Here is a 54,929-nt window from a genome sequence, read left to right as displayed (position 1 = left end):
CCGGGCCATCTTGAGGGCGAGTTCGCGTCCCTCCCGCGGAGAAGCGGTGATCAGGGTGTTGCCGGGGACCAGTTCGGTGGCCATGTCATACCTCCGTGGTGTTGACGGTTCTCTGGATCAGCTGACGCCAGGGACGGTGCTCAGTGCGCCTGTCGCAGAACTCACAGCTGGTCAGCGAGGTGCGCGAAGGTGTCGGCGATGGATTCGGCCTTCGCCTGGCGGTGCCCGGTTCCGGCCCACAGGTGGATCAGCCGTGTGTCGGCGGCTGCGGTGGCGGCCTTGCGGAGTGGGCTGGTGAGGTGGTGGAGGGCCGGGTAGCCGGCCGGGGCGAGCGCGTCGTACCGGTCGGTGAAGTGGTTGCGCAGGGCACGCGCAGGTCGCCCGATGAAGGCACGGGTGACGACGGTGGTGTCGAAGGCAGGGTCGGCCAGAGCCGCCTTGTGCGGTGCGGACGCGCCGCTCTCGTGCGTGCGCAGCAGGACGGTGCCGACCATGGCGGCTTGGGCACCCGCGCCGAGCGCGCCAGCCACGTCGGTGGCGGTGGTGATCCCGCCGGTGGCGATGAGGGGCAGGGCGACGGCGCTGCGCACTCCGGCGATCAGGTCGGGCAACGAGACCTGTACGGGAGGCCGTTCGGGGGTGAGCGTGGCCGAGTGCCTGCCGGCGGCGGGTGCCTGGACGATGAGGGCGTCGACCCCGGCGTCAGCCGCTCGACGTGCCTCGTCGGCCGAGGTGACGCACTGCAGAACGGTGCTCCCGGCCCTGCGCAGGGCGCTGACGACCGCGCGGTCCGGGATGCCGAAGGTGAAGGACACCCAGGGGACGGGAGAGGAGGTGAGCAGGTCGATCTTGTCCGTCCGGTGGTCGTCGTCCTCGATCGGCTCCTCTGGCAGCGTGAGGCCGTAGCGGTCGGCCTCCCCCTGTACCTCCCTCGCGTAACGCGCGTACGCCTCCCGGGAGGCGGGGAGCGGGTTGGGCACGAACAGGTTGACGCCGAACGAGACGCCTTCCGCGCGGGTGGTGTGGACCTGCCCGGCGAGTGCCTGTGCGGTCTTGTACCCACCGGCCAGGAATCCCAGGCCGCCCGCCCGGGCGGCGGCGGTGACCAGCTCGGGCGTGCTCGGTCCTCCGGCCATCGGCGCCGCGATGAGGGGAAGGTCTGCTCCGAGGTCGGAGAGCAGTGTGCTCATGGCAACTCCTCCTGAAAGGTACGAGCGTCAGGCCGCCGGGGCCACGGGACCGAGGTGGTGCGGGAAGCGGACGCAGACGGCGGCGGCCGCGACCGCGGAGACGACGACCAGCGCGCTGCCCAGCAGGAGCGCCTGGTGGTAGCCGTGCCGGAGCAGCGGGGCGGCGAGCAGCGGACCGAGGATCTGGCCGATGCTGTATCCGGCTGTCAACAGGGCCACAGCCCGCGGCACTTGAAGGTGCGCGCCGATGGACAGGGCGATGGTGCTGACGCCCATGAAGGTGGCGCCGAACAGCACGGCGGACACGAGTGCGGGCGTGGCACCGCCCAGCAGCGCCGGCAGGGCGATGCCGATGGCCTGGATGGTCAGCGAGGTGAGCAGCAGGGCCGGCCTGGACCAGCGGCCGGCCAGCCGGGTCCACAGCGCGCACGAGGGCAGTGCGGCGAGGCCGACCACGATCCAGGCTCCGGAGCCGAGACGGCCCGGGACGCCCTGCTGGATCGCGGCGACGAGGAAGGTGCCGGCGATGATGTAGCCGATGCCCTCGAAGGTGTAGCTGGTGAGCAGGGCGAGGAACCAGCGGTGGGTGCGGGGCCGTTCAGTCTGCGCGGTCGCATCGGAACTCGCGGATTCCGGGGGTGGGGCCAGGGGCCAGGCGACTGCGGCGAGCAGGGCGGCGAGGGCGGCGCAGGTCCACCAGGCCGCCTGCCAGGTGGACGCGGCCTGCACGACTACGACGAGCAGGCCGGACAGGGCGATTCCGGCACCGACTCCGCCGAAGGCCCAGCCGACCAGGTGGTGGGCGTGCTCGCGGAGGCCGGTGAGCATCGCACTGACGGCGATGACGAAGATCAACGCGCTGGCGGCACCGGCTACGAGACGCAGCAGGAACCAGACGGTGCCGTCGTTGCTGACCGGCATGAGCGCCAGCGTCGCCACCAGCACGACGTAGGAACCACGCAATGCTGCGGCCGACCGCACGACGGCGGGTACGGCGATACCGGCCAGGGCGCCTGCGAGGTAGCCGATGAAGTTCGCCGTGGCCAGGTCGGCCCCGAGTGCTGAGGAGAGGCCGGCCTGGGTGTGCATGAGGGGAAGGATCGGGGTGTAGACGAACCTGCCGATCCCCTGTCCCGCGGCGAGCGCTGCCGCCGCCTGGGCGACGATCGTCCAGGGCGACCGCGCTCGCGGACGGGGCGGGGCTGATGACTGCACGATCCTGTGCGCCTTCCTGGTGGCGTTCGATGGTCGTCTCCGACGCTAGGCAGCCCGCGTATCGCTGTGAAATGCCGGTTAAGGTGCCTCTATGCACGGCAGGCATGGATGCCGGGAAGGGCGCCAAGAGCATGGAAGTCGAACTACGCCACCTGCGGGCCTTCGCGTCCGTTGCCCGCCATCGCTCGTTCTCCCGTGCCGCCGAGGAACTGCTGATCACGCAGCCGGCGCTGAGTCGTACGGTCGCGCAGCTGGAGGGCAATCTGAGTGTCCGCCTGCTCGACCGGTCCTCGCGGCACGTCGAACTGACCGACACCGGCGCCGAGTTCCTCCTGCACGCCGAGCGGGTCCTCGCAACCCTCGACGAGGCTCTCGCCGTCGTCAGCCACCGCATCACCCTGCGGCTCGGATTCAGCTGGCTGCTGCCCGACCCCTGGACACAGCAGACCGTCAGCCTCTTCGAAGAGACCACGGGAGCGACCGTCGCCCTGACCCGGACCGACGACCCCCTTCAGGCGCTGCGCCAGCGCACCCTCGACATCGCGGTGATACGGGGCGAGTTCGACACGCCACGAGGGGCGCGCGCTGTGCACCTGTTCGACGAGCCGCGCATCGCCGTATGCTCCGAGCACTCCGACCTGACGCGTTTCGACCATCTGGACTGGACCGACGTCCAGCACTGGACCCTGGTCGTCAACACGGTCAGCGGTACGACCGGCCCCTGGTCGTGGCCGGTGGACCAGCGCCCGGAACGGATCATCGAAACGGCCAACTACGACGAATGGCTGGAGACGGTGGCCGCCAACCGCGGCATCGGCGTCGTCCCCGAGGTCGCGCAGCGCCGTTCCCCGCACCCCGCTCTGCGCTTCGTTCCCCTCGCCGATGCGCCCGCGAGCCCGGTCAGTCTCGTCTACTTTCCCGATGCCCAGCGAACGCTGATCCGCCGGTTCCTGGAGGCAGCGGTACCGGCAGCCACCCGGCAGTGACCGGGCCCCGAGCCGTATCTATGCCTGACACACATGGATGGGCCGCCACAGGCATTTCCCGCAGAAGTGGAAAGTCCCTAGCGTCGAGGGCATGAGCGAAACCCGCAGCGCGACTCTGCCCCGACAGGAATCCGCGATCACCGTCCTGGGCGGCCCCACGGCCGTGATCGATCTCGGCGGACTGCGCATCGTCAGCGATCCGACCTTCGACGACGCCGGCCCGCACGGGTACCTCACCAAGACGGCGGACACTGCCGTCGACGAGGACGGCGTGGGACCGGTCGACCTCGTTCTGGTCAGCCACGACACGCATCCGGACAACCTCGACGAGCGCGGCCGCGCGTTCGCGAAGGCCGCCCCGCTGGTCCTCACCGGTCCCCTGGCCGCCGGGCGACTGGGTTCGCCGGCCGTCGGCCTCGCACCGTGGACCAGTCACTCCGTACCCCGTGCGGACGGCGGCGGAGACCTGAGCGTACTGGCGGTCCCCGCGGTGCACGGTCCCGAGGACGGCGAGCGCGACGCCGACGGGAACGTCAACTGCGAGGTCATCGGGTTCGTGCTGTCCGGCCAGGGACTTCCCACCGTGTATGTGAGTGGCGACAACGCCTCGATCCGCACGGTCGCGGAGATCTCCCGCCGAGTCCCCGACATCGACGCTGCCGTCCTGCACGTGGGAGCGGCTCGCGTCCCGGCGAAGTTCGAGGGCCGCCCCCTCTCACTGGACAGCCACGCCGCCGCTGCCGCAGCAGCCGTCCTGGGCGCGGACACCGTCGTCCCGGCCCACTACGACGCCTGGGCCCACTTCACCGAGGGACTGCCGGAGATCGAGCTGGCCTTCCACGAGGCCGGCCTGTCCTCCGTACTGCGGGTCGCGGCCCACGGGACATGGGTGCGGCTGCCCCGCTGACCTCCAACACCCCCACACACCGGCAACAGACGAGCAAGGAACGACGCATGCCATTCGTACGCATCGATCTCATTCGCGGACGTCGTCCCGAGGAGGTGAGGGCGATCGCCGACGCGACGCACCGGGCGCTCGTGGACGTGCTGGACATCCCCGAGCGGGACAGGTTCCAGGTCATCACCGAACACGACGCGGATCACGTCATCGCCCTCGACGCCGGCCTCGGCTTCGAACGGACCGACCGCGTGGTCATGCTCCAGATCTTCACCCAGTCCGGGCGCACCACCGAAGTCAAGCAACGCCTCTTCCACAGCATCGCCGAACGGCTGGAACCCCTCGGCATCAGCGGTGCGGACGTGTTCATCGGCATCGTCGAAAACGGACCTCAGGACTGGTCGTTCGGCTTCGGTCGCGCCCAGTACACCGAGGGCGACCTGGCCGTGCCCGGCCGCTGACGCCGTCCATCTCGTAACCGGCCGCAGGTACGCTCCTGCCCACGGGCCCATGTGGAGGTCGACGTGGAACTCTCAGACCTGCGGATCTTTCTGGCCGTCGCGCGCACGCGCGGCATCACCAAGGCCGCTCAGGAACTGCACACCGTGCAGTCGAACGTCAGCGCACGCATCCACGCGCTCGAGAAACAGCTGGGCGCTCCGCTGTTCCGTCGGCACGCGCGGGGCGTGGCGCTGACGAACGCGGGCGAGCAGCTGCTGCCGTATGCCGAGCGCATCAGCAGGCTCGTCGACGAGGCGCAGCAGGTGATCGGCGACGAGGCCGATCCCTGCGGTCCGCTGCGGATCGGATCCATGGAGACCACGGCGGGCCTAAGACTTCCCACCGTGCTGGCGGCCTTCGCGGAGGACTGTCCCCGCGTCGACTTCTCGCTGATCACGGGGCCGACCAAACAGCTGGTCCGGGACGTGCTGGAGTACCGGCTCGACGGCGCACTGGTCAACGGTCCGGTGCGGCAGCCCGAGCTGGTGGAGACCCCGGTGTTCGAGGAACGCCTCGTCCTCGTCACGGCGCGCCGCGTCACGGACCTGGACGCGGTCATGCGCGACCCCAAAATCCTCGTCTTCCGTACAGGCTGCTCCTACCGCAGGCGCCTGGAGAGCATCCTGCAGGCGCGGGGCGCCGTCAGCGTCCGCTGCATGGAATTCGGAACCCTGGAGGGCATCCTCGGCTGCGTCGGGGCGGACATGGGTCTGACTCTGCTGCCCGCCGCCGTGGTCGAGCGGTACGTCTCCCGCGAGCAGGTTCGGGTGCACGAGCTGCCGGAGGTCGAGGCACGCGCCCAGACCGTGTTCGTCCAGCGTGTCGACGCACCGCCGTCGCCGGCCCTGACGCGGTTCCTCACGCATGCGCGAGCCATGGAGCAGGCACCGCCGGTGCTGCGGATGGTCGGAGGAGCCTCGGCGGCCACCGGCTGAGCAACTCCTTCGGCCGATCTGATCAGTTGCGCGCGATGACGGACGCCGTCATCGATCACGTGCGGGCCTCGAATTCACCAGGCTGACGTTCAACGGCCATCGGAAAGTTCTCCAGCGGCGATGGCTCCCATCGCAAGCAATCGTTGGATCTGAAATCTCGGCGAACCTACTGTCCCCTTAACGCCGCACCGCCCACGCACCAACGGGCGGCTGCCTGGACGAAGAGGACTTCGCCTTGCTGACAACGCGCCTTACCCACGCCTTCGGAATCGAGCACCCCGTCGTGCTCGCCCCCATGGACCTCGTCTCCGGCGCCCGGCTCGCCACCGCGGTCACCACCGCAGGCGGACTGGGCCTGATCGGCGGCGGCTACGGCGACGGAGACTGGCTGAAGCGGGAGTTCGCCGCCGCGGCCGGCACCCGGGTGGGATGCGGCTTCATCACCTGGAGCCTGGCACTCCACCCCGAACTGCTCGACATCGCCCTGGAGCACCAGCCCGCCGCGGTCATGCTCTCCTTCGGAGACCCCGCCCCGTTCGCCGACCGGATCCGCGCCGCCGGCATACCGCTGCTGTGTCAGATCCACACGCTCGACCAGGCCCGCCGGGCCCTCGACGCCGGAGCGGACGTCATCGTCGCCCAGGGCGGCGAGGCCGGCGGGCACGGCGTCGGAACGCGGTCGACGTTCACCCTCGTCCCCGATGTCGCGGACCTGATCGCCGACCGCGCCCCGGCAACGCTCCTGCTGGGCGCGGGAGGAGCGGCGGACGGTCGGGGGCTCGCCGGCGCGCTCGCCCTCGGCGCGGACGGCGTCCTCGTCGGCACCCGCTTCTGGGCGACGGAGGAAGCCGTCGTCCCGGCTCGCGCCCACGCCCGAGCGGTGACCGCCGACGGCGACGAGACCGTCCGCACCAGCGTCTACGACATCGTGCGCAGCTACGACTGGCCCGCCGAGTACAACGGCCGCGTGCTGCGCAACCGGTTCATCGACCGGTGGCACGGGCGGGAGACTGAACTCGCCGCACAACTGGCCGAAGCCGCCGCGGAGTTCAAGGACGCCGTCTCCCAGCAGGACTTCGACATCGCGAACATGATCGTCGGCGAGGGCGTGGGCCTGGTCCACGAGATCCTGCCAGCCGGGGAAGTGGTCCGCAGGATGGCCCAGGACGCCGCCGCCCGCCTCGGCCGATGGGCTCCGCAGACCGCCGCGGTCGGCGGCTGAGCCGAGCCGTTGGCGCTGCGTGCGACGCGTTGGAGTCAACATCCCGCGGGCCGACATGAGTTCGCGGCCGGGACAACAAGCTCGTACAAGCCGTGTGGAACCAACGCGGCCCGCCCGCACCCGCCCCCCACCGGGTGATCCAGACCAGTGCCCGCCGCCCTGACACGGCGGGCGCTGCCCGGGGTTCCGCCACCCTCCCCGGACATGGCGGAACCCCGCCCCCCACCTCACGAGAACCCCCGTCACCGGATGCCCCTCACCGCAACCACTGATCACTTACCACGCTCAAGGAGCCCCCCGTGCCCCGATTCCGCAGATCCCGCCTCGCCCTGATCGCGACCGTCGTCGCCACCACCGCCGTCACCGCCGCGTGTACCAAGCGTTCCGACTCCACCGCCTCGAACAACTCCGGCAGTTCCTCCGGCCGCAAGCTGTCCGTGATCGTCGTGTCCGGCCCGCTGAGCGACCCGTTCTTCGGTGCGATGAAGACCGGTGCCGACAACGCCGGCAAGGAGCTGAACGTCTCCACCGAGTACCTCAGCCCGACCTCGACCGACGCCTCCGGCCCCACGCTCGCCAGACTCATGCAGGCGGCCATAGCCAAGAAGCCCGACGCGATCGTCGTGGGCAACTTCTTCCCCGCCGCCCAGAACCCCGAGATCAAGGCCGCGGTCAAGGCCGGTATCCCGGTGGTCGTCGTCAACTCCGGCGAGACGGACTGGAAGCAGGACGGCGCCCTCGCCTTCGTCGGCATCGAACCGGTGGTCGCCGGCACCCGGTCGGGCGAGCAGTCGGCCAAGCTCGGCGTGAAGAAGGGGCTGTGCGTCAACACGGTTCCGGGCAACCCCGCGCTGGAGCAGCTGTGCCAGGGCTACACCGACACGCTCAAGAAGAGCGGCGGCACGGGGAGTGAGCTGCGCATCCCGTACCAGGACGCGACCAATCCGACCAAGGTCACCCAGGCCATCGAGGGCGCGCTCAAGGCGGACAAGAGCATCGACGGCGTGATGGCCACGGGCTCCATCGTCGCCGAGAGCGCGCTGACCGCGGCGAACGACGTCGGACGCAAGCTGGTCATCGGCAGCGGCGACCCGTCCACCAAGGTCCTTCAGGACATCGAGGCGGGCAAGATCCAGTACGCCATGGATCAGCAGCCCTACCTCCAGACGTACTACGGCGTCCTGATCGCCAAGCAGTACGTGCAGTACCGGATCTCCCCTTCCGGCACGGTGCTCACCGGTCCGCTGGTCATCGACAAGGACAGCGCGGCCGCCGTACTGAAGGTCAACGAGACGTACAAGGGCATCCGCGGTGCCGCCTGAGACGCCGCCACAGCAGACTTCCAGTTTCAGGAGAGAGCACTCATGACCATCGACCAAGCGGCTCCGGCACCCGCCGTGCCGGACGAGCAGAGTGAACCCCGCGGCCCTTCCCTGATCGCACGCACGGCGCGGCGCCCGGAGTTCGGCGCGCTGATCGGCGCCGTCGTCGTGTACGTCTTCTTCCTGGTGACAGCGTCCGGATCGGGCTTCATCAGCGTGGACGGCACCGCCAGCTGGCTGGACACGGCAGCCGAACTGGGCGTGGTGGCCACGCCGGTCGCGCTGCTCCTCATCGCCGGGGAGTTCGACCTGTCGATCGGCTCGGTCGTCGGCGCGACGTCGGCGATCGTGGCCATCGCCAGCGGTACGTACACGATGCCCCAATGGGCATCGATCCCCCTGGCCATCGGTTTCGGCCTGGTGGTCGGGCTGGTCAACGGCCTGGTCGCCACCCGCACCAACCTGCCGTCCTTCATCGTCACTCTGGGCAGTTCGCTGGTCGTGGGCGGTGGCGCGCTGGGCCTCAGCCGCGCCCTGTCCGGGAGTACGGCCGTGACGCTGACACCGGAGCCGAGCGTGCAGGCGGTGTTCGGCTCCAAGGCGGGGCAGTTCCAGGTCTCCATCGCGTGGTGGCTGGCGATCACCGTCGTCGCCTGGTGGGTGCTGACCCGCACCCGCACCGGCAGCTGGATCTACGCCACCGGCGGTGCCCCCGATGTGGCCCGGGACGCGGGTGTGCCGACCGCCCGGGTCAAGGTCGGGCTGTTCATGGCCACCTCCGCCGGTGCCGCGCTAGTCGGCGTCCTGCAGACGATCGCCTACAGCGGAGGTGACGTCACCCGTGGCTCCAGCTTCATCTTCGACGGCGTGATCGCCGCCGTGATCGGCGGCGTGCTCCTGCAGGGCGGCTACGGCTCCACTCTCGGCGTGCTGCTGGGCACGGCGACCTACGGCATCGTCAGCCTCGGCATCTTCTACACCGGCTGGAACACCGACTACGCCCAGCTGTTCCTCGGCGCCCTGCTGCTGGTCGCGGTGATGGCGAACAACTACTTCCGCAAGCTCGCACTGAGTAGCAGGTGACCCTCATGACGACCACCACGACCGACCGCCCCCTCATCGAACTCCAGGGCGTCACCAAGCACTTCACCGGCGTCACCGCCGTCGCCGACGTCTCTCTCACCGTCCGCCCCGGCCAGGTGCTCTGCCTCCTCGGCCACAACGGCGCCGGCAAGTCCACCCTCATCAAAATCCTCTCCGGGGTGTACGCGCCGACCGAGGGCACCCTGTCCATCGACGGCGAGCCCGTGACACTCGGCGGCCCGCGCGAGGCCCTGGACCGCGGCATCGCCACCGTCCACCAGAATGCGGGCACCGTCCCGCTGATGAGCGTGGCCCGCAACTTCTTCCTCGGCGCCGAACCCACCAAGGGCCGGGGGCTGTTCCGCCGCTTCGACGCCGCGACGGCCGGCCGGATCGCCCTGCAGGAAATCCAGCAACTGGGCATCCGCCGCATCCGCGACGCCGACCAGCTGGTGGGCACCATGTCCGGCGGCGAGCGCCAGGCCCTCGTCATCGCCCGCGCCCTGCACTTCGGCGCCCGGGTGCTGATCCTGGACGAACCGACCTCGGCGCTCGGCGTCCGCGAGGCCGAGATCGTCCTGCAGGCCGTGGAATCCGCACGGGACCGCGGCGTCGGCGTCGTCCTGATCACCCATCAGGCCCACCACGCCCTGCGGGTCGGCAACCACTTCGCCGTCCTCGCGCACGGCCGGCTCGTCGCCTCCTTCGCGCGCGGCGAGATGGAGGCGGCCGAGGTCATCGACCTGATGGCGGGTGGCACGGTGATGCAGGAACTGGAGCGCAAGCAGGCATGAGCACCACGCACCACGCGCCTGCGGCGAAGGCTTCCGGATACACCGCACCGCGATTCGCGGGTGTCCGGGAGGCTTTCGAGAGCAACCTGCGCAACGGCGACGACCTCGGCGCCTCGGTCGCCGCCTACCACCACGGCCGACTGGTCGTGGACCTGTGGGGCGGCGCCCGGGACATCAGCGGGACGCCGTACCCGGAGGACGCCCTGCACGTCGGGTACTCCACGACCAAGGGCGTCATGGGCCTGGTGCTCGCGAGCCTGGTCGACACGGGCGAGGTGGATCTCGACGCGCCGGTATCGGCCTACTGGCCGGACTTCGGCGCAGCCGGCAAGGACGGAGTCCTGGTACGCGAACTCGCGTCACACCAAGCCGGGTTGCCCGCCTTCGAGGAGCCGGTGACCAAGGCCGACCTCGCCGACTGGGACGGCTGCGTGCGGCGTCTGGCCCGCCAGGCGCCGGCCTGGCGTCCTGGTACCCGGCACGGCTACCACGCCCTGACCCTCGGCTACTTGGTCGGCGAGGTCGTACGACGCGCGAGCAGCATGAGCGTGGGCGTCCTGCTCCGTGAGCGGTTCGCCCAGAACGGAGACCTCCAGGCATGGATTGGTCTGCCCCCCGAGCACAACCACCGCGTCGTCCGGTACCAGGACGCCTCTCCCACACCGGGGATCGGCGCTTTCGCGGCCACGGCAGCCGAAACCCCGGACACGCTGGCCCACGCCACCTTCAACAACCCCGTCGTCTCGGCCGATCTCTTCAACGACCCCGCGCTGTGGCGGCCGGAGATCCCCGCCGCCAACGGCGTCTTCGACGCCAGGTCACTGGCCCGGCTGTACTCCACCGTGGTGGACGGTCCGCTGCGCGTCGTCTCCCCTCTCTCGGTCGACAGGGTCCGCCGGCCGCAGGTCCACGGGCCCGACGAGGTCCTGGTGGACCAGCCGACCCGCTTCGGCACCGTCTTCGGGCTCTCGTCCCCACGACAGCCCATGCTCGGCAACGGCTCGTTCGGCCACGACGGGCTCGGCGGACACCTGGCCTTCGCCCACCCGGAATCCGGTATCGCGTTCGCCTTCCTCTCCAACCGGGCCATCCCCGACCCCACGCCCCACACCCGGCTGTGGCGCCTGCTGTCGGCAGTGACGGCGTCCCTGTGACGAGTGCGACGCCGCACTCAGCTCGTCGACGCCGGACCGGGCGGCAGGTGCACCGTCATGACCAGATGGCAGGTCTCGGTACCCGCGCCGCAATAGGTGTGTTCGGTATCGCCGTCGAACGTCGCGGTCTGGCCCGCTTCGAGGGCGTGCTCCGTGCCGTCGACGACCAGGGTCATCCGGCCCGAGGTGACACTGACGGTCTCCACCACCCCGGCCTGGTGGGGGTGGCTGGGGTATTCCTCGCCCGGTTCCAGTCGCCAGCGCCAGACCTCGACCGGAGCCGGCCCCGAGGTCGTCAGCATGAGCCGGGCCTCGCCGCCCCGCTCGCCCGTCCACAGGGGCGCCACGGCGTCGGCGGCCACGACCCGGACACGGCCTTCGGGCGATCCCTGCATCAGGGCGGACACCGAGATCCCGAGGGTGTCGGCCAGCCGGACCAGGGTGGCCAGGTTGGGGTTGCCCTGGGCTTTCTCCAGTCCCACGAGGGCGCCCTTGCTGACCTGGGCGCGGCGGCTGAGTTCGTCCAGGGACAGACCCGCGCGCACGCGTGCCGCCCGGACGTTGTGCGCGACCGCACGCAGAGCTGTGGCTGTCTCCGCCACCTGGTCACCTTCCTTACCGCCGGACATTCCATTGCACCGCACAGTCGATCGGTTGCACCTCTCGGTCGATTCACTGTACGGTGTGGTCGTTCCACTGAATGGTAAGGGATAGTGCTGTGATCGCTCTGCTGCTGGCCTTGGGCAGCTCACTCGCGTACGGATGCGCCGACTTCCTCGGCGGTCTCGGCGCCCGGAAAGCTCATGTGCTGCGTACCGTGATGGTCGCCGCCCCCGCCAGTCTCGCGGTCGAGTTGCTGCTGTGGCCGCTGCTCGGCGCCTCCTTCAGCCCCGGAGCCCTGGGGTGGGGTGCCGCCTCGGGCATCGCCTCGGCCGCCGCGTTCGCCCTGCTCTACCGCACCCTCGCGATCGGCCCGATGAACGTGCTCTCGCCGGTGACCGCCCTGGTCTCCGCCGCGCTGCCCGTCGGCGTCGGCCTGCTGCAGGGCGAGCACCTGGCGGCCGCCGGCCTGGTGGGTCTGCCACTCGCGCTGGTCGCGGTGCTGCTGGTCAGCGCCGGACACGGCGCGGGCTCGACGCGCCCCTCCCGTACGGCACTGCTGCTGGCCTTCGGCGCGGGCGCCGCCATCGCCTTGCAACTGGTCTTCCTGCACCAGGCGCCGTCCGACAGCGGGGTGGCCCCGCTGATCGTGGGCCGGGCCGTCTCCTCGGCCGTCACCCTGGCCGCGGCCGGGCTGATGCGCCGCAGGCTGGGCCCCGAGCGCCCCGCGTACGCGCTCTCGGCGACCGCCGGCGTGCTGGACTCCGTCGCGAACCTACTGTTCCTGCTCGCCGCCCGCAGCGGGGACCTCACCGTCGTCGCCGTCATCACCGCCCTCTACCCGGCCGGCACGGTCCTCCTCGCCCGCAGCGTGCTCGGCGAACGCATCCACCGCGCCCAGCTCGCCGGCCTCGGCACCGCGGCCGTCGCCGTCAGCCTCCTCGCCCTGACCTGAGCAGAGCCCGCAGCAACCCCCACCAGCCACCGAAGGAGCACAGCATGCTCGTCCACCCCTGGGACGCGTGCCTGGACGAAGCCGAATGGCAGACCTGGATCGCCGAAGGCCATGACTTCGGCCTGCTGAGCGTCAACGGCCTGCCCGGCCACCCGCCCGCCGTCGTCCCCACTCATTTCGCCCCCGATGGACCTAACCTGCTGATCCACCTCGCCCGTCCCAACCCGGCCTGGAAAGCGATCGAACACGACCCGAACGTCCTGTTCACCGTCTTCGGCGACTACGCCTTCGTCCCCGGCCCCTGGCGCGCCGAGCCCGGCACCCCGCCCACCGACGGCGTCCCCACCAGCTACTACACCGCGGTGCAGTTCACCTGCCGCGCCCACATCATCGACGACCCCGAAGACAAGGCCGAACTGCTGCGCCGCCAGCTCGCCCACTTCCAGCCGGACGGCGACCACGCCCCCGTCGCTGTGGACCAGCCCCCCTACGGCCGGATGCTGTCCGGCATCCGCGGCCTGCGCCTGGAGGTCACCGACGTGCAGGCCAAGTTCAAGTACGACGACGACGAGCCCGTCGAGCACCGCACCGCCGTCGCCGACCACCTCTCCGCACGCGGCCAGGGCCTCGACGTCCCCGCAGCGGTCCAGCAGCGCCGCCGCCTGGACCGCATAGGCGCCTGGAAGCCCTGACCCCCACCCCCACCCGGACGCAGGAAACGGAAACCCCGCCCATGCCCGCCTTCCGCATCGCCCCCGCCGTCGCCGAAGCCTTCCCCGACACCCTGATCGCCCTGGTCACCGCCACCGGCCTGCGCGCCCGCGAGTCCTGGCCGCACACCGCCGCCGCCGTGGAGGAACTGGAGCAACAGCTCGCCGACGGCACCTGGCAGCCCGCCGACGAGACCGACCCCCGCATCGAGGCCTGGCACACCGCCTACCGCTCCTTCGGCACCAACCCCCGCCGCATCCGCCCCAGCGTCGACGCGCTCGGCCGCCGCCTCGCGAAGAAGGGGAGCCTGCCGCGTATCAACCCGGCCGTCGACTCCTACAACGCCGTCTCCGTCCGGCACGGCCTGCCCGCCGGTGCCTTCGACCTCGACCACGTCACCGGCGACGTCGACATCCGCCACGCGGACGGCACCGAGACCTTCACCCCGCTCGGCGAACCCGACACCGTCGAGAACCCCAAGCCCGGCGAGATCATCTACACCGACACCACCGGGGTCCTGACCCGCCACTGGAACCACCGCGACGCCCACCGCACCCGCGTCACCGAGGACTCCAGCCACGTCGCCTTCGTCCTCGAAACCCTCCACGCCGACCGCGACGGCGACCTCCTCAAGGTCGCGGCCGACGAACTGCAGGGTCTGCTCGCCCCGCACGCCGAACAGACCGCCGTGCTCTTCATCAGCCCGGCACTCCCCCAGGCGGACGTCTGAGTCCCGAGAGGCCTCAACCACCAGGAACGCAAACCGACCGCCGCGATTCGGCCGACGCGGACGGGTTTGATTGATTGCCCTGGTGCTCGGGGGTGCCGATCAACTGTGTCCCAGGGATTCTCGGTGGAGTCGGGCCAGGATCCCAGCAGCGGCCGGCTCGGCCAGACACAACTCTTCCCCTTTCTTCAGTCCCCGATGATCGGAGCAACCCATGCGTTCAGGAGTCGTGCGCCGCCTCGGCCTCTCAGCGATCCTTCCGTGCGCTCTCGCCGGGGCGGTCGCGCTGTCCGGCCTCCCCTCCCTTGCCACCGCCGGCGCGGCTCCCGCATCCAGGGGCGTGCGGATCAACGCCCAGGAAGTGGCGCAGGTCAACTTCCCGCAGATCCACTGGGACGTCGACGGGGGTTCCGCGGCCTACCGCCAGATGCTCAGCGAGCTGGACGAACTGGCTCGCAGCACGGCCAACGCGCGTCTCAGCGACGTGGTCGTCAACACGCGGGGCAACCGGGTGACCGTCACCATCCTGGACAACACCAGGACGAACCGCTTCGCCGACATCGTGATCAGCGCCCCTGGGCACGCCGCCCCCACCGTGCACGCCGTTGTACGCCTCAGTGACCTCTATGTGGTGCGGGTCTACACGGTCCGATCGCCCCACAACCGCGTCCTCAACCTCGCGAGCGGCCTCCCCAACGAGTCCAGCACCGATGACAACTTCTTCGTCGGCAGGGAGGGCTACGACGCCCTCTCTCGGGTCGGGAACCAGGCACTGACCAGCGTCAACATAGGCCCAGGCTCCTTGGCGGGGGCCCTCGGCGCCCTGGCCAACCCCAACTCGACCCGCGCCAACCAGGCCCGCTCTCTGCTCGCCCTCATCTTCGGCATCTCGGAGGGGGCTCGCTTCCGCACCCTCGCCGACCGCGTCGCAGCCAGCCTCGACAGCGGGAACGCGACCACCTACAGCTACCAGCAGATCTCCCTGATCCGTGACTGGGCCGGCGTCAGCCATGTCTTCGTCGGCCACACCAACGGCACGGACGAGACCGCGAGCACAAGCGTCGCCGGGGCCACCATCGACAACGCACGCCAGGCCGCGGCCCTGTTGGCGATCGCCCTCAACAACGGAGCCAACCCCACCCCCAAGGACGAACTCTGACCACGCCGTCCGGCTCCGGCCGCGGCCTACGAGCCGCGTCTCATTCCGCTGCCCGGGGGTCCTAACCTCTCAGGCTCCTGCGGCCGGTGAGGTGATCCGTGAACCAGTCGCCGGTGAGCGCGTTGCGTTCGGCCGCGTGGTTGTAGAGGGTGTGCTCGCCGTCGGGCCAGATGCGGACGGTCGCGGCGGCGGGGTCCGCGGCGTGCAGGAAGGGCTCCTGGTCCTCGTAGGTGGCGAGGGGGTCGCGACCGCCGTGCAGCAGGAGCAGCGGGCAGCGGATGCGGTGCTTGTCCGGGTCGAAGCGCAGACCGTCCATGATCTCGGCCACCCGGTCCAGGTCGTCCGTGCCGACCACGGCGGCCAACTGCTCGCGGGCGGTGCGGAATTCCGGGACGGTCGGGACCGCCGGAGCGCCGTTGACGACCACCGCGCCGACGCGTGGATCGGCTGCGGCCAGATGGGCGGCGAACAGGCCGCCGAAGCTGACGCCCTGGACGCCGATGGCGCCGCCGAGGCGGGGATCGGCCTCGACCAGGTCGACGAAGCGGGCGAAACCGTCGGTGACGCGTTCGTCGACGTACAGCCCGTGTCGCAGCCGGGACTCGCCCTGGCCGGGCCCTTCCGCGAGCAGACAGGCCAGGCCGCGTGCGGTGTAGGCGTCGGCGACCGGCAGATACGCCGCTCCCCAGCCGCTGAGCCCGCCCCACACGATCACAGTGGCGCGGGGCGGGCCGGCCGGCAGGCACAGCCACCCGCCCAGGACGCCGTCGCGGTGCGGGATCTCCACGCGCTCCACGTCGGGTACGAGGGTGGCAGTGACGGCCGTGTGCCGGGCGTAGAGCTCCCGCTTCTCCGCCGTGTCGGTCTGGTAGGCCATCTGCGCGAACATCAGGGCCGCGGCTGCGTATCGGCGCGCGTATCGAGCGGTGACGTCGTGGCCGTTCATCTCCGCGAGGCGGGCACGCTCCAGTTGGGTGTCGGCGAGTATCGCCGCCGCGTCCTGCCACGGGAGGCTGACGCCGGCGCCGGCGAGCAACTGGCGGGCGTCCGCCTGGTCCATGCCACAGTCGATGAGCCGAGTGAAGGGCATGGCCCTGTGCTGAGCCGCGATCAGCGGAGGCAGAGCGTTCCCCGCCCCAGGATCTCCGGTCGTCATACGGCGGCCCCGACCGTTCCGGAGAGCGCGGCGTCGAGATCGTCGACCAGCGCGGCGAGGTCCGCAGGGTCGGTCGCCGTACCGAACAGCACGAAGTCGGGGCGGGCCAAGTAGGCGACGGCACCGAGCAGTTGGAGGTACTCCCGGTGCCGTCCGTCGAGGTCGTCCACCGTGTCGAGGGCTACCACGGCACAACCCAGGCGCTCCAGCCGCGCGAGCCGTTCCGGGCCGAGGGCAGTGGCGGGGTCCTCGGCGGCGACCAGGATGAAGCCGTATCCGGTCAGGTCGTCGAACCGTCCGGTGCGCCCGTCGGCCAGACGGATGCGGCCCTGCGGAGTGAGGATGCCGACCGGTGCGTCCGCGCCCTGGCGCAGCACTCCATGGGCAAGGGGCGGGAACGGAGGCGGCGGAGGCACCTTGCCCGCGAAGAACGCCGCGTCCCGGGCCGCCGCCGCCTCCGCGTCGTGGGTGTTGGCGACCTTGCCGAGGCCGATCGCCGCGTGGGTGAGGGCGGTGACGTGCGGGCGGCGCTCGCTCTCGTAGGTGTCGAGGAGAGCCTCGGGCGCCAGACCGCCGAGGACGAGGTGGAGTTTCCAGGCGAGGTTGGTGGCGTCGCGCAGCCCGCTGCACGCGCCCTGGCCGAGGTATGGAGGCATGGTGTGGGCGGCGTCGCCGGCGAGGAAGACGCTGCCGGTGCGCCAGCGGGTGGCGATGCGCGCCTCGAAGCCGTAGACCAGTTGGCGGGTGATCCGCACGTCGTCCGGGCCCAGGCCGTGGTACTCGCGCAGGAGCCGCCAGGCGGTCTCCGGGGTGGTCATCTCCTCGCGGGTCTCGTCGGGCAGCAGGGCGAACTCGAAGCGCTGGCGGGTGCTGCCGATGTTGATGGTCATGTGCCCGCGGGCGGGGTCGCAGTACTGGGTGCCGTAGGCGAACTCGGGTGGCTGGGGGCGCAGCCACTCGGTGTCGATGTTGACCCACTGCTCGTTGAACCCGAGGTCCTCGCGCTCCACTGCGAGCAGGTCCCGTACCCCGCTGCGGCTTCCGTCGGCGGCGATCACATAGCGGGCCCGGACCTCGTCGCGCGGGCCGTCCGCACAGCCGGTCTCGGCGTTCCAGCCGCCCAGGCGGAGGGTGACGCCGTCGTCGTCCTGGTCGAGGCCGGTGACCGCCCAGCCCTGGCGGACGTCGACCGAGCCGTAACCGCGCAGCCGCTTGTCCATCGCCTGCTCCACGTCCGGCTGGTACATGGAGATGTGATCCGGATAGCCCATCGGCCCGTCGGGGTTCGCCGGGATGCGCACGAGCGTCTCGCCCTTGCCGTTGACCCACAGGTACTCGCACGGGGACGAGTCCCGCAGCGCCTCGTCGACGTCACCCGCCGCCTGGACGGTACGCGCGGTCTCGTCGTCGATGTGGGTGAGCCGGGGCAGCCCGTACAGAGCCGGCCAGCGCTCACAGACCACCACGCGGTGGCCGAGCCGGCCGAGCAGGGACGCCGCGGCGAGTCCGGTCGGACCGTAGCCGACAACGGCGATGTCATAGCGCGGAGCCATCGGACACCTCCAGAGAGAGCCCCGCGCCGTTGCGAGGGGTGGTGGTGGATGGGTGAGGGGTACGGCTCGACCGTTCGGTGCGTGCCGCGGTTTCGTGTGAATCCAGATTCACAGTTGGAGTGAAGTGAGATTCACACAACGGCAACATGGACGTCAAGAGCCCGGTCGATAAACTGCGCAAATGACCGAGTCCCCCACCCGCAGACCCGCCGCCCTCCGTGAAGGCAGTCGCCGTTCGCAGCAGGACCTCATGCAGGCCGGGTACGCGCTGCTCGAAGAGGGTGGAGTGGACGCGCTGACCGTGGCCGCGGTCGCCGAGCGGGCCGGCATGGCGGTCGGCAGCATCTACCGCCGGTTCGGCGACAAAGAAGGACTCCTGCTTGCCATCCAGCACGCCTTCACCGAGAACCTCCAGGCCGAGATCACGGAACGCATGTCCGTGGAGCGGTTGCGCCTCCTGCGCGATCCGGCCGTGGCGATCGCCGAAGCGGTCGGCGCGATCACCGACGCCTTCCGGGCGCACGAGGCCCTGTTGCGCGTTTTCCTGCTGCTCGGAACCCGGCACGAAGCGGTGCGGGTCGAGGGCTCGCGCGTCAGCGTCGAGGGCAACCGCAACTTCGCCGAGGCCCTGCGCCACATCCCCTTCGCACACCCGGATCCCGCGGCGGCGCTGGACTTCGCCTTCCGTCTGGTCTACGCCACGATCGCGCACCGCATCACCCAGGGCGAGTTCCTGGAGTCCGATCGCCCGCTGCCCTGGAACGAGCTGCGCAGTCACCTCCAGACCGCGGTCATCTCCTACCTCCTCGGCACCCCGGAAGGCCGCTGACCGCCCGGCTCGCCGTGGCGCACAAGTGCGCGCACGGGGCTTGACGCGACGGGAGCGGTTGTGAGCTCATGCTCACCACAAGTGTGAATACCAACTCACACAAGAGTGCTCTCTTCGTTTCACACACCCTCGTGCCGACGGCTCAGACCCTCTCCCGTCTCCGAAGCTCCGTCGTGGCCCGAGCAACTCGAAGGAGAGTTGTCGATGCGTGCGACCTTGCCTCTGCCCACCCCCGACGTCGGCCTATTAGCCGATGACGTACTGCACAACCCCTACCCCGCGCTCCGCGAGATCCGGGAAGCCGACCCCGCGGTACGGCTGACCGCCTACGACGCCTGGATGCTTCCCCGCTACGACCACGTGCGCGCGGCTCTGTCCGACCACGAACGCTTCTCGTCGACGCACGGCGCTGGCATCGAGGCCCTCGGCCACGGCCTGCACGGCTGCGTCGGCCAGAGGCCGGCCCGGCTGGAGGCGCACGCGGTGCTCGGCGCGCTGGTGCGGCACGTGTCGTCGATCGCGCTCGCGGGCGAGCCGGTCCGCAAGCTCAACAACGTCATCCGGGGCATGGCTTCGCTGCCCGTCACGGTACGCGCAGAAGGGCAGTGAGATGAACAGGATCGTGGTGGACTTCGACCGTTGCGAGGGGCACGGGCTGTGTGAGCAGACCGCACCCGAGGTGTTCCGGCTCGACGACGAGGGCGAGCTGCACCTGGCCCACGAGGAAGTGGCCCCGAAGGACGAGAGGGCCGTCGCCGCCGCCGTGCGGGTGTGCCCCGTCGCCGCGCTGAAGGTCCGGCCGTGAGGCGGATCGTTGTCGTCGGCGGGTCCATCGCCGCGCTGACGGCGGCGGAGAGCCTACGGGCCGGGGGCTTCGACGGACAGGTGACCGTCCTGTCCGAAGAATCTCACCAGCCCTACTCCCGCGTCCCGTTGTCCAAGGGCGTCCTCGCCGGCCGGGAACCCGCGAAATCCGCCCTGCTCCCCACGCCGAGCGAGGACATCGAGTTCCGTACCGGGGCGCGGGCCGTACGGCTGGACGTCCGCGGCCGTACGGTGACGCTGGCCGACGACACCGAGGTGCCGTACGACGGGCTGGTCGTCGCCACCGGAGCAAGGGCACGCCGCCTGACCGGCGGCGCCGACCTGGTGGTGCGCACCCTGGACGACGCCGAGGCCCTCGCCGCCCGGCTGGCCACCGCCCGCAGCGCGATCGTGCTGGGCGGCGGTTTCCTCGGCATGGAGGTCGCCACGACCTGCCGTGCGCTCGGCCTGGAAGTCTCGGTGGTCGACCTCGTCCAGCCGCTGCTCAGGGTGCTCGGACCGTGGTTGGCCGACCTCGCCGTCGAAGCCGCGCGGGACCACGGCATCCGTGTCCGTGTCGCGCCGAACGGCATCACAGTGGTGGGCGAACACCACGTGCGCTGTGGCGAGTCGGTCCTGGAGGCCGACGTGATCGTCTGCGCGGTGGGCGACGTACCGAACACCGAATGGCTGAGGGACTCCGGCCTGCCCCTGGACGCCGACGGCGGTCTGATCGCCGACGCGTGTTGCCGCGTCGCTCCCGGCGTGGTCGCCGCCGGGGACGTCGTATCGCGGGAAGGGCGCCGAACTCCGCACTGGACCAACGCTGTTGAGCAGGGCCGGGCAGCCGCGGGTGCCCTGCTGCAGGGTGCGTCAGCGCGGCCGTACCGACCGGACCCGTACTTCTGGACCGAGCAGTGCGGACTCGACATCAAGATCAGCGGCGAACTGCCGCTCACCGGGACCCCCGACATCCTCGCCGGATCGGTCAACGACCGCAGTGCGCTGCTGAGGTGGCGCCATGACGGAGGTACGGCCACCGCCGTCGCCGTCAACCACCGCCTCCCCGTCATCAGACTCAAGCGGCTCGGCGCCGGAGTCCCTGCCCCTGCCACCGTTGCCCCAGCCCGTACGTAAGGACGTCACCATGGCTCAGCCGCACCCTGCCCCCTACGATCCAATCGATCCCGCCCACCATGCCGATCCCGCCGACCGGCTCGCCGAAGCCCGTGATCGCTGCCCAGTGTCCCAGCCTCGCCCCGGTGTGTACTTCCTCGCCCGCCACGAGGAAGTACAGGACGTGCTCACCGACCACGGGACGTACTCGTCCGTCGACAACTTCGCCCTGGAAGGCGGCACCAGGACGGCTGACCTCCCCGTAGTCCCGATCACCATGGCGGACCCGCCCTATCACACAGCGCTACGCGGGCGTCTCAGGCGCTGGTTCGCTCCGGCCCGGCTCCGTGCGCAGGAACCGCGCGTCCGCGAGATCGTGGCCGGTGTCCTGGATGCGTGGCAGCCCGGCCAGAAGGCCGAGATCCACACCGACCTGGCCCGGCAGATCCCGACCCGGGTGGTGTACGCCTTCCTCGGTCTGCCGGAGCAGGACTGGGAGCGGCTGCACCTGTGGGCCGACGCGATCGACGACGTCCTCCCCGAACTCCGCACCGACATGCCGGAGTTCCTGGCCCTGACCGGCTACCTCGGACAGCAGTTCGCCACTCGCGCCGCCGCCCCGCCCACCGGGGCCGATGTCCTGGACGGGCTCGCGCACCCCGCCGACGGCGAGGCACCGCTCACTCCTGTCGAGGCCGTCATCCACGCCTTCCAGCTGATCCTGGCCGCCACGGACACCACCGCCGGCCTGATCACCAACCTGCTCCACGAACTGCTCGTCGACCGCACCCGCTGGGAACGCCTCCTCGCCGACCGCTCGCTCGTCCCCGCGGCGATCGAGGAGTCACTGCGTCACGACGCGCCCCTGCAGTACGTGTTGCGCACGGTCACGGAGGAACGGGAGATCTCCGGCTGTCCCGTCAAGCCCGGCGACCGCCTCGCCGTCAGTCTCCAGTCCGCCAACTGGGACGAACGGGCCTGGGGTGCCGACGCCGCGGACTACTCCCTCGACCGGCCCGTCGGACAGGCCACCGTCATGACCTTCGGCTACGGCATCCACACCTGCCTCGGCGCACCGCTGGCCCGGCTGGAGGCCCGCGTCGTCCTGGAGCAGTTGCTGGACCGCTTCCCCGAACTGCGGCTCGCTCCCGGCTACCACCGCGAGCCGCCTCCTGACCTGGTCATGATCCGGCGCCCGGCCCGGCTCGACGTCGTGCTCTGAGGTGCGGCGGCTGGGTGTTCCTCTCGGCCGGCCGGGCCCAGTTTCGAGTACGACTCGGCTGCGCCGGCATCAGCCGGCGCAGCCGAGAGCGAATCACTCCGAGCGCGTGCTAGATCGCCGCGAACCGGAGTTCTTCGACGACCTCGCCGCCCTCACGGCGGGTGAAGGTGGCCGATCGCTTGCCCAGTTCGTCGCCGCGGATGACAGCGCTCCAGCCGGGACGGACGTCGGCTGCGACCTGAAGCAGTTCGCTGTCGGGGCTGGTGATCGTGACGAAGGGCTTCTCGTCCTCGTACGGGTCGGGCTCCCCCTTCGTCAGTTCTCGCATGAAGAGGTACTCCTCGACGATCTGCCCCTCATGGTGGCGGGCGAAGGTGCAGAGGCGGAAGTCGCCGGGGACGTAGTGACCGACGACCGCCGTCCACTCGCCCTCCGCGACCTGCGGATAGTGCTGGAGGATCCGGGCCTCGGGATTGTCGACCAGGATGCCCTTCATGGCGTCGATGTGCTCGTCGACGTCGGCGGTCGCCACACCGCCCATCTCCACGTAGACGGCCGGTGCGTGGTAGTAGGCCTGCATGTCGAACTTGCGGTTGTTCCAGGCGACGAAGTCGACCATGTGGAAGTGGATGCAGTTGTCCTTCTCCAGCTGGTAAGTGCCGTCAGCCTGGGCATTCAACGATTCCATGTCCTTCTCCGGTTCCATGAGGTCCAGGTCGAGTCGGGCCGACCTGGCCGAGCCTTGGCCCGAGGCGGGGGTGCGGCTTCGTAGTCGAAGCCGAGAGCTCGTCAGCCCTGGGTGCCGTCGCGGTTGATCGGGTACAGGCCGAGCACGCCGTTCGGGTCGGAGGGGTCGACGCCCTTGACGTCGCCGACGTAGAGGGTGATCAGCGCCTTGTAGCGGGCAAGGGCGGTCCGGTTGCCCATGAACCTGCCGAGGGCGAGCGGGTTGGTGTTCTTGTAGTCGAAGATGCCCTTGCGGCCGGCGGGCACGGGGACATCGGTGCGGGCGCTCCAGGTGCCGATGGAGTTGGTCTGGGCGTCCTTGGACAGCAGCCAGCTCAGGTAGAGCTCGGCGGCGGCCTTGTGCGGGGCCTTCTTGAGGATCGCGGCGGTCTGCGGCCAGGTGACCCAGGGGCTGGTCTTGGGGATGCTGGTGGTGGAGAGGCCGGAGTAGCTGCCGGCGCTGCCGAAGTTCGCGACGTAGCCGTCGGTGCCGACCGTGTCGGCGGCGGCCTGGGTGCCGCGGACGAACTTCGGGTGCTGGGCCAGAAGCTTCTTCAGGTAGCCGAGGCCGTACTTGTCGGTGAGCTGCTTGAAGTAGAAGAGGACGGCGTCGTCGTCGTTGGGGTAGGTGAAGACGAGCTTGTTCTTGAACTCGGGCTTGAGGAAGTCCTTCGCCTCGACGGGGGCGTCGCTGCCGAGCGTGGTGGCGGTGACGTTGGCGAAGCCGAAGAACATGACGCCGGTGTAGTAGCCGTCCTTGTCCTTGATCTGGCTGTAGACCTTGTCCCAGCCGACCGGCTTGTACTTCGCGAGCGCGCCTTCCTTCTTCCAGTACGGGAAGTCGTCGAGGGTCTGCAGCTGGGCGACGTCCGCGACGACTCTGCCGGTGGCGATCTGGTTGTCGATACGGGCGTCGTGGTACTTGCTGAGGTCCGTGACCATGTTGAACTTGATCTTCGGGAACTTCTTGAGGAAGGCGTCGCGGAGGTAGTCGGCCTGGTAGGGCGTGTCGCCGCCGGCGTAGACGGTCAGGGTCCCGCCGTCGGCCAGGGCCTGCTTGTACAGCTTCTGCAGTTGCGCCTGCTCGTTCACGGGTCCGGCGTGCACGCCGTCGGCACTGCCGGAGGGGGAATCGGCGAGAGCGGCGGTGGCGCCGCCCGCCAGCACGCTGAGGGTGAGGGCTCCGATGAGGGTCCTGCGCAGGGGGTTCATGACAGCTCCTGAAAATCGAGAAGTGCTTAAACTTTTCAGCACTTCGACAGGAGCGACGCTAGGGCGTGGCGCTTAAACTTTCAAGCGTTCACCGGAGACTTTCTTAAAAGTTGAAGCAATGCTAGGGTCCCGCGCATGGAGAAGACCCGCTGGCTGAACGCCGAACAGCAGCACGCCTGGCGCGCCTACTGCAACGCCAGCGCCCTGCTCGAAGACACCATCGACCAGCAGCTGAGAAGCACGGCGGGCATCATCCACCTGTACTACACAGTGATGGTGCGCCTCTCCGATGCCCCCGACCGACGCCTGCGGATGACAGACCTGGCCGAGCAGCTCACGATCTCCCGCGGCCGGCTCACCCATGCGGTCCGCCGGCTGGAGGAGGACGGCTGGGTCCGTCGCGAGAACTGTTCCACCGACAGGCGTACCCAGTTCGCCGTTCTGACGGACGAGGGCATGGCCGCCCTGGCACGGATCGCGCCCGGACACGTCACCACCGTCCGCGCCGCGATCTTCGACCACCTCAGCAGCGAGCAGACCCGCGCCTTCACCGAGATCTGCGAGACCATCCTCGCCGCCCTCACCGATCCCAACGGCCCCGCCACCACCGGACTGCCCTGGCGTCGCTGACACGCGGCGAACCTGACGGGCGCCTGGACAACCGCCGCCGGGGCGAGGAATGCGGCCTCAGCTTGTCTGATGTCCTTGATGACACGGCAGGCCGGTCTTGGCGGCCTGGCGAAAGACGTCCCCGCAGGTGAGGGTCGGCGCTGAAGAGCGTTCGGTGAGGACGACGCGCGCATGGCGCACCTCCGTACGCAGCCGGGTCAACTGGAGGCCGTACTTTCCGCCCCGGTTCCTGCACCGCCCGCACCTCTCCCCTTACGGTCTCCTCCGCGCGGTCCGCCGCGCTGGCGCATCTGGCCTGCCATGCCGGAGTCGATGTGCTGCCGGTGTAGATGTATCTGTCCAGCTGTCAGTGCCGGGCACAGGGATGGTTCGGCGCATCCGCGTCACCTCGGATGCGCCGGGCCCGTACGTCTCGCCCCCACCCGCGACCGCAGCGGCCGCACCTCGCGCCTCGCCGACGCCTGCACAGCCTGCGCTGGAGCGACCAGCCACACCGCCGTGGTGCCGGACACCCTGCTCGGCACCATCCGGCCGCACCCCTCCCCCGGACCTCCGTCCCCTGCCCGCGTCGGGCCCCACCCGGAAACCGACGATCAGGTACGCGTACGGGAGATGCTCACCTACCTCGGCGCCGCGCTGCCCCGCTTCACCTCCCCCCGCCACCCGGCTGTTGAGACGGCAGTGCGCCCTGCGCGCCGACGCCCGCGGCCATGTCCGGCTGCCGGTCGGACTGCTGCGCGGCATGCGACTGCGCGAGCACCGGGACCTGTGGCAGGAACTCGCCCACACCGGCCGGCAGGAACCGCCGAATGCCAGGTCGACTCCCGTGCAACTGTGGCTGCTCGATGCCGCGATCCTGGACCAGGCGCCCGGCCGCCGCGCCCGCCGTCGCGCCGCCCATTGGGCACTGCACCCCGCTCCGCTGGCTGTGCCGGCGGAACCGCCCCTCGGAATCCGTGCGGCACATCCGCCGTGCGTGTTCCGCGCCGATCCGGGTCGAGGGTCAGGCGCGGTTGCGGCGCTGGTTGCCGCTGCGCCGACGGAGTCGGTCGGTGTGGCGGGTGAGGTCTTCGACCTGCGCGGCGAGGTCGGGGTGAGCGGACGCCAAATACGGTCGCGTGTCCGTGAGGGGGGCGACGAGAGCAGCCGGATCGTTGTCGGCAAGTGCGGCGGTGAGGTCCGCGAGCGGGGTGCGGGCGGCGGCGGGAAGATCGGGAAGTGCGGTGATCTGGCCGGCGAGCTGGCGCAGGGTCGCGGCGTTGGCGCGGGCCCAGGCAGTGACGGTGCGGTCGGCGGCACGGCGGTCTCGGGTGGCCGTCACCCGCTGCTCACCCGTGGACCCCGGCGTCCCGGGGCGGACACGCAGGTAGCGGCGTTCGGCGGCCTGGCGGCTGGAGACGCCCAGAGGGTGGGCGAGGTCGGCCCAGCTGGCACCCGCCTCCCGTGCGGCCTCGATCAGACCCGGCTCCCATTCGGCGAGTTGCTCGCGCGCTTCGCGCAGCACCAGCAGCGCGGCGAGCACCTGCTCAGAAGTGCCCCGCTCCGGCCCGAGGGCAGTGCCGTCCGGTACGGCCCGGGCGGCGTGCAAGGCCTCCTGGATCGTGTCCAGCGCCGCGGCGGCGGCGAGGAAGGATGCCGGCGTGAGCCCGCGGGCGCGGGGGGTGGCCTCATCGTCCCTGGTCATCGAGCCTCCAGCATCATTGTCGTCATATCGGTGACTTCAAACTTGTCATCGCATGGATGACATGTTACAACGATGGCAGGTAAACGCATTGGCAGTGACCGACCCGAACGCTGGAGGTGTTTGACGATGTTGATGCGTACCGACCCTTTCCGCGACCTTGACCGGCTCACCCAACAGCTCCTCAACACCACCGGGACCTGGTCGCGGCCGTCCGCGATGCCGATGGACGCCTATCGCGAGGGCGAGGAGTATGTGATCTGCTTCGACCTGCCCGGCGTGGCCAAGGACGCGATCGACATCGACGTCGAGCGGAACATGCTGACCGTCAAGGCCGAGCGGCGGCCCGTCACCAAGGCGGACGAGGTGCAGATGGAGCTCTCCGAGCGGCCGCTGGGTGTCTTCTCCCGCCAGCTTGTACTCGCCGACACCTTGGACACCGAGCACATCAACGCGGACTACGACGCGGGCGTGCTGACTCTGCGGATCCCGATCGCCGAGCGCGCAAAGCCCCGCAAGATCGCCATCGGCGACGGGTCCGCGCACAAGGAGATCAGCGGCTGAGTCCCCGTCCAGCCGCAGCGGAGGACGGGGAGCCGACCTCCCCCGCGGTCCACCCCGTCCTCCGCCCCAGCCTCCGCACAGGCACGGGAGCAGTGATGGTGATGCGATGGGAGGCGTTCCTCGACCAGGTCAAGGAACGCGGCGCGTACGAGAACGCCGAAGAAGCCGAGCGGGCCACGCGCACAGTGCTGGCGCTGCTCGGCGCCCACCTGGTGGGCGAGGTGCGGGCGGACCTGGCCGCCCGGCTGCCGGAGGATCTGGCACTCGTCCTGCTCAATCCGCTCCAGGCACGCGAACCGCTGTCCCCCGAACGGTTCGTACGGGCCACCGCGGCCTGGATCGAGGGAGCCACCGAACAGACCGCCGCCTGGGACGTGAGCGCCGTGCTCAGCGTGGCCGCCGAAGCCGCAGGCGAGGAACTCACCGGCCACATGCTTCTCCAGCTCCCGGTGGGCTACGACCTGCTGTTCGGCCACCCCCAGCCCGTCTGACCCCGACCAGTCCCCAGACGGCCACACCCCTATTTCCTGACCCCCTTCGACACCAGTGGCGCGGTGCAAGTGCCTGCGGCCACCGGTTACACGACCAGCGCACACGAGAAAGGCCACGGCGATAGCGATGAATCAGCAGCAGCCCTTTCGATCCCATGCGGGCATGACGTTCGAGCACATGCTGGAACAGGTGCGCTACGAAGGCGCCTACGCCACCCGCGCCCAGGCCGAACGGGCCGTACGTGCCGTGCTGGCCGCCCTCGGCCAGCAAGTCACGGGCGAGGACCGGCGAGAGCTCGCGGCCCGACTCCCCCACGAGGCCGCTGTCACCTTCGCTTCCGAGATCCCGGCCACCCAGCCCCTCACCGGCTGGGCCTTCGTCAGAGAACTGGCAAGGCGCACCGGCGGCACCCCGGCCACCACCCGCTGGGACACCGGCACGGTCTTCCGCATCGTGGCCCGCCTCGCCGGCGAGGACCTCATCTCCCGCCTCCTCACCCAACTCCCCTCCGGCTACGCCCTGTTGTTCGGTCGCGCCGAACTCACCCAGGCGGCCTGACCCACGGCCATACGACATGGGTACAGGCACGGACGTCCTGCCCGTGACGCAGAGAGGCAGGTGCGGACAGAAGGCGGGTCATCAGCGTCAGGGCAGCCCAGGTGATCAAAGCTTCGTTTTCTCTGACCTGTGCTGTACGCACAGCGCAGCGTTCCGCTATGACACCTCGCTGCCGTCACGGGTGGACGAGACGGCCTTCCTCGTCGTCTCCGTCTGCGACAGCGTGCCGTCGGGCGGTACGACGCTCGACGCGGTCGGAAGCGGCTTCGGGACGGACACCGAAACACGCGTGCGGCACGAAGGTTCCGACCCGCCGACCCGCTGCCGACCGATCCCTTCGAAGACACCGCCTGGTCGGTGGCTCGTACGCTCGCTGCCTCGCCCGGCCACCTCGACGACACCTGGCACGAGCACGACCGCGCCACGCACGGCGAGTCCGCACTCCTCGGACTGCCCCCACTCGTCGGCTACGCCCGGCACTCGTCCTTCAACTGCGCCTGTGCAACGTCCCGTGCCCGGCCTGCACACGCAGCCGCCTGAACCCGCCGCACAACAGAGAGATCGCCCCTGGACAAGACCACCCCGTGAACGAGGTCCGCGCGACTGTGCCCGGCACGGCCCGGGGCAGCGGCGAACAACGCTTCGTCGGCGAGCGGTGAACTCGGCCTCAGGGAAGTGCCGAACGTCGTGACAGCCGCGCTCGACGAGCGAGGTTCTACAGCCCCACGGCCGTCGCCAAGAACTGCTGTGTCGACGGCGCCGACCAAGGAATCCTGCTCGCCACGCACCGCAGCGACCCGGGCGACAGTTCCGGCGATCCCCGTTTGATGCAACCACGGCCGTGGTTGCAACGACCAAGGCGTAGCCGCCCGCCGCCGAACGCCGCGGGCGGTTCTCCCTGGAGCGAGCTGCTGACACGGCCGACCCGCGAGACGAGCAGGTCGGACACTGTCGGTCAGGTGCAAAGGCCGTTGTCCGAGTTGTAGTAGATGTCGATCGAACCGCTCCAGGTCAGACACTGACCGTCGTCGGGGGCGTCCTTGTAGACCGGGCCCGCGTAGCTGGTGTACGAGCCGGAGTCCCTGGCCTCGCCGCTGCTGTAGGGCCAGGTGTCCAGCGTGACCTCCATGAACACGCGGGCGCCCGGGTTCGTGCGGACGGTTACCGCGCAGACCTTGCCGACGGCGCTGTTGAAGGTCACGAATGTGGTGGCCGGGATGGCGGACTGCGACGAGTGGATCGGCGTAGCCCTGATGACGTCGTATCCGGTACCGCAGGCGCCGTTGTACTGGGTAGGCGTGGCCGCCGAGGCCGGTGTGGTCGCGGCGAGCGTCCCGCCCAGGGCGAGGACGGCGAGCGCCGTGGCGGTGGCCGCCTTGCGACGGATCGAGTTCATGATGGTGTTCCCCCTGTTGTGATCCTGGGCAGTGTGCCGGGGACGGCTGGTCGTGGCCGTCCGCGCAGGATGAGACCCGCGTGGCCTCTGGAGCCTGCGCTGTTTCCATCCGCAGGCTGTCACCCGGCCGGCAGATGTCGCCATCTGTTCGAACCTCGTCGAACTAAGTGGTCGTCTCCGGAAGTCCTACGAGGGGTGATGTGAGCCAGATTGCGCGATTACGTATCAAGGCCGGATGCCTCAAAGCCGGCACCTCGGCGGGTACCTCGATCACGGACCTGACAACTCAGCAATCCGTACAACCACCGAATCCCGACCACAAAGGCATCTGTGACCAGGCCTATCGGGGGTAGTCGGTGACCATGACGACAGGTGTGACGCTCGGGGTGGAGGAAGAGTTCTTGCTGCTCGACCGACGGACCGCCCTGCCGGCGTCACGCGCCGGCAGGCTTCGGACGGCGGCGCGGCGAGAGCCGGGACTCAAACGGGAGGAAGTCGACACCGAACTTCTGCAGGCCATGGTGGAGGTAGCGACCCCGGTGTGCTCCGATCTCGACGAGGTCGCCCGGCACCTCGGTCGGTTCCGGCGCCTGGTGAGCGGGGCCGCACAGCGGGTGAACTGCCGACTGGCCTCGACCGGCGGCGCACCCCTGATGGGGGACGAAACGGTGCCGGTGACCGGAACGCCGCGGTACCGGGAGATGCGCGCAGCCGCCACGCAACTGGTGGACGAGCAACTGATCTGCGGCACGCACATTCACGTCGCCGTGCCCGACCGGCAGGCCGGCGCCGTCGCCCTCGGCCTGCTGCGCCCCTGGCTGCCGGTACTGGTGGCGCTGGGCGCCAACTCCCCGTTCTGGAACGGGCGCGACACCGGGTTCGCCAGCTGGCGCACCGTGGTCTTCGGTCGCTGGCCGGTCAGCGGTCCTCCCCCGTTCTTCTCCGGCGCCGCCCACTACGAGGAGCACGTGGCCGCCCTGCTGGGCACGGGCGTGATCGCCGACCGGCACCAGCTCTACTGGCACGCCCGGCTGTCCGACGAGTACCCGACGCTGGAAGTCCGGGCGCCCGACGTCCAACTGGACGTCGAGAGCGCCGTCACCCTCGCCGGGCTCGCCCGCGGACTGGTGGTGACCGCCCTGCACGAGGGCCGCCGGGGAGCCCGCCCCGTGAATCCGTCACCGAGCATCCTGCAAGCAGCGGGCTGGCACGCCGCTCGTCGCGGACTGAGCGCAGACCTGGTCGACCCACGCACCGACAGACCCTCACCCGCCGCCAACGTGGTCGGCGCGCTGCTGGGCCACATCACACCCGCGCTCAAGGAACTCGGTGACGTCGACCGGGTGGCAACGGGCGTGCAGCAACTGATCGACCAGGGCACAGGGGCCACCAGACAGCGGACCGTACTCGCCCGAAGCGGCACCAGAGGCCTGCTCGACCTGATAGCGCCCGAGCCCGCCGAACGAGACGGAACAGAACGCCCTTGAGGACCATGGCCGGTCGGGCTGAAAGAGCGTGTCGGGAGACGCTGAAGGAAGTACGACCGGCTCACCAGACGATTTGGGAGTTCTCGTGGCAAACCGAGGGGCCGAGGAACTCTCCTCACGGGACCGCCCGGCCCGCCCTCCCCGAGGACCGGCCGCGCGGGGCGAAACCCAAGGCTCCCATGAAGCATCGCAGTCCTTGGATGATCACCGCGTTCGTCATCGGTGTCATGGCGCTGATCTTCAACGGCATCGCCTTGTTCCCCTGACGGGAGGACGTGAGCCGCGCCATCTCGGCGGTGCCCAGGTGGTCACCTGCGGCCCGCGCCCGTCTGCTTGGCGCACATGCCCGTGATCAGCAGACGACGCGTCGACCGACAGCCGCCGCTTCCGGAAAGGCCGACGGCGGACTCGGCCCGGGAGTCGCCAAGAGGAGGCGCGAAGCAGGGTTGTGGCCACGGGGCGGAGCGCACTCCGTGGGCCGAGGTCAGATCCGGCCCGCGTCCCGAGGCGGACTTCACCGACGTGTGTTCGGCCACGGCCTGCCGACGGTAATCGTCTTTTCTTGCGGCGTCCCCTCCTGGCACACACAGGAAGGAGCCCGACCCGCCCCTGGAGCCCGAGATTCCGTACGACGGGGCGCCGGGCCCCCGCGTTCACCGGTGCGCGTGTACCAGGTCAGCCCCCCTGCGCAGTTCGGCGCGCTCCCGCTCGCTCGTTCCACCCCATACGCCGTGGACCTGACCGTTGTCGATCGCCCAGTCCAGGCACTGTCGAATCACGGGGCAGACGAGGCAGACACGCTTGGCGGCGAGTTCCTGTCGTAGCGCCGGTCCCGTGGCACTGAGGGGAAAGAACAGCTCCGGGTCCTCATGAACGCAGGCAGCCTGCTGGGCCCATTCCATGAATACCTCCTCAATGGCCTGTCACGCGGTCGACTCGTCCGTCCGGATCTCGACCCGAGTGCCCATGCCGGACGCCCGAAAACCGAGGGGCCCGACAGGAAGGTCAACTCGCCTGTGGAGGACGTTGTTTGGATGCCGAGCACGAGATGACCCGTGCTGCGCCTCAGCGGCGGTAGTGCCTTCGCGGCGCGTCCAGGGACATGAGGAGGACAGGAGCGGGAAGGGCCCCCTGAAGGTGAAGTCCCCCTGCGGAAAACGCCCGTTGCCGTTGAGCCGTCGCCGACTTCCGCCTCCGGCACCGTTGGCCGGATCTTGGGCAGCCCGGCCGCCGTCTCCATCAGTGCTGCTGGAGGTCCTCGGCGAACGGGGGTCCGGTGACGGCCCTGACGATCTCTTCAGCCACGTGGTGCGGTTTGATGTTCGTGTTCTGGGAGACCGTCACGAGAACATCCCAGGCGTACTTGGGGGTCAGCCCGAAGGACGCCATCGGTACTCCGCGGGCGAGATCGATCACGGGTCGAGTCCGCATGGCCCCTCGCACCTGAACGAGTTCGATGCGCGGATCCTGGTGCGCTCCTGCCAAAGGACACGGATTCCTTCCAGGGGTGGGGTGCGGGATCGAACGACGCATCCCACGGGTGCCGGGTGCTCAGGTGGTGCTTGTCCGCGACGGTGACCAGGGAACGCGTGCCGGTGTCCGAGAAAGAGTCGGTGCACTATCGCGCTCGCGGTCCGGACGGTGATGGACCTGCCCTCGTCGAGGGCCTGCCGACGCGCGCGGCAACGCGTTTGCGCCGGCGCGGTCACAGAGGTCGACGCCCCGCTCAGATCGAGCTCGATTCCCCGTACCGATCGGCAAAGGGTCTGGCGCCGAGCGTCCTGCAGGGCTTGCTCGGTGTCACACTGCACCGAAGACGGCTAAGCGGACGCTTACCACGACTCTGGTCGGTACGCCGCGCGCCCCTCTCGAACAGGCCACCTCGATACGGCGAGGAGGCGCACTCCCGCCGGAACAGCCATGTCCAACCTCTGCTGGGGCCGGTGGAAACCACCATGCAGGGCGAGTGGTCACCCGCGCATGAGCTCATGGACTTGAGCCGCGATCAGCCCGTTTCGGGTCGTACGGACGGGGCACATGGGAGCGCAGTCACGTGCTCCCGCCGGCAGGCATACTCCCTTCCCTCCTCCAGCCCCCTCCAGGAGTGTCATCGTGCCGTCCCTCGCTCATCACGACTCCGACCCGTCGAGCCCCAGTGCCTCGCCTCGAAGGTGGAGGTCCCCCGTGATGGTCCCGGACCCATCTGTGCTGCAACAGACCGTCGACCGATATCTCGCGCTCGCGGCCGCCGAGGACGCGGCCGCCGCCGTCAGCGTGCGGGACGCCGCCTACACCCTGTGCGTCCTCACCGGCACCCGCACTGTCGAGGAGGCCATGACGGCCGTGCGGGTGCTGTGCCCCGGATCCCGGACGCCCGGACCTTCGCGACCGCCAAGACTGGCCGTCCCGACGGTCGAGAGCGGTGCCGGGCAGACGGAGAGCATCTCGTGATCCAGCGCCCGCACGACCCGCAGCTGAGGGTCGACGCGACCGGATTCGTCGTCCTCGCGGACGACGAAGGCGCCATCATCCCCACGGAGCTCGTCTACCAGCCCGACGACTGCCTGGCCGTGCGCCTGGTGCTGCTGGGCCCCGACGGGCTCGAAGTCACCTGGACCTTCGCCTGGGAACTGCTCGCCCAGGGCCTGATGTCCCCGGCCGGTGAGGGAGACATCACCGTGCGACCCGCACAGGGGCCGATCGACGGCGTCGAGGTGAGCCTCGTCGCCCCGACCCTCGCACGGGTGTGGCTGCCCGAAGACGGGGTGGCGCAATTCGTCCGGAAAGTGCGCGGGAGGGTCTGCCTCGACGCCCGCGGTATCGCTCCGGCGCTCGACAGAGAACTCGCCACGATCACCGACGGAACGTAGCCGGCAGTGCCCTCCCCCTGCCGAGCCACAGGTGGGTACGCTCTTCCCCTTTCGCCCGGATCCATGGGGGTACGCGGAATACCGTACGCAGTCCACGGAGGTGAGACGGATGGCCACCACCACCCAACACGGCGTGATACGGGCGCTGTTGGAAACGCACGGCCGCACCTACGCCGTCGAGGCGGGCATTCCCCTCAAGGACACTCCTCGGCCGTTGTACCGGCTGCTGGTGCTCGCCTGCCTGCTCAGTGCTCGTATCCGGGCCGACATCGCGGTCGCCGCCGCGAAAGAGCTGACCGCCGCCGGCCTGCGCGATCCGCGCCGGATGGCCGACGCCACCTGGCAGCAGCGGGTCGACGCGCTCGGCCGCGGTGGCTATCGGCGCTACGACGAACGCACCGCCACCCAACTCGGCGACGGCGCGACACTGGCCACCGAACGTTATGGAGGCGACCTGCGGCAGCTGCGCGATCGGGCCGACGGCGACACGGCCGAGATACGGCGCCTGCTCCAGGAGTTCCCCGGGCTGGGACCGGCCGGCGCCGACATCTTCCTGCGCGAGGCACAGGCCGTCTGGCCCGGCACGGCGCCGTATCTCGACGCCAAAGCCCTCCAGGGCGCCCGAGCCCTGGATCTGCCTACCAGTGCCGATGCGCTGCTCCGCATGGCGGACGGCGCGGAGCCGGCCGTCCTGGCAGCCGCCCTGGTCCGCGTCGCCCTCGACAAAAAGGCCCCTCCGGCAATCCGCGAAGCCACCCGTACCTGAGACCGCTCCCGGTACCGAGGCGGGCAGCCGGTGGCTGCCGTGGCGGCCGGTCATCAGCCGGTCAGGGCCTGCGGAAGGCTCGGGTAGCAGTCGACGAGCATGTCGAGGCCGACGAGCTGGATGGTGCGCCGTACCGAGGGAACAGCTCCGGCCAGCCGTAGCCAGCCGTTCGCGCGGGCAAGGTCGTGGTGCACGGCGATGAGAATGTTGATGCCGCTGGAATCCATGAAGGAAACCTGTCGCAGGTCGACGACGATGCGGGGAGGAACACCGTCAGTTATGTCCAGTGCCTGCCTGAGGGGGCTGCCCGTCTGATGGTCGACCTCTCCGGCCACGGTCACGACGAAGATGCCGTCGACCGTGTCGGTGCGGACCGACAACCCTGCGGACCGCCCCGCTTGTTGGGTGTCCACCATCCGGCCTCATCCACATCTCTGCGTGTCGGTGTTCGCGATTCTCGTCCGGAGGAGTGCCCCCTTTCCCACGGTTGATTCCCCCGCACCACCGCAGCCGCCGACAGCTGACCAAGGCGGCGCGCGTGCCACCGACGGCGGGCACCCCGGGAATCACTGCCAGAGGGGCGTTCCGGGGTTCTCGGGGCGGATACGTCCGCGCTCTTTTCGGCGACACCGGTCGGCTCGACCTCCATGGCAACTGGTCGACGATCTCGGTGTCGAACTCACGCCGCACCCCGCCGATGCTGGTGATCCGCCCCCTCCCGCGGTGTCCGCAAACCCTCTCCGCCGCTCGGTCCGCCCTCGCTCGCGGCGCGCGGCGCGCGGCGGGACAGCGTGCACTGGAAGAGGCGGGAGTGAGTGTGGCTCGCCCCGTACGGAGCACCCGAGGAGTAGGGAAACACATCCCCACGTCGATTCCGAGGTGAGGAGAGCAGTGATGCCGGCAGGTTCCAGCCCCAAGCGGGAGCGGCAGTACGAGCACATCAAGGACAGCGCGGAGAAGCGGGGAGCCTCCGCCGGGCGCGCGAAGGAGATCGCCGCGCGGACGGTCAACAAGGAACGGGCCCGCTCCGGCGAAGCGAAGCAGCCGGGCAAGGTCTCCACCCAGGACAAGAAGTCCGCCTCGCAGCGCGGAGGCGAGCGCTCGCACCGAGGCCCGGTGAGCCCCACCAGGGACCAGCTCTACGAGGAGGCCCGGAAGCGCAACATCCACGGCCGCTCCTCCATGAACAAGCAGCAGCTGGCCAAGACCCTCGGCCACTGAACCGCTCCAGGTCTGATGGAGGCTCCGGACTGCCCCCGGCCCTGCTGTGCTGGTGGGCCCGGACGGACGGCCTCGACCGTGCGCCGCCCCCGAATCACCGCCCCCGGCAGGCCACTTGATCCCCGACTTCTACGACCCCTGCGGCGCGGCCGAGGCCGACGAACGCCGGACCATCCACCTCCAGGCGGCACGGGACATCGTGCCCCCGGCGCTCGCGGCAGCCTGGGAAGATCACACCCGTGCCCGCAGCGGCGATCCCGCAGGCACGTTGTACCCCACGGAAGCAGTCCCCGTATGGCTGCCGGAGTGGCTGCCCGTGGCCGTCGACGGCGGAGGCGGCGGCCTGTTCACCGACCTGCGGCCGGGGCAACTCCACGGCTGCGTCGTCCCCTTCACCCGTACCGGACACGACCGGGCGCCCCGCTGGCCGGGCATCACGGAGATGCTGACCGACGTGGCCGACCGCCTCCAGTCCCTCAACGCGAACGAAGCCGTGACCATGACGGTGGGGCACTGGACGCCACCGCGCGGCTGAGCGTTGTCCGACGCCATACAGACCAGACCTATCAGAAGTCATGGACCTCACGGACGTCACGGACGGGCGGCACCGCACCTGTCGTAATGCCAGGCCACGGCATGAAAAGCCGCCTTCGGTTCCCAGCTGGACCCGTCCCACCTGGTCGCCTTCGTGCGGGCCGGAGCCCGCTTCGAGCGCGGTCGGCTTGTCGAACGCTCCGAGGCTCGCGCGCCTGAATCACCGCAACTGATCGACTGCTCTTCATTTCCGCCTCGTCAGGCCGATGAATCTGCCTGCTGCCTGAAGTCTTCCACTGCGACATTCCCACCCCTGCGGGGCGGGACGCGGAGCATCCCCATGTGATGGAGGAAAGATGGAGGCCAGAATGAGCAGTCCGATTCGGCTGTACATGTCGATGTCTCTCGACGGCTACGTTGCCGGTCCGGACGATCGGCCGGGCCAGGAGCTCGGCCGCGCCGGTGGACGCCTTTTCAACTGGCTCGACGACCGGGAATCCGACGGTCCCAGCGGACAGGTCTATCGCGAGGCACTGGCCACCGGCGCGGTGATCTCCGGCCGTCGGACCTTCGAACTCGCCGGGCGGTGGCAGGGCGACCACCACGACGGTGTGCCGATCTTCGTCCTCACCCACCATGTGGACGACCGGGATGTGCCACCCGGCCACGCGCGATTCGTCACCGACGTCGAGGACTGCGCCCGTCAGGCTCGCGCCGCCGCCGGGGACCGGCCGGTCATGGTCCACGGGGCGGGCGCGGCCCAAGCGCTTCTCCGAGCCGGGCAGATGGACGAGATGGAGATCCACCTGGTGCAGGTCCTCCTCGGGGACGGCCGACGGCTCTTCGACCACCTCGGTGGTGATCACATCGAACTCGACCTCGTCCGGCGTCTCGAGGACCGAGACGTCACGCACCTCCGCTACCGGGTGCGCCGATCCGACGAGGCCGCATGAAGACGCTCTTCGTCAGCTACCGCGTCACCGAGCTGGACCGCTCGCTCGCCTTCTACACCGCCCTGGGCTACGTCGAGTTGGGCAAGGTCGAGATCGGCGACGGGGCTCGCCTCGTGATCCTCAGCTTCCCCGGCGAACCGGCGGCCTCGCTCGAACTGGTCCACCGTCCCGTTGCCGGACGCGTCGACGTGGGCAGCGGCTTCGACCACCTCGCGATCCAGGTGGACACCCTGGCCGCCACCCTGGAACGGCTGACCGACTCCGGCCTGGAGCCGGGACCTGTCCAGCACCCGGGCGGCCCCCACGGCCCGAAGACGTCATGGCTCACCGACCCGGACGGCTACCGGATCGAGTTGGTGGAGTGGCCGCCCGGACACCCCGACGGCATCACCACCGCGGACTTCTCCTGAGCGGTCCGGTGAACGGAGCAACGAAGTTTCGCCTCGGGGCGGGCGCGGCGCAACGCGGGGCGGCATCCCCATTCCATCCGCAGGTCTTGACAAGACTCGGCGAGCCCGGACAGCAGCACTGCGGCCAGAACTGTTCAGGGGGCCGTGGCGACCACCGCTGGCCGCGACCGCGTCCAACTCGTCGTCCACGCCTAGCGCAGCGGCCTCACTGGGTAGTCCGCCCAGCCCACGACCGCCCCGAACGGCCAAGATGAGAACTTCCCGCTTGGGGTCAGGTAGTCGACTTTGAAGTCCCAGGAGCAGGGGTGGTGTTCTGCCCGAGGTCGATCTTCTTGTGGGCAAAGTAGGAGGAGTTCACGGTGTTCCCCGCGTCGTCGACTTCCATGGCCGGAGTTCCGGCTGGGTCTCTCAACGACAGGTAGACCGTCGGCGCCGGACCCGAGCCCTGGGGCGCTCGCCCACGTACGCGATCGAGCGGGCCGGAAGTGCAGCCGCCCCTCTACGCTGATCGCGGGCATGGCGTACACCGAGAAGCGGTTGCCCGAGCGCCGCACAATCGCGGTGCGTCTCTTCTCGCCCCAGATGCAGTCGGTGACCTGGTCAGAACGGATGCCGACCTGGTCGGCGAAGAAGACGGCGCGACCGGGTCCCCCGGCGATCCGCGCCGGAGCGAGCACGACGAGCGAGGAGCCGTCGGTTACCCTCCAGCACGAGGTCGCCGGTTCGCACGACCTGTGCGTCGTGGCGAAGGTCAACAGCCCTGTGTTCAGGATGAATTGACTGGCCATCAGGCCATCCCGAGCGATGCGGAAAACGTGTCGTCGGGTCCGAGGGCGGCCCGGTGGGCCGCCTGACACTCGACGACACGGCCGCGTCCTCCGGCTTCGCTACGGCAGACCCCAGGCCGGCCCCGGCTCGCTGACGGCAACGGGCTCGATGACGAGATCGGGACGGGAACCGGCGTACACCAGCACCTCGCGGCCTCGGGGAAGGTCGATGGCGAGCGTGCCGTCGCCCAGATCGTCGGTGTGGGCGGGAGTGCCGTCGTCCAGGAGCACGGTGAGGTGCCCGGTGAGGCCGTGCCGGAGCTTGAGCGGTTCGCCCGCCAGGCTTCTGATCCTGATGAACCGGGTCACCCCGGCTTTTCGCACGGCGCTGACCAGGAAGGCGCCCTGGGTGCGGAAGTCGTGCAGGGTGGCGTCCGCCCAGGAGGACGGGACGGCCGGGAAGACGCGGATCACGCCTCCCCAGCTCTGGCAGAACATGTCGTGCAGTGACTGCGAGGCGGAGAGCGGCGTCTCGATGACCGGCCCGGCCTCGGTGTAGTGCGTGTTGGCCCGGCAGGGGTAGCGCGTGCTGGGATCGAAGAACTTCCGCAGGTACGTGATCGCGGTGTCTCCGTCACCGGTCATGGCGTACATGGAGGCGGCGCCGGTGTAGCTGTAGCCCCGGTGGGCACCGGTCAGCGCGTGCCAATGAGCCACCGACTTCGCGATCAGGTCGCGGCTGCCGGGCTGGTCCCAGTTGACGAGATAGAGCGGATACACCATCAGCAGGTGCGAGTAGTGCCGGTGGGACTGTGCGTACGGGGTGTCGGCGCCGATCATGAAGCCGTTGTCGTCGACCGGGTAGGGCGTGAGCCTGGCCAGCACCTCCTGCCACCTCGGGATCAACTCGTCGTCGACTGCCAGCAGTTCGGCGGACTCGATGAGCGTCTGGCAGCCCCATCGGATCAGGGCCAGGTCGTAGTTCGTGTCCTGGGGCGGCACGACGGGGTATTCGGGCGAGAGCGTGCTGGGCAGGTGGAGTCTGCCGTCGCTGCCCGGGGTGAGGAAGTGCAGGTAGTAGTTGACCGCCCGGCGCAGCACGGGATAGATCGTGTCGCGCAGCAGTGCCTTGTCCATGGAGTGCCGGTACGACAGCCACACGTTGTGCAGCGCCCAGGTGAGGTCGCCGGTCTCGGCGCCTGTTCCCGGTCGGCCCACTTCACGGTTGGCGAACATGTCGGAGCTGCGGCCGATGCCGGAGCTGTCCGCCCGGTAGGCGGTGGGCACGTTGGCGGCGAGCTGTTCCTGGTTCTGCCGCAGCGTGGTGGCGAGCGAGTCGAGCTCGGGGTGGTTGAAGCCGTGGATGAGCCAGTACTCCAGCTGCACGTTGAGGTTCCACCAGACCGCGGGCCAGGGTGTGGGTTCCAGCCACGGCCCGGAGGTGGCCATGACGGGGCCACCGGCACGGCTGGCGGAGGCGACCTTGTAGAGCTGGATCCAGTGGAAGCTCTGCAGGCGCTGGTCGGGGAACGAGACGAAGCTCTTGCGGTAGAAGGCGTGCCACCACTGGGTGTGCCGTCGCCTGAGAGCGGTGTACGAGACCGCGCGCCGAAGATTGCGCAAGGAAGCGGCCTCGGCGGCGGTGTCGGAGGGCGAGCTGTGTCCGACGCTGAGCAGCAGGTCGTGGCCGGTGCGGCGGTAGGCGGTGGCGGTCTGGCCGCCGGTGAGGGGCTGGAGCACCTGCTCGGTGCCGTCGGCGGAAGTCCGGGGGATCCAGGGCGGGTTGGCGGTGTAGCCCGAGGGCGGGGCTTCGCTGATGTGCCGGGGGCTGAGCGCTTCTTCGGGGTGGAACGTCCAGGTGACCCGTTCGTCGCCGGCTGCCGTCACGCGGGCGGCGAAGACCTCGTCGTGGATGAGGGCGGAGAGGGTGAGCGTGCCCGCGGTGGTGGTGACGGTACCGGTGAGCTCGGCGTTCCACAGGCTCAGCCGCCAGTCGACGGAGGTGATGGTGCCGACCGGTTCGAGTGTGAGGTGGCCGACCGGCAGGCGACAGGTGCCCCAGCCGCTGCCGAACTCGGGCCGATGGTCCTGGACGCGGCCGTGCTGGACGGTGAAGCGGAGCTGGTTGGCGCCCGGCTCCTGGTACACCATGCTGCCGAGCTGGCCGTCGCCCAGGAACGGCCCCTCGTGCCAGAGGGTGGGCAGTCTGCTCCACAACAGATCCTGGCCCCGCAGAAATTCTTCCCAGGAACCGTCGGCACGCATGGTGTCGCGGAGTCTCCAGGGGCTTCTGCGGGTCCGGGCCGCCGGAACAACGTCGGCCACCCCCTCCGCCCGTACCGGTTCGTCGGCGTGGGCCGTCCCAGCGGGCAGGGCCGCGGCCGCAGCTCCCCCCAGCGCGGTACCGAGTAAGACTCTGCGAGGCAGCGGTGAGTGCGTTCCCGGCTGCGAGGTCATCATCGTCCTCCAGAACTGACGGTCACTGATACATCGGGTGTATCGAGGAACGTAGGCATGCATCAGGCACCTGTCAATGACCTCAACCGAGTGGCCTTCTACGTCGAAAAACCCTCTACACCTTGCTATTTGGGAAGATGTGCATCCACCCGCAATCCCATCCCAAGCCTTTGACTCCTCCGATGTATTGCGGTTGCCTGCCTTCGCGCTCCTCCCTCGCGTTCCGCGTTCGACCCACGGCTGCCCCCACCGGAAGGACTGCGCTCCATGCGCAAGGTCAGGATCCGGCGCCGCCGGACGACCTTGCTGGACCAGCACGTGGGAAGCCCCCGCATCCGCGTCTCCGACCGGCTCGGCACGACGCCGCTCCACATCGACGCCACGGCCTTCGCCGCACCGGAATCCACCACCTCGAAAATCTGAACTCCGCAGCTGGAACGAGGCGTTCAATCTCCTTCTACGCGCCACGTCCCTTACAGTCCCGGTCGGCCAGGACGCCGTGAGCGGTCTGGTTCCCGTACGGCGGGGACTGCGGCCGAATCGGGTCCCCACAGACCGCCTTCGCATACAGCCGGCAGAAGCCCTGGAACCTGGATCTCAGCAACCGGCACAGCTACAGGGGCGGTCTCCACCGCATGTGGTGTACGGCCACCGACGAGCCGTTCGCGGAGGGCAGTTCCACCGACCCGCGCACGGGAATGCGCTGGAAGGTCGACTGCACCACGGGCAACCACTTGTGGGACGCCGACGTCCGCCTCCCCTCCGGCGCCGACGGCGCCTCCTTCACCCAGATCCTGCGCAGCGCCCTCGCCACCGACATTTCGACGACTCCCTCGTCCGGACCGTCGCCAACTGGCGTCCCGCCACCCGCTATTTCAAGAACGGCGTGTACGACGACGGTTCCGGCCGTGCCGAGGCACGCTTCCGCAACCTCCGCCAGGGAGCGACGTCGGAGCCTGCTGTCTCCCACGACAGCACGTACGGACCGTCAGCCGCTGGTCGTGAAGTCGGTAAAATCGTCTTCGCTCGGGTAGCCCGGGTTGGCAGCGGTGCCGAAGAGGCCCACGTCCTGGGTATGCGCGGCGGCGGGAACGTCCGCGGTACTCAGGAGGGTCCAACTGGTGCCGTCGGTGGAGTAGTAGCCGGTGAAGGTGGTGCCGGAGCGGACCAGCCGGACCCAACTGGGCAGAACGGGCTTGCCGACGCCGGAGCCGTTGGGCGCGGTGCCGGCGTCGAGCCGCCCGTCGCCGTCTGCGTCCCACTGCATGAAGTAGCCCTTCTTCGCGCTCACTCCCACGGTCACGAAGCCGGGCGAGTTGCTCGCGCCGGTGATGTCGTTGCGCACCATGATTCCGGTCTTGGCCCCGGAGTTCTGGTACCGCTGCCACGTGACACGCACCGTCGTGACGGAGCCGTCGTGTTCCGCGCCGGGGACATAGAGCGCCCCGTATTCGTTCGTCGGTCCGTAGACGCCCGCGCCGGCCGCTCGAATGCCGAGTGCGGAGCCGACCTGTGAGAAGTTCGCGGGCTCCGGCGAAGAGGAAAAGGTGTGGAACGGAGCCTGAACGGGCTCCTCGAGCAGAACGGTCGTGTGTCCGGCGGCCGAGCCAGTGGCCCGTGCCCCGGTGCCGGTGTTCCAGTGGAAGTGGGCGACGCCGTCGAGCTGGACCGTCGGGAAGAGCTGGGTGGTGGAGGCCGGTGGCGTGACGCGGTAGGTGGCGCGGACGGTCGTGCCGGGCGCGACGGCGGCGAAGGAAGTGGGCGAGACGGGGGTGGCCGTCCATCCCTTCGGGACGGGCAGCGCCACGTGGACATCTGTCGCGGCGACGGTGCCCCAGTTGGTGAAGTCCGCGTTGGCGGTGGCCTGTTGGCCGGTCCCCAGGATGCCGGGGGCGGTCACGGCGAGGCCGGTCTGTGGGCGCCCCGGCGTCTTGCCCGCGGCCCACGGACGTACCCGGACCAGCGCCGCGCCGTGCACGGGCACCGAAGCGGAGACGGTGGCGCCGGAGGACCGGGTGACCTCGTGCGTCCACAGGTTGTCGAGGCGGTACGAGGAGGACACGGGCAGACCGGCCGCGTCCGCGGCGACGGAAACGGTCTGTGCGACGGCCCCGGTGTTGAACAGCCCCAGGATCACATCGCCGTTCGGCTCCGTTTTCGCGAAGACCTGCGCGGTCGCGCTCTTGCTCACCCGAGAGGCATTGACGGTGTCCTGGTCCACGGCGATCACGTCACGATTCGCCAGCAGCCTCAGATCGGCGGCGTCCAGCTTGGTCAGGTCCGTGCCCAGGAGCAGTGGGGAGGAGGCCAGCGACCACAGGCTCAGCTGGGTCTGCCGCTCGTCGGGGGTCAGCCCGCCGTCGCTGCCGTTGCCGACCTCGATCGAGTCGTAGTCGTTGAACGCGCCGGAGCCACCGAACGGTTGCCAGGCCGCGACCTGGTCGAAGCGGGCCGACGTCCGCTGCCAACTGGTCAACGGGGTACTGGATCCGTTGACACCGCAATAGCACTCGATGTCGCCGCCGGTGCGCCAGCCGTTGCTGGTGGCCTGCCAGGTGGCGGCGTCGGCGATACTCAGCGAGTTGGAGAGCTCCAGGTGCATCGGACGTCCGGTGGCGACGATCGCCTGGTGCCACGCCCGCATCTCGGGGCGGTTGTCGGCGGGGACGAGGCCGCCGCCGGGGCCGACGAAGTCCATCTTGATGTAGTCGACGCCCCAGGAGGCGAACAGGTCGGCGTAGCCCCGCACGTACTCCGCTGCGCCGGGCTTGGTGAAGTCGATGCGGTAGGAGTCGTTGTGGGTGTTGCCGGGCTGTGTCGGGTCCGCAATGTCCTGCATGTGGTACGCGGTGCCCTGGACCGGAAGGTTCTTCTGATACGCCTCGATCGGGACGCCCGGCGTGAGGTAGATGCCGAACTTGAGCCCCAGTCGGTGCAGATACGCAGCGAGAGCGGGGATTCCGTCCGGGAAGCGAGTGGTGTCCCAGGTGTTTCGCCCGTAGGCGTCCAGGTGGTCGGACCAGCCGGCGTCGATGTTGATGTAGCGGTAGCCGTAGCGCCGCAGCTTGTCGTGCATGACCCGCGCCTGAGCCTTGATGCCGTCCTGGGTCAGGCCACTGCCTTCGCGCAGCGCGCTCCAACTGCTCCAGCCCATGGGCGGCGTGGACGCAACGGGGGCGGCTACGTCCCTCGGGGCCACGGCGGCGGGCGCGGCCACCGCGGGCGACGTTCCCGCCGCGAGCCCGAGTAAGAGCAGCAGAGGCAACAAACATCTGGTCAATCTCGCATACATCGAACGGCTCCTCAGAGTGGCTAGCGATAACTTGCCTTGTCCCTGCCGGTCGAACCGCACATGTTCTATGCGCGATCCACTGCCACGTCAACACATTCATCCGATGTATCACCGAGGGTCATCACGTGATGGCTAGGTTTCCGTAGTCGAACAGCCCAAGGTCCGCGTCAGGGGCGGCGGCCATGACGACGGGCAGGTTCGGCGCGTGAAACGGGCCCCACCGATCGGTTGTCCGCAGCCTCCAACCAGTCCATCCCGGCCTTCTCGCAGTCGTACATGGCCACCCGCAGCACCTCGGCCGCCGCCGCGGCGGACAACGGCCCGGCGACGACGACGGCCACGACCGCGCTGCTGAACCGGCTCCACACCTCATGCGCCTCGGCGAAGGAGACCTGCCACTGCTCCGGCGTGGACTGCTCGTTCCGGACCACGTCGGAAAGCCGCCGGCACACGGCCGACAGCAACTTCGTGCTCGCGATCAACCCGCCATACGCCTCACGCCGGTGCTCGCGGGCGGTCTGCAACTGCCGCCGCTGCGAACGCTCTTGACCGAGCACGGAAACCCGACCACCGGCCAACCGCCCCCAGCGCGCCGATCGCCGTGCCCACCACGCCCGCCACACTCGCGTCCGTCACCGCGTATTGGACCGCGACGACGCCCGCCGGATTCCGCCCCGCAGGGCGATGTCCCGGGCGAGCGTGAGGCTCCCGATCAGCTCGGCGCGGGTGCCGAGGGCGGATGCGACGACCAGGACGCGGTTGTCGAAACCCGGTTGGGCGAGCCGTTCGATCGACTCGCGGACGCCGTCGACGAACGCCTCGCCCGCCTGGCTCATCTCGCCGCCGATGACGACGGCCGCGGGGTCGAGCAGTGCGCACAGATTGGCCAGGACGCGGCCGAGGGTGCGGCCGGATTCGGCGAAGATCTTCCGGGCCACCGGGTGCTGGGCGATCTCCGGCAGCCGGGCCCGCAGGTCGGTGTCGCCCGGGTAGAAGTGTCGGACCTGCTGGAGCACCTGGCGGACCGAGACGATGGTCTCCAGGCAACCGCGGTTGCCGCACCGGCACCAGTCCCCGTCCGGGATCACCTGAGTGTGCCCGATCTCGCCCGCGGCTCCGAAGCTGCCGCTGACCGGGATCCCGTGGACGATGAGGCCTGCTCCGATGCCGTCGGACGCCTTGACGTAGATGAGGTTGCCGCGGTGGTCGGCGCCGCCGTGCCGGTGTTCGGCGAGGGCTCCGAGGTTCGCGTCGTTGTCGAGGGAGACGGTCAGTCCCGTCCGGGAGCCCAGTTCGGCCGCGAGATCGAGTCCGGCCCAGCTGGACAGGATGGTGGGCGAGGCGATCGCCCGTTTGTTCATGTCCAGCGGCCCGGGTATGCCGACGGCGCACGCGCTCACGGGCCCGTGGTCAGTGAGCCGGACTTCCTCGACCGTCCGCCGGATCATGTCGGCCGTGATGTCGAGTGCCGCGGTCGGTCGGGTGTCCACATCGATCGCCACCCGGTGCTCGGTCCGGACGGTGAGGTCCAGGGTGGCCGCGGCGACGGTGAGATGCCGGTGGCTGACGTCGACTCCGATGACCGCGCCCGCCGGGTAGCGGGGCCGAAGGCGTCGGCCGGGGCGCCCGCGGCCGCCCGTGTTCTCCCCCTGGTGCTCGGTCAGCAGTTCCTCGGCGAGGAGGTCGCGGACGACGGCCGCGACGACCGGACGGCTCATGCCGAGCGCCGTCTGCAGTTCGGGGCGGGACGCGCTCCCGTGCCGCCGGACATGGGACAGGACCTTGTCACGCGCCGACACGTGTCACCTCCTTGTGAGGGCGTCAATTTAAGTCCGCCAAGTGCGGAATTCCAGAGGGTTGACGCATCGAATGTGCGAATTTAACCTCCTTGAGCATTCGATCTTTTATAGAGCCACCTGCATTGACTCGAATTCTGTCCATGGGAGACATAAATCGTCGGGCACTTCAGTGGTGAGGAGTTGGCATGGAACTCGATCGGAGATCGGTAAGACACAACGGCACCCGTTTACGCCGTACGGCGCTGATCGCGGGAGTGAGCGCGGCGCTGATCGCCGGGGGCACGGCCGCGGCGCCCGGCGCCTCGGGCACGGGCAGCGCGGGCGTGACGGTCAAAGTGTCCCCGCGCGTGGCCGCCCTCATCGCCCGGATGACGCTGGACGAAAAGCTGTCCTTCGTCCACGGCGGCACCGATCCGAAGACGCTCGGCCAGGCCGGATACATCCCGGGGGTGCCCCGTCTCGGCATCCCCGAACTGCGGCTCACCGACGGCCCGGCGGGCGTCCGGGTCAACGAGCACGCCACCGCGATGCCGGCACCGGTCGCCCTCGCCTCGTCCTTCGACGACGGACTGGCCCGGGAGTTCGGCCGGACCGTCGGACGCGACGGCCGTGCGCTCGGCCAGGACGTCCTGCTCGCCCCCATGACGAACACCATCCGAGTGCCGTACGCGGGGCGGAACTTCGAGACCTTCAGCGAGGACCCGCTGCTCAACTCCCGCATGGTGGCCGGTGAGGTCGAGGGCGTGCAGAGCCAGGGCCTGATCGCCACCGTCAAGCACTACGCGGAGAACAACCAGGAAGACAACCGCATGGGGGTGAACGTCAACGTCGACGAGCAGACCCTGCGTCAGATCGAACTGCCCGCCTTCGAGGCCGCCGTCAAGGCCGGCGCCGGTGCGGTGATGTGCTCGTACAACTCGGTGAACGGCAGCCACGGCTGCGGCAGCGACGAACTGCTCGACTCGATCCTCAAGGAGCAGTGGGGCTTTTCGGGCTGGGTCATGTCGGACTGGGGCGCGACCCACGCGACGACCGACATCGTGAACGGCCTCGACCAGGAGATGCCGAGCGGGGTCCACCTGGGCGGGGAACTGAAGACCGCGATAACCGACGGCACCATTCCCGTCTCGGAACTGAATGATTCGGTCGCGCGCATTCTGCAGCAGATGACGAAATTCGGTCTCCTCGACGGTGCGGCGACCCGGCGGCCCGCACGCGATACGAAAGGCGGCGCGAAGGTCGCCCAGAAAGTGGCCGAATCCGGCGCGGTCCTGCTGAAGAACACCGGCAGAGCACTTCCGCTGACCGGCAAGGACACCAGCATCGGACTCATCGGCCCGACCGCGAAGACACCGAAGGTCACCGGCGGCGGCAGCTCCAGCGTCGTACCGGACTCCGCGGCCTCGCCACTGGACACCATCACCGCGCGGGCCGGTCGGCACACCACGGTGCGCTACGCGGCCGGCGTCGACACCGGCGACCCCATCCCCGCCTCGGCCCTCAGCCCCGCCCTGCCGGTCGACGCGGACGGCACGATCCCCGTCACACCGGACGCCTCCTTCAACTACAGCGGCACCCTCACCGTGCCCACCGACGGCGACTACTCCTTCGTCTTCGACCTCCCCGCCGCCTACGGCCTGCTGAAGATCGACGGAAACAGCGTCATCACCGGCTTCCTCGGCTCCAGCACCGCCACGGTGCACCTCACGGCGGGCACGCACACCCTCGCGGCCGGCGCCCTCGCGATCCAGGGCGGACCGACGAAGGTCCGGCTGAACTGGGTCACCCCGCAGGCCGCGCAGGCCGCCCGCGAGCAGGCGGTGGCCCTGGCCCGCCAGGTGAAGACCCCCGTCGTCTTCGCCTACGACGACGGTACCGAGGGCTTCGACCGGAAGAACCTCTCCCTGCCGGCCGACCAGGACGGGCTCATCTCCGCCGTCGCCGACGCCAACCCGAACACGATCGTCGTCCTCAACACCGGATCGTCGATCACCATGCCGTGGCTGTCCAAGGTCAAGGCGGTCCTCGACATGTACTACCCCGGGGAGAACGGCGCCGAGGCCACCGCCGGGCTGCTCTACGGCGACGTGAATCCCTCGGGCAAGCTCACCCAGACGTTCCCCGCGAGCGAGTCCGTAACACCGGTGGCCGGCGACCCGCTCAGGTACCCGGGAGTGGACAACCAGGAGAACTACTCCGAGGGCATCTACGTGGGCTACCGCTGGTACGACAAGGAGCAGGCCGCCCCGCTCTTCCCCTTCGGCTACGGACTGTCGTACACCTCCTTCGCCTACCGCGACCTCGCGGTACGGCAGAGTCACGGCGCGCTGACCGTCTCGTTCACCCTGAAGAACACCGGCACCCGCGACGGTGCCGAGGTCCCCCAGGTCTACGTCGGCGCGAGCCCGGGGACCACCGAGCCGCAGGCGGTGCGCTCGCTCGGCGGCTACCAGAAGGTACGGCTGCGCGCGGGGCAGTCGACGACCGTACGCATCCGGGTCGACGCCCAGCAGCTGAGGTACTGGAACACGTCCTCCCACAGCTGGGTGCTCGGCACCGGAAAACGGGACGTGTGGGTCGGCTCCTCGTCGCGGACGCTGCCCCTGCACGGCAGCGTCGGCGTCACCCGCTGAGCGCGCTTCCATCCCCCACTCCCCACCAGGTGTGCCGGCCGCGGTGCCGCGGCCGGCATCCCACCTGAGAGGTCCCCATGACTGCCAGCAGAACACGTACTGCCCTGGGTGGCGCGCTGATCCTGTCCATGACCGCCGTCGGGCTGCTGTCCGCGACGCCGTCCGCGGCCGCGAGTACGGCGACCGTGGTGTCCACCGACAAGGGCTCCGTGCGCGGTGCCGTCTCCCACGGCGTCGAGCGGTTCGTCGGCATCCCCTACGCGGCGGCTCCCACCGGTTCCCTGCGCTGGACGCCGCCGCGGCCCGCGGCGCGCTGGCCCGGCGTCCGGGAGGCCACCGCCTTCGGCAACCCCTGCCCCGTACTGCCCAGCGGCAACGGCCCGCGCAGCGAGACCGAGGACTGTCTCGACGTCAACGTGTGGCGGCCGGCGGGAGTGCGGGCCGGCGCCCGTCTTCCCGTGCACGTGTTCATCCACGGCGGTGGCCTGACCAACGGCAGCGGTGCGCAGAACGACGAGTCGAAGCTCGTACGGGAAACGGGAGTCATCGGTGTCTCGCTCAACTACCGGCTCGGCGTCTTCGGTTTCCTCGGACTGCCCGCCCTCACCAAGGAGGGCGGAGAGTCCGGCAACTACGGCTTCATGGACCAGCAGGCCGCGCTGCGCTGGGTGCAGCGCAACATCGCGGCCTTCGGCGGGAACCCCGCCGCGGTCACCGTCGACGGCGAGTCCGCGGGCGGCTGGTCCGTCTGCGGGCATCTGGTTTCGCCCGGCTCGCGCGGTCTGTTCGCCCGCGCCGTGATCCAGAGCGGCTCCTGCCCCAGCGTGCCCGAGGCTCAAGCCGAGACCGCCGGAACGGCGTTCGCCCGGCAGGCGGGCTGCGACAGCACCGACCTGGCGGCCGTCCTCGGCTGTCTGCGGTCCACGTCGGTGGGTGCGCTCCTCGACGCGAGCCGGACCTTCTCGGCCGGCTTCGTGGACGGGACCCCGACCTTCCCGGTCAACGTGCGCCAGGCGGTGGACAGCGGGCACTTCACCCGGGTGACCCTGCTCGTCGGCGCCAACCGTGACGAGGGCCGCACCTTCGCGCAGGGCTACATAGGGGCAGGCAAGGAGGCCTACCTCGCCTTCGTCCAGGGCGTCGCCGGGGACCGCGCAGACGAGGTCCTCGCCCGCTACCCCTGGCCCGAAACGTCCGACGCGTACACCGCGGCGTACCTCGTCGGCGCGATCATGACCGACTCGGGGTTGGTCGGTGGGATCGGCGGGTGCGGTCAACGCTCGCTCGTCCATGCCTTCGGGCGATACACCCCCACCTACTCCTACGAGTTCGACCATCGGACAGGGCCCGGCCTCACGCAGATACCCGGTTACGTCTGGGGAGCCGGCCACGCCGCGGAACTCGCCTACATCTGGCCCAGCTTCGACAACGGCACCCCGATCGCCCCGCTGTTCAACGCCGCCGAGCGCCGGCTAGCCCGCGAGATGACGCAGTACTGGGGCGCCTTCACGAGGACCGGCCGACCGCATGTCGTCCGACAGAACGCTTGGCCCGCGTACCACAGCGGCAAGGGGTTGACGCTGTCGCTGCGGGCCGGGGGCAGGAGTGCTCTGATCGACGACGCCCAGTACTCCGCGGAACACCAGTGCTCGCTCTGGGACACCATGGCGGTCACAGACAGATCCTGAGGACGCGAGGCGTTCGCCGCGACCGATGACCGCACGTCAGCAGGCAGAGGTCGCCATCAGCAGGTCGTGGCCTTGGCGGTTGTACATCCGCCACACTCAACTGCCGCAACCGCAAGGACTGTGACGGGACGGACCGCAAGAAGGCCCGTGGTTCGCCCGAGGACGGGTTCCGGGCCGCGTTCGGAGATTCGGCGAGCATGCACGAAGCGCCCCGGGGCCACGGCGAGGTCGTCTCGCCCTCGCCCAAGGCCCGCAGTCTCTGACAGCACCTATTGGCACTCCTGATGCGACGTCAGAACGCCTTCGTTACAAGTCTGTTGAGCGTTCACCCATACTGTGGTGATCAACACGGCGCTCATCAGCGCGCCTTATGCAACGGAGAAACATCACCATGCGTCTGCTCCACTGTGCCACCGCGCTCGCCGCTACGTCCGCGCTCGCCCTGACACTCACCGCTTGCGGAAACGGCAGTGGCAACGACGCCGCAGGCGACCAGTCGTCCGCACCGACGTCCTCGTCCTCGGCCACTACGGCCGACGGCGCCACGGCCGAGAACGCGGGTGCCACCAAGGACGCGGGCAGCAGCACCGGTAGCAGTACGGGCACCGGCAGCAGTGACAGCACCGGCTCCAGCCGCTGCCACACCGCCGGGCTGGGCTTCTCGTTCGGCTCCGGCGACGGCACGATCAGCAGCTCGGACGACCAGCAGCAACTGGCCGTGGTGCTGAAGAACAAGACGTCCGCCGCGTGCACCGTCCAGGGCTTCCCCGGGGTCGACCTGAAGTCCTCCGGGGGAAGCTGGTCGCTGACCCGCAGCGGTGCGACGCCCACGAAGGTCACCCTGGCCGCCGGCGACAGCGCGACGTTCACCATCAGCTTCCTGCCGTGGACCCAGGGCAGCGGCACCGAGTTCAAGGCCACCTCCGTCGTCGTCACCCCGCCGAACGAAACCACCTCGGCCACCCTGACCTGGCCCGGCGGCAGCGTCCTGCTCCAGGACGGCGCCACGCATCCGGGCACGTACACCGGACCCGTGAGCGGCTGAAAGCCGGACCGAACGGAGACGTACGCACGGTCGCGCCCTCCGACAGACAAGCAGGAACGCGGCCGTGACCGTATCTCCAACACCCACCTGTGACGGTCGGATCGAACGCAGAACTGCCGCTGACAGCAGCCGAATTGGCAGGTGTGCTCGGTGCGGCACCGGTGAGCTGCGGGTCCCGGCACCCGATCACTGCGGACGGCGACGCGCGACACACCTCGGCCAGGACCGACCACCCACGGCCGGCCGACGCAGCCGAGCAGGTGGAACCGGACGGCACCTCAGGCGCCGGCAACACGCATGATCGGCGCGGGCGACGTCAGCGCGGCTCGGCTATGGTCCGGCGTACGACGAGGTGCGGGGCGAGAACGACCTCGCGGGGTTCGGTTCGGCCCTGGTCGAGGCGTTCCACCGCCGCGGCCACCGCATAGCGGGCCTGTTCCTCCGCTCCCTGGCTGACCGTGGTCAGGTCGAAGCAGCTCAGGCGGGAGAGTCTGTCGTCGTCGTATCCCGCGACGGACACCTCGCCGGGTACGGAGACACCGGCGCGGGCGAGTCCGGCCAGGACGCCGATCGCGCTCTGGTCGTTGAACGCGACTACTGCGGTGGGCAGTTGGTCCGCGTCGAGGAGGTGGCGGGCGGCGCGCTCGCCGGCCGCCTCGGTGTTGTCGCCGCGCAGCACCTTGATGTGCGCGTCCAGGCCGTGGCGCCGCATGGCGGTGCGGTAGCCGCGGCGCCGGTCGGTGGCGATCACGCCCTTGCCGCCGTCGACGTACGTGATCTCGCGGTGCCCGAGCGCCACGAGGCGGTCGACGATCTGGCCCACGCCGTCGTCGTCCGCGGTGCGGACCACGTCCAGCTCCCCGTCCTCGATGCGCCGGCCCACGACGATGACGGGGGCCTTGCCGTCGAGTGCGGCGAGCGTGTCGACGGGGGCGGTCGGGCCGAGCAGGATCAACGCCTCGCTGCGGAAGGCCAGCAGCGTCTCGATGGCGGTGCGCTCGTCGCGGGTGCGGGTCTGGGTGCTCAGGACGAGGTCGTAGCCGACATCCTCGGCGGCCGAGTGGAGGTGCTCGACCAGGTCGGCGTGGAAGGGGCTGTGCACGTCGACCATGACACCGAGCATCCGGGTGCGCCTGCTGGCCAGCAGACTGGCGGTGCGGTCCACCTGGTAGCCGAGGTCGGCGGCGGCCTTCAGGACGCGCTGCCGAGTGCGTTCGCTGGGGCCCGCCACACCGCGCAGCACGAGAGACACGGACGCGGTGGAGACACCTACGCGTGCCGCCACGTCCTCCAGCCGTGGGCGCTTCTTCTCCGCCCGGCGACGTTCCGCCCCAGCGTCCTCCACTTGTGCCTCCCGGCCGCATTCTTCTCGCGCAACGCCCTTGACACGCTCTCGAAACGAGTCGATAGTACCAGGAATTAAAGCGCTTTAAATTGTCCTGACGTTCCAGCGAAGGTCGTTGGCTCGTCGCCGCGACCGGCGGGGACACGCGCTCACCGTCGACATCGCCCACAAGGCGGAACAGCGGTCGCGGACGGTACATCCGGCCGCTACCGCTCGAGGTGAGCCCGCTCCGGTCCTCCCTTCCCACCCCGGCCCATCAAGCAGCCGCGGACCCACCGCCCTGCTACCTCTTCGACCTCTTCCAGCCGCACAGCGAGGTGCACGAACCATGAGCCGTACAGCCCTCCCCCGCCACCGCAGAATCGTCCCCGTCGTGGCCGTCGCCGCCGCGACCGCCCTCACCCTCGCGGGCTGCTCCAGCAGCTCCGGCGGCAAGAAGTCCGACGAGTCGGCGGGCAACGTCTCCGCGGGCAAGGCGACCACACCCCGCATGACCATCGCGATGGTCACCCACGCACCCTCCGGCGACACCTTCTGGGACACCATCCGCAAGGGCGCCGAGGCCGCCGCGGCCAAGGACAACGTCAAGCTCATCTACTCCAACGACGAGACCGCCGCCGACCAGGCCAACCTCGTGCAGAACGCGATCGACCAGAAGGTCGACGGCATCGCGGTCACCCTGGCCAAGCCCGACGCCATGAAGGACGTCGTCGCCAAGGCGGAGAAGGCCGGCATCCCCGTCGTGGGCTTCAACGCCGGGCTCAGCGACTGGAAGAAGCAGGGCCTGCTGTCGTTCTTCGGACAGGACGAGTCCGTCTCCGGGCAGGCCCTCGGCACCAAGCTCAACTCCACAGGCGCCAAGCACGCGTTGTGCGTGATCCAGGCCCAGGGCGACGTCAACCTCGAACAGCGCTGCGCCGGCGTGAAGAAGACCTTCACCGGCAAGACCGACATCCTCTACGTCAACGGCACGGACATGCCGTCGGTGAAGTCGACGATCACCGCCAAACTCACCCAGGACAAGACCATCGACGAGGTGGTCACCCTCGGCGCGCCCTTCGCGCTGACCGCGGTGCAGTCGCTGTCCGACGCGGGCAGCAAGGCGAAGGTCGCGACGTTCGACCTGAACAAGGACCTCATCTCCGCGATCGAGAAGGGCAGCATCCAGTTCGCCGTCGACCAACAGCCCTATCTCCAGGGCTACTTGGCGGTGGACTCGCTGTGGCTCTACAAGACGAACGGCAACTACAGCGGCGGTAGTGAGCAGCCCGTGCTGACCGGTCCGGCCTTCGTGGACAAGACCGACGTCGACACGGTGGCGAAGTTCGCCGCGAAGGGCACCCGGTGATGAGTACGACCCACCAGGCCGAGCCGGCGGTGACCTCACCGCCGGTTCCCGGCCCACAAGAGAGGGATGGCCGGACCTCTGAACGGCCCTTGCCGATAAGGCTGTTGGCGCGTCTGGAAGTGGGTGTCTTCCTCGGTGCCCTCGCCGTCTATGTCTTCTTCTTCGCCGCCGCTGCGCCGGTGCGCGAGGGCGCGTCGATGGCGAACATCCTCTACGGTTCGTCGACCATCGGGATCATGGCCCTGCCGGTCGCCCTGCTGATGATCGGCGGGGAGTTCGACCTCTCCGCCGGCGTCGCGGTGATCACCTCGGCGCTGACCGCGTCGATGCTGAGTTACCAACTCACCATGAACGTGTGGGTCGGTGTGATCGCGGCCCTGGTCGTCTCGCTCGGCGTCGGGTTCCTCAACGGCTGGCTCGTCGTCAAGACCGGTCTGCCGAGCTTCCTGATCACGCTGGGCAGCTTCCTGATCCTGCAGGGCGTCAACCTCGCCGTCACGAAACTGGTGACGGGGAACGTGGCGACCGACGACATCAGCAACATGGACGGCTTCGACCAGGCCAAGAAGGTCTTCGCGTCCTCGTTCGACGTCGGCGGCGTCCAGGTGAAGATCACCATCGTGTGGTGGCTGGTCTTCGCCGCCATCGCGACGTGGGTGCTGCTGCGCACGAAGTACGGCAACTGGATCTTCGCGGTCGGCGGCAACAAGGACTCCGCGCGTGCGGTCGGTGTCCCCGTCGCGTTCACGAAGATCTCGCTGTTCATGCTGGTCGGGTTCGGTGCCTGGTTCATCGGGATGCACCAGCTGTTCTCCTTCAACACCGTGCAGTCCGGCGAAGGCGTCGGCCAGGAGCTGATCTACATCTCGGCGGCCGTGATCGGCGGGTGTCTGCTGACCGGTGGTGCCGGCTCCGCGATCGGT

The 54,929-nt window shown here is 69.7% G+C and carries 58 protein-coding genes (1 of these 58 running past the window's edge); 38 read left to right on the top strand and 20 right to left on the bottom strand.

Going from position 1 to position 54,929, the window contains the following annotated elements; genetic code table 11:
- The 3 genes from SSP08S_RS46810 to SSP08S_RS46800 form a co-directional block, all read right to left on the bottom strand.
- A protein-coding gene (locus tag SSP08S_RS46810) for a hexameric tyrosine-coordinated heme protein (protein ID WP_019074578.1) crosses the window boundary here: on the bottom strand, positions 1 to 84 show its beginning. It extends 150 nt beyond the left edge of the window; 84 of the gene's 234 nt are visible here — the first part of the coding sequence; it begins with the start codon at positions 82 to 84; the stop codon falls past the left edge of the window.
- A 77-nt stretch (positions 85 to 161) separates the two neighbouring features.
- The gene (locus tag SSP08S_RS46805) at positions 162 to 1,190 is read right to left on the bottom strand and encodes a nitronate monooxygenase (RefSeq protein ID WP_019074577.1); all 1,029 of its coding nucleotides are present in this window, start codon (positions 1,188 to 1,190) and stop codon (positions 162 to 164) included.
- Between the two features lie 27 nt (positions 1,191 to 1,217).
- Positions 1,218 to 2,405: a YbfB/YjiJ family MFS transporter gene (locus SSP08S_RS46800; RefSeq protein WP_019074576.1), complete on the bottom strand. Its 1,188-nt coding sequence runs from the start codon at positions 2,403 to 2,405 to the stop codon at positions 1,218 to 1,220.
- Positions 2,406 to 2,509: 104 nt separating this feature from the next.
- Between SSP08S_RS46800 and SSP08S_RS46795 the strand changes: the two genes are divergently transcribed.
- The 9 genes from SSP08S_RS46795 to SSP08S_RS46755 all read left to right on the top strand — a co-directional run bounded on the left by SSP08S_RS46795 (position 2,510) and on the right by SSP08S_RS46755 (position 11,300).
- Complete coding sequence (locus SSP08S_RS46795; protein ID WP_019074575.1) at positions 2,510 to 3,391, top strand: LysR family transcriptional regulator; 882 nt, start codon at positions 2,510 to 2,512, stop codon at positions 3,389 to 3,391.
- 91 nt (positions 3,392 to 3,482) lie between these two features.
- A complete protein-coding gene (locus SSP08S_RS46790; protein ID WP_019074574.1) occupies positions 3,483 to 4,298 on the top strand; it encodes an MBL fold metallo-hydrolase in 816 nt (271 codons plus the stop codon).
- A 47-nt stretch (positions 4,299 to 4,345) separates the two neighbouring features.
- Positions 4,346 to 4,750, top strand: coding sequence for a tautomerase family protein (locus SSP08S_RS46785; RefSeq protein WP_019074573.1), 405 nt, complete (start codon positions 4,346 to 4,348; stop codon positions 4,748 to 4,750).
- 63 nt (positions 4,751 to 4,813) lie between these two features.
- A complete protein-coding gene (locus SSP08S_RS46780; RefSeq protein ID WP_026179424.1) occupies positions 4,814 to 5,725 on the top strand; it encodes a LysR family transcriptional regulator in 912 nt (303 codons plus the stop codon).
- A 235-nt stretch (positions 5,726 to 5,960) separates the two neighbouring features.
- Positions 5,961 to 6,947, top strand: a complete 987-nt coding sequence (locus SSP08S_RS46775) for an NAD(P)H-dependent flavin oxidoreductase (RefSeq protein ID WP_019074571.1) — start codon at positions 5,961 to 5,963, stop codon at positions 6,945 to 6,947.
- 299 nt (positions 6,948 to 7,246) lie between these two features.
- Positions 7,247 to 8,269 carry a sugar ABC transporter substrate-binding protein gene (locus tag SSP08S_RS46770; protein WP_019074570.1) on the top strand — a complete coding sequence of 341 codons (1,023 nt, stop codon included), beginning with the start codon at positions 7,247 to 7,249 and terminating at the stop codon, positions 8,267 to 8,269.
- A 42-nt stretch (positions 8,270 to 8,311) separates the two neighbouring features.
- Positions 8,312 to 9,352, top strand: a complete 1,041-nt coding sequence (locus SSP08S_RS46765) for an ABC transporter permease (protein WP_019074569.1) — start codon at positions 8,312 to 8,314, stop codon at positions 9,350 to 9,352.
- Between the two features lie 5 nt (positions 9,353 to 9,357).
- A complete protein-coding gene (locus tag SSP08S_RS46760; protein ID WP_026179423.1) occupies positions 9,358 to 10,146 on the top strand; it encodes an ATP-binding cassette domain-containing protein in 789 nt (262 codons plus the stop codon).
- Positions 10,143 to 11,300: a serine hydrolase domain-containing protein gene (locus SSP08S_RS46755; RefSeq protein WP_019074567.1), complete on the top strand. Its 1,158-nt coding sequence runs from the start codon at positions 10,143 to 10,145 to the stop codon at positions 11,298 to 11,300. Before SSP08S_RS46760 ends, SSP08S_RS46755 begins: the two co-directional genes overlap by 4 nt.
- A 17-nt stretch (positions 11,301 to 11,317) precedes the next feature.
- Here the strand turns inward: SSP08S_RS46755 and SSP08S_RS46750 are convergent, their stop codons facing one another.
- Positions 11,318 to 11,902, bottom strand: coding sequence for a helix-turn-helix domain-containing protein (locus tag SSP08S_RS46750; protein ID WP_019074566.1), 585 nt, complete (start codon positions 11,900 to 11,902; stop codon positions 11,318 to 11,320).
- Positions 11,903 to 12,018: 116 nt separating this feature from the next.
- Here SSP08S_RS46750 and SSP08S_RS46745 point away from each other — a divergent pair, with 116 nt between their 5' ends.
- The 4 genes from SSP08S_RS46745 (at position 12,019) to SSP08S_RS57370 (ending at position 15,452) form a co-directional block, all read left to right on the top strand.
- On the top strand, positions 12,019 to 12,855 hold the full coding sequence (locus tag SSP08S_RS46745) for an EamA family transporter (RefSeq protein ID WP_019074565.1): 837 nt from the start codon (positions 12,019 to 12,021) through the stop codon (positions 12,853 to 12,855).
- Between the two features lie 44 nt (positions 12,856 to 12,899).
- Complete coding sequence (locus SSP08S_RS46740; protein ID WP_019074564.1) at positions 12,900 to 13,547, top strand: FMN-binding negative transcriptional regulator; 648 nt, start codon at positions 12,900 to 12,902, stop codon at positions 13,545 to 13,547.
- Positions 13,548 to 13,588: 41 nt separating this feature from the next.
- A complete protein-coding gene (locus SSP08S_RS46735) occupies positions 13,589 to 14,296 on the top strand; it encodes a B3/B4 domain-containing protein (protein WP_019074563.1) in 708 nt (235 codons plus the stop codon).
- Positions 14,297 to 14,507: 211 nt separating this feature from the next.
- Positions 14,508 to 15,452, top strand: a complete 945-nt coding sequence (locus tag SSP08S_RS57370) for a ribosome-inactivating family protein (protein ID WP_078532782.1) — start codon at positions 14,508 to 14,510, stop codon at positions 15,450 to 15,452.
- Between the two features lie 61 nt (positions 15,453 to 15,513).
- On the opposite strand, the gene SSP08S_RS46725 is transcribed toward SSP08S_RS57370, so the two are convergent.
- Together SSP08S_RS46725 and mhpA are read right to left on the bottom strand one after the other, a co-directional pair.
- Positions 15,514 to 16,542, bottom strand: coding sequence for an alpha/beta hydrolase family protein (locus tag SSP08S_RS46725; RefSeq protein WP_245608097.1), 1,029 nt, complete (start codon positions 16,540 to 16,542; stop codon positions 15,514 to 15,516).
- Positions 16,543 to 16,604: 62 nt separating this feature from the next.
- Positions 16,605 to 18,161, bottom strand: coding sequence for a bifunctional 3-(3-hydroxy-phenyl)propionate/3-hydroxycinnamic acid hydroxylase MhpA (gene mhpA, locus SSP08S_RS46720; protein WP_019074560.1), 1,557 nt, complete (start codon positions 18,159 to 18,161; stop codon positions 16,605 to 16,607).
- A 181-nt stretch (positions 18,162 to 18,342) separates the two neighbouring features.
- Between mhpA and SSP08S_RS46715 the strand changes: the two genes are divergently transcribed.
- The 5 genes from SSP08S_RS46715 (at position 18,343) to SSP08S_RS46695 (ending at position 22,132) form a co-directional block, all read left to right on the top strand.
- On the top strand, positions 18,343 to 18,990 hold the full coding sequence (locus tag SSP08S_RS46715) for a TetR/AcrR family transcriptional regulator (RefSeq protein ID WP_019074559.1): 648 nt from the start codon (positions 18,343 to 18,345) through the stop codon (positions 18,988 to 18,990).
- A gap of 204 nt (positions 18,991 to 19,194) precedes the next feature.
- A complete protein-coding gene (locus SSP08S_RS63930; protein ID WP_019074558.1) occupies positions 19,195 to 19,599 on the top strand; it encodes a hypothetical protein in 405 nt (134 codons plus the stop codon).
- Position 19,600: 1 nt separating this feature from the next.
- A complete protein-coding gene (locus SSP08S_RS46705; protein ID WP_019074557.1) occupies positions 19,601 to 19,795 on the top strand; it encodes a ferredoxin in 195 nt (64 codons plus the stop codon).
- On the top strand, positions 19,792 to 20,931 hold the full coding sequence (locus SSP08S_RS46700) for an NAD(P)/FAD-dependent oxidoreductase (RefSeq protein WP_019074556.1): 1,140 nt from the start codon (positions 19,792 to 19,794) through the stop codon (positions 20,929 to 20,931). Before SSP08S_RS46705 ends, SSP08S_RS46700 begins: the two co-directional genes overlap by 4 nt.
- Before the next feature lie 106 nt (positions 20,932 to 21,037).
- On the top strand, positions 21,038 to 22,132 hold the full coding sequence (locus SSP08S_RS46695; protein ID WP_245608096.1) for a cytochrome P450: 1,095 nt from the start codon (positions 21,038 to 21,040) through the stop codon (positions 22,130 to 22,132).
- Between the two features lie 109 nt (positions 22,133 to 22,241).
- On the opposite strand, the gene SSP08S_RS46690 is transcribed toward SSP08S_RS46695, so the two are convergent.
- Complete coding sequence (locus tag SSP08S_RS46690; protein WP_158697310.1) at positions 22,242 to 22,820, bottom strand: hypothetical protein; 579 nt, start codon at positions 22,818 to 22,820, stop codon at positions 22,242 to 22,244.
- A gap of 101 nt (positions 22,821 to 22,921) precedes the next feature.
- Complete coding sequence (locus SSP08S_RS46685) at positions 22,922 to 24,070, bottom strand: ABC transporter substrate-binding protein (RefSeq protein WP_019074553.1); 1,149 nt, start codon at positions 24,068 to 24,070, stop codon at positions 22,922 to 22,924.
- Between the two features lie 135 nt (positions 24,071 to 24,205).
- Here SSP08S_RS46685 and SSP08S_RS46680 point away from each other — a divergent pair, with 135 nt between their 5' ends.
- Positions 24,206 to 24,700 carry a MarR family winged helix-turn-helix transcriptional regulator gene (locus SSP08S_RS46680; protein WP_019074552.1) on the top strand — a complete coding sequence of 165 codons (495 nt, stop codon included), beginning with the start codon at positions 24,206 to 24,208 and terminating at the stop codon, positions 24,698 to 24,700.
- Between the two features lie 646 nt (positions 24,701 to 25,346).
- Here the strand turns inward: SSP08S_RS46680 and SSP08S_RS62205 are convergent.
- Together SSP08S_RS62205 and SSP08S_RS46670 are read right to left on the bottom strand one after the other, a co-directional pair.
- Entirely contained in the window at positions 25,347 to 25,601 is a 255-nt protein-coding gene (locus tag SSP08S_RS62205) for a hypothetical protein (protein WP_158697309.1), read from the bottom strand.
- A gap of 102 nt (positions 25,602 to 25,703) precedes the next feature.
- Positions 25,704 to 26,384 (bottom strand): hypothetical protein, encoded by a 681-nt coding sequence (locus SSP08S_RS46670; RefSeq protein ID WP_019074550.1) that lies wholly within the window; start codon positions 26,382 to 26,384, stop codon positions 25,704 to 25,706.
- Between the two features lie 126 nt (positions 26,385 to 26,510).
- Between SSP08S_RS46670 and SSP08S_RS46665 the strand changes: the two genes are divergently transcribed.
- The 4 genes from SSP08S_RS46665 to SSP08S_RS62200 all read left to right on the top strand — a co-directional run bounded on the left by SSP08S_RS46665 (position 26,511) and on the right by SSP08S_RS62200 (position 28,535).
- On the top strand, positions 26,511 to 26,945 hold the full coding sequence (locus SSP08S_RS46665; RefSeq protein WP_019074549.1) for an Hsp20/alpha crystallin family protein: 435 nt from the start codon (positions 26,511 to 26,513) through the stop codon (positions 26,943 to 26,945).
- 95 nt (positions 26,946 to 27,040) lie between these two features.
- Positions 27,041 to 27,436 carry a DUF2267 domain-containing protein gene (locus tag SSP08S_RS46660; protein WP_019074548.1) on the top strand — a complete coding sequence of 132 codons (396 nt, stop codon included), beginning with the start codon at positions 27,041 to 27,043 and terminating at the stop codon, positions 27,434 to 27,436.
- A 163-nt stretch (positions 27,437 to 27,599) separates the two neighbouring features.
- Positions 27,600 to 27,995 (top strand): DUF2267 domain-containing protein, encoded by a 396-nt coding sequence (locus tag SSP08S_RS46655; RefSeq protein WP_019074547.1) that lies wholly within the window; start codon positions 27,600 to 27,602, stop codon positions 27,993 to 27,995.
- A 357-nt stretch (positions 27,996 to 28,352) separates the two neighbouring features.
- Positions 28,353 to 28,535, top strand: coding sequence for a hypothetical protein (locus tag SSP08S_RS62200; RefSeq protein ID WP_158697308.1), 183 nt, complete (start codon positions 28,353 to 28,355; stop codon positions 28,533 to 28,535).
- A gap of 415 nt (positions 28,536 to 28,950) precedes the next feature.
- Here the strand turns inward: SSP08S_RS62200 and SSP08S_RS46645 are convergent, their stop codons facing one another.
- Positions 28,951 to 29,391, bottom strand: a complete 441-nt coding sequence (locus SSP08S_RS46645) for a hypothetical protein (protein WP_019074545.1) — start codon at positions 29,389 to 29,391, stop codon at positions 28,951 to 28,953.
- A 362-nt stretch (positions 29,392 to 29,753) separates the two neighbouring features.
- Here SSP08S_RS46645 and SSP08S_RS46640 point away from each other — a divergent pair, with 362 nt between their 5' ends.
- Positions 29,754 to 30,878 (top strand): carboxylate-amine ligase, encoded by a 1,125-nt coding sequence (locus SSP08S_RS46640; protein WP_043260306.1) that lies wholly within the window; start codon positions 29,754 to 29,756, stop codon positions 30,876 to 30,878.
- A gap of 653 nt (positions 30,879 to 31,531) precedes the next feature.
- Here SSP08S_RS46640 and SSP08S_RS46630 read toward each other — a convergent pair.
- Positions 31,532 to 31,780, bottom strand: a complete 249-nt coding sequence (locus tag SSP08S_RS46630; RefSeq protein ID WP_019074543.1) for a WhiB family transcriptional regulator — start codon at positions 31,778 to 31,780, stop codon at positions 31,532 to 31,534.
- Positions 31,781 to 32,117: 337 nt separating this feature from the next.
- A complete protein-coding gene (locus SSP08S_RS60220; protein ID WP_078532780.1) occupies positions 32,118 to 32,411 on the bottom strand; it encodes an ANTAR domain-containing protein in 294 nt (97 codons plus the stop codon).
- A gap of 654 nt (positions 32,412 to 33,065) precedes the next feature.
- On the opposite strand from SSP08S_RS60220, the gene SSP08S_RS46620 reads away from it, so the two are divergent.
- The 3 genes from SSP08S_RS46620 (at position 33,066) to SSP08S_RS46610 (ending at position 34,514) form a co-directional block, all read left to right on the top strand.
- Positions 33,066 to 33,329 carry a DUF5133 domain-containing protein gene (locus tag SSP08S_RS46620; protein ID WP_078532779.1) on the top strand — a complete coding sequence of 88 codons (264 nt, stop codon included), beginning with the start codon at positions 33,066 to 33,068 and terminating at the stop codon, positions 33,327 to 33,329.
- The gene (locus tag SSP08S_RS46615; RefSeq protein ID WP_019074540.1) at positions 33,326 to 33,748 is read left to right on the top strand and encodes an SsgA family sporulation/cell division regulator; all 423 of its coding nucleotides are present in this window, start codon (positions 33,326 to 33,328) and stop codon (positions 33,746 to 33,748) included. The genes SSP08S_RS46620 and SSP08S_RS46615 overlap by 4 nt, the downstream gene beginning before the upstream one ends.
- A gap of 109 nt (positions 33,749 to 33,857) precedes the next feature.
- Complete coding sequence (locus SSP08S_RS46610) at positions 33,858 to 34,514, top strand: HhH-GDP family DNA glycosylase (RefSeq protein ID WP_019074539.1); 657 nt, start codon at positions 33,858 to 33,860, stop codon at positions 34,512 to 34,514.
- Positions 34,515 to 34,567: 53 nt separating this feature from the next.
- Here the strand turns inward: SSP08S_RS46610 and SSP08S_RS57360 are convergent, their stop codons facing one another.
- Positions 34,568 to 34,930, bottom strand: a complete 363-nt coding sequence (locus SSP08S_RS57360) for an STAS domain-containing protein (protein WP_019074538.1) — start codon at positions 34,928 to 34,930, stop codon at positions 34,568 to 34,570.
- Between the two features lie 478 nt (positions 34,931 to 35,408).
- Here SSP08S_RS57360 and SSP08S_RS46600 point away from each other — a divergent pair, with 478 nt between their 5' ends.
- The 5 genes from SSP08S_RS46600 (at position 35,409) to SSP08S_RS64830 (ending at position 38,412) form a co-directional block, all read left to right on the top strand.
- Positions 35,409 to 35,735: a hypothetical protein gene (locus SSP08S_RS46600; RefSeq protein ID WP_019074537.1), complete on the top strand. Its 327-nt coding sequence runs from the start codon at positions 35,409 to 35,411 to the stop codon at positions 35,733 to 35,735.
- Positions 35,736 to 35,850: 115 nt separating this feature from the next.
- Positions 35,851 to 36,270 carry an SMI1/KNR4 family protein gene (locus SSP08S_RS46595; protein ID WP_019074536.1) on the top strand — a complete coding sequence of 140 codons (420 nt, stop codon included), beginning with the start codon at positions 35,851 to 35,853 and terminating at the stop codon, positions 36,268 to 36,270.
- A 367-nt stretch (positions 36,271 to 36,637) separates the two neighbouring features.
- Positions 36,638 to 37,222, top strand: a complete 585-nt coding sequence (locus SSP08S_RS46590; RefSeq protein ID WP_019074535.1) for a dihydrofolate reductase family protein — start codon at positions 36,638 to 36,640, stop codon at positions 37,220 to 37,222.
- Positions 37,219 to 37,632 (top strand): VOC family protein, encoded by a 414-nt coding sequence (locus SSP08S_RS46585; RefSeq protein WP_019074534.1) that lies wholly within the window; start codon positions 37,219 to 37,221, stop codon positions 37,630 to 37,632. The genes SSP08S_RS46590 and SSP08S_RS46585 overlap by 4 nt, the downstream gene beginning before the upstream one ends.
- 516 nt (positions 37,633 to 38,148) lie before the next feature.
- Complete coding sequence (locus SSP08S_RS64830) at positions 38,149 to 38,412, top strand: hypothetical protein (RefSeq protein ID WP_019074533.1); 264 nt, start codon at positions 38,149 to 38,151, stop codon at positions 38,410 to 38,412.
- A 107-nt stretch (positions 38,413 to 38,519) separates the two neighbouring features.
- On the opposite strand, the gene SSP08S_RS46575 is transcribed toward SSP08S_RS64830, so the two are convergent.
- Positions 38,520 to 40,856 carry a glycosyl hydrolase family 95 catalytic domain-containing protein gene (locus SSP08S_RS46575; RefSeq protein ID WP_026179420.1) on the bottom strand — a complete coding sequence of 779 codons (2,337 nt, stop codon included), beginning with the start codon at positions 40,854 to 40,856 and terminating at the stop codon, positions 38,520 to 38,522.
- Positions 40,857 to 41,123: 267 nt separating this feature from the next.
- Here SSP08S_RS46575 and SSP08S_RS62190 point away from each other — a divergent pair, with 267 nt between their 5' ends.
- Positions 41,124 to 41,279, top strand: coding sequence for a hypothetical protein (locus SSP08S_RS62190; RefSeq protein ID WP_019074531.1), 156 nt, complete (start codon positions 41,124 to 41,126; stop codon positions 41,277 to 41,279).
- 190 nt (positions 41,280 to 41,469) lie between these two features.
- Here SSP08S_RS62190 and SSP08S_RS64660 read toward each other — a convergent pair whose 3' ends face one another.
- From SSP08S_RS64660 to SSP08S_RS46550, 4 genes are all read right to left on the bottom strand, one after another.
- Positions 41,470 to 41,676 carry a hypothetical protein gene (locus SSP08S_RS64660; protein ID WP_019074530.1) on the bottom strand — a complete coding sequence of 69 codons (207 nt, stop codon included), beginning with the start codon at positions 41,674 to 41,676 and terminating at the stop codon, positions 41,470 to 41,472.
- 168 nt (positions 41,677 to 41,844) lie between these two features.
- Positions 41,845 to 44,073, bottom strand: coding sequence for an NEW3 domain-containing protein (locus SSP08S_RS60890; RefSeq protein WP_158697307.1), 2,229 nt, complete (start codon positions 44,071 to 44,073; stop codon positions 41,845 to 41,847).
- A gap of 242 nt (positions 44,074 to 44,315) precedes the next feature.
- Positions 44,316 to 44,705, bottom strand: a complete 390-nt coding sequence (locus SSP08S_RS46555; protein ID WP_019074528.1) for a hypothetical protein — start codon at positions 44,703 to 44,705, stop codon at positions 44,316 to 44,318.
- A gap of 75 nt (positions 44,706 to 44,780) precedes the next feature.
- Positions 44,781 to 45,947, bottom strand: a complete 1,167-nt coding sequence (locus SSP08S_RS46550) for an ROK family protein (RefSeq protein ID WP_019074527.1) — start codon at positions 45,945 to 45,947, stop codon at positions 44,781 to 44,783.
- Positions 45,948 to 46,132: 185 nt separating this feature from the next.
- On the opposite strand from SSP08S_RS46550, the gene SSP08S_RS46545 reads away from it, so the two are divergent.
- From SSP08S_RS46545 to SSP08S_RS46535, 3 genes are all read left to right on the top strand, one after another.
- Positions 46,133 to 48,580 carry a glycoside hydrolase family 3 C-terminal domain-containing protein gene (locus tag SSP08S_RS46545; protein WP_026179419.1) on the top strand — a complete coding sequence of 816 codons (2,448 nt, stop codon included), beginning with the start codon at positions 46,133 to 46,135 and terminating at the stop codon, positions 48,578 to 48,580.
- Positions 48,581 to 48,657: 77 nt separating this feature from the next.
- Positions 48,658 to 50,268, top strand: a complete 1,611-nt coding sequence (locus tag SSP08S_RS46540) for a carboxylesterase/lipase family protein (protein WP_245608094.1) — start codon at positions 48,658 to 48,660, stop codon at positions 50,266 to 50,268.
- Positions 50,269 to 50,659: 391 nt separating this feature from the next.
- Positions 50,660 to 51,313, top strand: coding sequence for a DUF4232 domain-containing protein (locus SSP08S_RS46535; protein WP_019074524.1), 654 nt, complete (start codon positions 50,660 to 50,662; stop codon positions 51,311 to 51,313).
- A gap of 316 nt (positions 51,314 to 51,629) precedes the next feature.
- Here the strand turns inward: SSP08S_RS46535 and SSP08S_RS46530 are convergent, their stop codons facing one another.
- Positions 51,630 to 52,658, bottom strand: coding sequence for a LacI family DNA-binding transcriptional regulator (locus tag SSP08S_RS46530; RefSeq protein ID WP_019074523.1), 1,029 nt, complete (start codon positions 52,656 to 52,658; stop codon positions 51,630 to 51,632).
- Between the two features lie 328 nt (positions 52,659 to 52,986).
- On the opposite strand from SSP08S_RS46530, the gene SSP08S_RS46525 reads away from it, so the two are divergent.
- Together SSP08S_RS46525 and SSP08S_RS46520 are read left to right on the top strand one after the other, a co-directional pair.
- Positions 52,987 to 54,006: a sugar ABC transporter substrate-binding protein gene (locus SSP08S_RS46525; protein ID WP_019074522.1), complete on the top strand. Its 1,020-nt coding sequence runs from the start codon at positions 52,987 to 52,989 to the stop codon at positions 54,004 to 54,006.
- The coding region (locus SSP08S_RS46520) for an ABC transporter permease (protein ID WP_043260310.1) at positions 54,006 to 54,929 on the top strand (924 nt) is incomplete at its 3' end. The genes SSP08S_RS46525 and SSP08S_RS46520, both read left to right, overlap by 1 nt.

This window comes from Streptomyces hokutonensis, from assembly GCF_000376565.1.
GTDB classification, from domain to species: Bacteria; Actinomycetota; Actinomycetes; order Streptomycetales; family Streptomycetaceae; genus Streptomyces; species Streptomyces hokutonensis.
The sequence above is the reverse complement of the archived record's forward strand: the minus strand, read 5'-3'. Positions and strand labels throughout refer to the sequence as shown.

Excerpts from the sequence above, each read along its gene's own strand:
- SSP08S_RS46805 (WP_019074577.1), bottom strand. The coding sequence starts at position 1,190 with ATGAGCACACTGCTCTCCGACCTCGGAGCAGACCTTCCCCTCATCGCG.
- SSP08S_RS46795 (WP_019074575.1), top strand. The coding sequence starts at position 2,510 with ATGGATGCCGGGAAGGGCGCCAAGAGCATGGAAGTCGAACTACGCCAC.
- SSP08S_RS46790 (WP_019074574.1), top strand. The coding sequence starts at position 3,483 with ATGAGCGAAACCCGCAGCGCGACTCTGCCCCGACAGGAATCCGCGATC.
- SSP08S_RS46785 (WP_019074573.1), top strand. The coding sequence starts at position 4,346 with ATGCCATTCGTACGCATCGATCTCATTCGCGGACGTCGTCCCGAGGAG.
- SSP08S_RS46765 (WP_019074569.1), top strand. The coding sequence starts at position 8,312 with ATGACCATCGACCAAGCGGCTCCGGCACCCGCCGTGCCGGACGAGCAG.
- SSP08S_RS46760 (WP_026179423.1), top strand. The coding sequence starts at position 9,358 with ATGACGACCACCACGACCGACCGCCCCCTCATCGAACTCCAGGGCGTC.
- SSP08S_RS46755 (WP_019074567.1), top strand. The coding sequence starts at position 10,143 with ATGAGCACCACGCACCACGCGCCTGCGGCGAAGGCTTCCGGATACACC.
- SSP08S_RS46740 (WP_019074564.1), top strand. The coding sequence starts at position 12,900 with ATGCTCGTCCACCCCTGGGACGCGTGCCTGGACGAAGCCGAATGGCAG.
- SSP08S_RS46735 (WP_019074563.1), top strand. The coding sequence starts at position 13,589 with ATGCCCGCCTTCCGCATCGCCCCCGCCGTCGCCGAAGCCTTCCCCGAC.
- SSP08S_RS57370 (WP_078532782.1), top strand. The coding sequence starts at position 14,508 with ATGCGTTCAGGAGTCGTGCGCCGCCTCGGCCTCTCAGCGATCCTTCCG.
- SSP08S_RS46725 (WP_245608097.1), bottom strand. The coding sequence starts at position 16,542 with ATGCCCTTCACTCGGCTCATCGACTGTGGCATGGACCAGGCGGACGCC.
- mhpA (WP_019074560.1), bottom strand. The coding sequence starts at position 18,161 with ATGGCTCCGCGCTATGACATCGCCGTTGTCGGCTACGGTCCGACCGGA.
- SSP08S_RS46715 (WP_019074559.1), top strand. The coding sequence starts at position 18,343 with ATGACCGAGTCCCCCACCCGCAGACCCGCCGCCCTCCGTGAAGGCAGT.
- SSP08S_RS63930 (WP_019074558.1), top strand. The coding sequence starts at position 19,195 with ATGCGTGCGACCTTGCCTCTGCCCACCCCCGACGTCGGCCTATTAGCC.
- SSP08S_RS46705 (WP_019074557.1), top strand. The coding sequence starts at position 19,601 with ATGAACAGGATCGTGGTGGACTTCGACCGTTGCGAGGGGCACGGGCTG.
- SSP08S_RS46690 (WP_158697310.1), bottom strand. The coding sequence starts at position 22,820 with ATGGAATCGTTGAATGCCCAGGCTGACGGCACTTACCAGCTGGAGAAG.
- SSP08S_RS46685 (WP_019074553.1), bottom strand. The coding sequence starts at position 24,070 with ATGAACCCCCTGCGCAGGACCCTCATCGGAGCCCTCACCCTCAGCGTG.
- SSP08S_RS46680 (WP_019074552.1), top strand. The coding sequence starts at position 24,206 with ATGGAGAAGACCCGCTGGCTGAACGCCGAACAGCAGCACGCCTGGCGC.
- SSP08S_RS62205 (WP_158697309.1), bottom strand. The coding sequence starts at position 25,601 with ATGGGCGGCGCGACGGCGGGCGCGGCGGCCGGGCGCCTGGTCCAGGAT.
- SSP08S_RS46670 (WP_019074550.1), bottom strand. The coding sequence starts at position 26,384 with ATGACCAGGGACGATGAGGCCACCCCCCGCGCCCGCGGGCTCACGCCG.
- SSP08S_RS46665 (WP_019074549.1), top strand. The coding sequence starts at position 26,511 with ATGTTGATGCGTACCGACCCTTTCCGCGACCTTGACCGGCTCACCCAA.
- SSP08S_RS46660 (WP_019074548.1), top strand. The coding sequence starts at position 27,041 with ATGGTGATGCGATGGGAGGCGTTCCTCGACCAGGTCAAGGAACGCGGC.
- SSP08S_RS46655 (WP_019074547.1), top strand. The coding sequence starts at position 27,600 with ATGACGTTCGAGCACATGCTGGAACAGGTGCGCTACGAAGGCGCCTAC.
- SSP08S_RS46645 (WP_019074545.1), bottom strand. The coding sequence starts at position 29,391 with ATGAACTCGATCCGTCGCAAGGCGGCCACCGCCACGGCGCTCGCCGTC.
- SSP08S_RS46640 (WP_043260306.1), top strand. The coding sequence starts at position 29,754 with ATGACGACAGGTGTGACGCTCGGGGTGGAGGAAGAGTTCTTGCTGCTC.
- SSP08S_RS46630 (WP_019074543.1), bottom strand. The coding sequence starts at position 31,780 with ATGGAATGGGCCCAGCAGGCTGCCTGCGTTCATGAGGACCCGGAGCTG.
- SSP08S_RS60220 (WP_078532780.1), bottom strand. The coding sequence starts at position 32,411 with ATGCGTCGTTCGATCCCGCACCCCACCCCTGGAAGGAATCCGTGTCCT.
- SSP08S_RS46620 (WP_078532779.1), top strand. The coding sequence starts at position 33,066 with ATGGTCCCGGACCCATCTGTGCTGCAACAGACCGTCGACCGATATCTC.
- SSP08S_RS46610 (WP_019074539.1), top strand. The coding sequence starts at position 33,858 with ATGGCCACCACCACCCAACACGGCGTGATACGGGCGCTGTTGGAAACG.
- SSP08S_RS57360 (WP_019074538.1), bottom strand. The coding sequence starts at position 34,930 with ATGGTGGACACCCAACAAGCGGGGCGGTCCGCAGGGTTGTCGGTCCGC.
- SSP08S_RS46600 (WP_019074537.1), top strand. The coding sequence starts at position 35,409 with ATGCCGGCAGGTTCCAGCCCCAAGCGGGAGCGGCAGTACGAGCACATC.
- SSP08S_RS46590 (WP_019074535.1), top strand. The coding sequence starts at position 36,638 with ATGAGCAGTCCGATTCGGCTGTACATGTCGATGTCTCTCGACGGCTAC.
- SSP08S_RS46585 (WP_019074534.1), top strand. The coding sequence starts at position 37,219 with ATGAAGACGCTCTTCGTCAGCTACCGCGTCACCGAGCTGGACCGCTCG.
- SSP08S_RS64830 (WP_019074533.1), top strand. The coding sequence starts at position 38,149 with ATGGCGTACACCGAGAAGCGGTTGCCCGAGCGCCGCACAATCGCGGTG.
- SSP08S_RS46575 (WP_026179420.1), bottom strand. The coding sequence starts at position 40,856 with ATGACCTCGCAGCCGGGAACGCACTCACCGCTGCCTCGCAGAGTCTTA.
- SSP08S_RS62190 (WP_019074531.1), top strand. The coding sequence starts at position 41,124 with ATGCGCAAGGTCAGGATCCGGCGCCGCCGGACGACCTTGCTGGACCAG.
- SSP08S_RS64660 (WP_019074530.1), bottom strand. The coding sequence starts at position 41,676 with ATGTCGGTGGCGAGGGCGCTGCGCAGGATCTGGGTGAAGGAGGCGCCG.
- SSP08S_RS46545 (WP_026179419.1), top strand. The coding sequence starts at position 46,133 with ATGGAACTCGATCGGAGATCGGTAAGACACAACGGCACCCGTTTACGC.
- SSP08S_RS46540 (WP_245608094.1), top strand. The coding sequence starts at position 48,658 with ATGACTGCCAGCAGAACACGTACTGCCCTGGGTGGCGCGCTGATCCTG.
- SSP08S_RS46535 (WP_019074524.1), top strand. The coding sequence starts at position 50,660 with ATGCGTCTGCTCCACTGTGCCACCGCGCTCGCCGCTACGTCCGCGCTC.
- SSP08S_RS46525 (WP_019074522.1), top strand. The coding sequence starts at position 52,987 with ATGAGCCGTACAGCCCTCCCCCGCCACCGCAGAATCGTCCCCGTCGTG.